Here is a 53,792-nt window from a genome sequence, read left to right on the forward strand (position 1 = left end):
CGTACGTCCCGGGCCCCTTGTCGTGCCCGTAATAAATTCCTGGTGAATGCGACTTCGGTTCCGGGTGCTGTCTGAAAATTGCTTCAGACGCATTTCGTCAAGGTCTCAGCGCAATCGGCGCTTTGCGGGTTTTCGGTGCCGTAGTGTTTTCCATGTCGAGAGCGAACGGCGCGGAGCAGTAAAGCGCAGGCTATTTCTCGATATTCAACCGAAGTAATTCAAAGGCAATTGCAGCAGAGAGGAAAACTCCCATGAGCTTCCACAAGATCGCCCCGGTGAAGAAGACCCGCAAGGCCGCCGCCCCGGCACCCAAGCGCTCGGCCGTGAAGCCGGCCCCGAAGAAGGCCGCCCCGAAGCGCCGCCCGGTCGGGCACCAGGGCTGAGACACGCCACGAGGCGGGGCCACCGGACGAGCGCGACTCGTACCGGGGCCCCGCCTCGGCCATGCCCGCACCACGGAAAGGGAGTTGTCGACATGTGGGACGCCCGCGAGGCCTTCCGCCGCTTCTGGCCGCTGACCCGCGGCGACCGCGGCCGGCTGCTGGTGATCATCGGGTGCGTGGTGGTGTCCGCGCTCGCCGAGACCGCCGCCATCCTGCTGTTCGCCCAGCTCACCGACGACGCCCTGCAGACCGGCTCGCTCTCCGCCTTCTGGGGTCCGGCCGGAGCCTGGCTGGGCGTGGCCGTGCTCGGCGCGCTGGTCGGCTACCTCGGCAACTCGCTCGCCACCTGGACGGCGGAGCGATTCGTCCTGCGCCTGCGCGCGAACGCCTTCCGCCATGTCCAGGACCTGCCGCCGCACTTCTTCCAGAAGCACCGTCAGGGCGACCTGGTGGAGCGGCTGACCGGCGATGTGGAGGCGATCGAGGAACTGGTCGTCTCCGGTGTGGTCGGCGCGGTCTCCGCGGCCTTCTCGGCGGTCTTCTACGCGGTGGCCGCGCTGTGGCTCCGCTGGGACCTGGCCCTGGCCACCTTCGTCCTGGCCCCCCTCTTCCTCCTCGCCGCCCGCCGCTTCTCCGGCCGGATCGAGCAGACCTCGCGGGACGAGCGGGCCGCCGACGGCGCGATCACCTCGGTCGTCGAGGAGTCGCTCGGCAACATCGTCCTGACCCAGGCCTACAACCGCCGGCGCGACGAGGAGCGCCGGCTGGAGCGGGAGGCCCGCGCCTGGATGCGGGCCTGCGTGCGCGGGTCACGGCTGAGCGAGAGGTACGAACAGTTCGTCGAGGTCGTCGAGACCGTCTGCGTCCTCGCGGTGATCGGCCTGGGCGTCTGGGAGATCTCCGCGGACCGGATGACCCTGGGCGACCTCCTGGCCTTCGCCGCCTTCCTCGGCTACCTGTATCCGCCGGTCCGCAGCCTCGGCCGGCTCGGCCTCGCCGTCACCGCCGCGACGGCAGGCGCCGAGCGCATCGGTGAGATCCTCGACGCCGAACCCGCCGTCACCGACCCCGCCCACCCGCTGCCCGCGTGGCCCGTCCACGGCCGGATCGGCTTCCACGACGTCTCCTTCACCTACCCGGGCGCCCCCCACCCCTCCCTGCGGAACGTCACCTTCAGCGCGGGACCGGGGGAGTTGATCCTGGTGACCGGCGCGAGCGGCGCGGGCAAATCGACCCTGTCCAAGCTCCTCACCCGCTTCTACGACCCCTCCTCGGGCGTCATCTGCCTGGACGGCGCCCCGCTGACGGACGTACCCCTGGAGTTCCTGCGCGAGAACGTGGCGCTGCTCCCCCAGGAGACGCTCATCCTCAACGGCACGATCCGCGAGAACATCGGGTGCGGCCGGCCCGGCGCGACAGACACCGAGATCGCACAGGCGGCCCGCTCCGCCGCCGCCCACGACTTCGTCACCGCCCTGCCCGATGGCTACGACACCCACATCGCCCCCGGCACGGCGGCCCTCTCCGGCGGCCAGCTCCAGCGCGTCGCCATCGCCCGCGCGATGCTCCGCGCCGCCCCGGTCCTGGTACTGGACGAACCGACGGCGGGCCTCGACTCGGTCGCCGCCCGCCAGGTGGTCCAGCCGCTGCGCCGCCTGATGTCCGGCCGCACCACCCTCATGATCACCCACGACCTGAGCCTGGCTCCCGACGCCGACCGGATCCTCGTCCTGGACCACGGCCACCTGGTGGAATCCGGCACCCACGACGAACTGATGGCCCACGACGGCACCTACGCCCGCCTGGCGGCCCCCCGGGGCCGACCTGCGCAGCGCCCGCCGGCCCTGCGCCGATAAACCGATACTTCGAACCGACTTACGTCAGCCACGGTCAGGCTCGTGCTCCTCGGAGAGGCACATCCGACGCCTGATCACTCTTCACGGTGAGTGCCACATGCCGGAACGGGACCGTCGCCGGTAGGAAGGGGGCGCGAGCGCGGCGACGGAGTATCGACAGTGAGGGGAGCGTGGTGGGGGAACTGTTGCGGGCGGAGGGTGTGGGCAAGACCTACGCCCTGCGCGGAAGGAGGGTCGACGTCCTGCGGGACATCGACCTCACGGTGCGCGGAGGCGAGGTCACGGCGCTGGTCGGTCAATCGGGTTCCGGGAAGTCCACCCTGCTGCACATCCTCGGTCTGCTGGCGGCACCGGACTGCGGCCGGGTGTTCGTCGCGGGGGCCGACACCTCGGGGCTCGGCGACGGTGGCCTCGCGGACCTGCGCAGGAGCAGGCTCGGGTTCGTCTTCCAGTCGTACAACCTGCTGCCCCAGCACTCGGCGCTGCGCAACGTACTCCTGCCGTACGTCGGCCGGCGTGCCGAAGGGGAGGAGAAGGCCCGTGCCCTGCTCGCCCGGGTCGGGCTCACCGAGCGGGCCGAGCATCTGCCCGGTGAGCTCTCCGGTGGCGAGCAGCAGCGGGTCGCGCTGGCGCGGGCGCTGGTCAACGACCCGCCCGTGATACTGGCCGACGAGCCGACCGGCAACCTCGACGAGGCGAGCGAAGATGTGCTGCTCGGCATGTTCCGCGAACTGGCGGACGAGGGACGGGCCGTCGTGCTCGTGACCCACAACCCGGCGGTGTCGCGTACGGCCGACGTCGTGCACCGGCTGGCGACGGGAGCACTGGTGACGGAGGGAAGTGCCGCGTGAACCTCTTCCTGCTGGCCGTGGCCAACGTCCGTGCCCTGCGCCGCCGTCTGTACGGCCTGGTCGCGCTGGTCTCCGTCGCCGGTGCCGTCTGCCTCGGTGCGCTGGGCATCGCCGACCGGGCGCAGGGCGCCACCGACACCGGGGTCACGGAGAGCGCCGCCAACCGCAGCATCACGGTCGACCGGCCCGACGGCCGCCCCGGTACACCGCAGTTGACGGACCGCACGCAGGAGCGGCTGGCGCGGCTGCCGCATGTCGCGTCGGTCCAGCACCGGGCACAGGTGTCGTTCGGTGTGTCGACGGACGCGGGCGATGTCGCGCTGCTGTACGCGACGACCCACCGTCCCGCGCTCGACCCGCCGGTGACCAAGTCGGTCCGCGCCCGGCTCTTCCCGCTCCGGCCGGGCGAGGTCGTGGCCCCGGCGACCGCCCAGGGCGTCGACCTGAGCGAGCAGGTGGGCCGGGAGATCGAGATCGAGAGAACACGCTACGTACGACCCGGAGAGGGCACCGGGGTCACCGGACACGCCCGTCTCGTCGGCGTCTACGACCCGACCTGGCAGCTGGACGGCCCGGATGCCGCGTACGCGGCCGACTCCGCGGTGGTCACCTGGGCGGCCGAGCGCGCCGGAGAACCGTCGGACCGCTATCTCGGCACGGTCGGCTACGACCAGCTGACCGTGGTCGCGGACAGCGCGAGGGACGTGCCGGCGGTGATGAAGTCCGTGCAGAAGCTGGGCTATCCGGCCGTCACCCTCCGTCAGCAGCTCGACGCGTTGCCGTCGGTCCTGGAGCTGATCAGGGTGAGCGGACGGCTGCTGCTCGGTGTGCTCGGCGTCCTGGCCTTCGTCGGCGCGGTCACCGTGACGGGTGCGCTCTCGCGGCAGCGCGCGCAGGAGATCGGTCTCCTCAAGGCGGTCGGATTCCGCACCCGGGCGGTCCTGGCCATGCTGGTCACGGAGATGGCCCTGGCCGGTGCGGTCGCCGCGCTGCTCGGCACGGTCCTCGGCGCGCTGCTCGGCGGCGTCGGCGCGGCCCTGCTGCGAGGCAGCACCGACCTCGCGCCCTACGTCACGGACCGGGTGCCGCTGCCGACGGCGGGCACCGTACTGACCCTGCTCGGTCTGACGGTCCTGGTGGTGGCGACGGGCGCGCTGATACCGGCCCGCCGGGCGGCACGGATGTCCCCGACGGACGCGATGAAGGACTGGTGAAGTCGCGCAGACGGCAGCCGCGGGTCTCGCTACGGCAGTTCCGGAGGTGGGGTTTTCGAGCCCGGTAGGCGGAGCGTCGCCACGGTGCCGCCGCCGGTCGCGTGGGTCAGGGTGACCACGCCGCCCGCCTGCTGCACCGTGCGGGCGACGATCGACAGGCCCAGGCCCGAGCCCGGCAGGGCGCGTGCGCTCGGGGAGCGCCAGAAGCGGTCGAAGACGTGCGGGAGTTCGTCGGCGGGGATGCCGGGGCCGTGGTCGCGGACCGTCAGGACGCCGTTGCTGAGCCGCACCTCGATCGTGCCTGCCTCCGGGCTGAACTTCACCGCGTTGTCGAGGATGTTGACCACGGCTCGCTCCAGCGCCGAAGGTTCCGCCCGCACGTACCAGGGATCGATCGCCGAGGTGATCTTCAGCTCCGGGCCGCGCAGCCGAGCGCGGTCCAAGGCGGCCTCGACGGTTTCCTCCAGCGAGATCACCTGGATGCGTTCGCCTCGCTGGCCCTCCGAGCGCGACAGCTCCTGGAGGTCGCCGATCAGCGACGACAGCTCCGTCATCTGTGCCTTCACCGAGGCCAGCAGCGCCCTGCGGTCCGCCTCCGGGAGGGGGCGGCCCGTCTCCTCGCTGCGGGTGAGGAGCTCGATGTTGGTGCGCAGGGAGGTCAGGGGGGTGCGCAGCTCATGGCCGGCGTCCGCGATGAGCTGTTGCTGGAGCTCGCGGGAGTTGGCCAGGGAGGACGTCATCGAGTTGAAGGAGCGGGAGAGACGGGCGATCTCGTCCTCGCTGTCGTCTTCCACCGGGATGCGGATGCCCAGGTCGTCCGTGCGGGCCACGTGCTCGACCGCTTCGGTGAGCTTGTCGACGGGACGCAGACCCGCGCGGGCCACCGCCAGGCCGGCCGCTCCGGCCCCGATGACGCCGATACCGGAGACGAGGAGAAGGATCAGGGCGAGGTCGTTGAGGGTGGACTGGGTGCTCTTGAGCGGGACCGCGATGAGGAGTGCGGTGTCGGGGTAGAGCTCGGGCGGGCTGTTCGGGCCCTGGGTGACGGCCAGCGGAACGGTGAGCACGCGTACGGCATTGCCGTCGGTGTCGGTGCCGTTGCGGATGATTCCGCTGCGGATGATCCCCTCGTTGTCGTTCGCGTCCTTGATCACGTCCTTGTCGGCGCTGGTGACCTTGACGGTGCCCGCCGAGATCGCCGCGACGCAGGGCGTACCGTCCGCCTTGACGAGCTGAATGTAGTTGTTCTGCGTCCGCAGGCCACTGTTGTCGGTCTTGTTGTCGGTCTGTTCGCTCTGGCCGGTCTGGGGACAGGCGGCGAGGAGATCCGCGACCGGGCCCTGCCGCTGCGGCTGCGACATCTTCCTGAGATCGTCGTTCACCTGCTCGTACAGCTTCCCCTGCACGATGAACCAGCACGTCACCGAGACCGCCGCCACCGCGAACGCCACCGCCGCCGCGACCAGCATCGACAACCGTGCCCGGATCGGCAGCGTCCGGATCCGGCGGCCGATCTTGCTCACTCCGCGCCGCCCTGACGCAGCACGTACCCCACTCCTCGCACGGTGTGCACGAGGCGCGGCTCGCCGCCCGCCTCGGTCTTGCGGCGGAGGTACATGACGTAGACGTCGAGGGAGTTGGAGGAGGGCTCGAAGTCGAAGCCCCACACCGCCTTGAGGATCTGTTCCCGGGTGAGTACCTGGCGCGGGTGCGCCAGGAACATCTCCAGCAGCGTGAACTCCGTGCGGGTCAGTTCCACGGCACGGCCGGCCCGGGTCACGTCGCGCGTCGCGAGATCCATGCGCAGATCGGCGAAGGTGAGTGCCTCGTCCACCTGGTCCGCGCCGGCCACCGGCGTGGTGTACGAGCTGCGCCGCAGCAGTGCCCTGACCCGGGCGAACAGCTCGTCCAGCTCGAACGGCTTGACCAGGTAGTCGTCGGCGCCCGCGTCGAGCCCGGTGACCCGGTCGCCGACCGTGTCGCGGGCCGTCAGCATCAGGATGGGCGTGGTGTCGCCGGCGCCGCGGATGCGCCGGGCTGCGGTCAGGCCGTCCATGCGTGGCATCTGGATGTCGAGGACGACCAGGTCGGGCTGGTACGCGGTCGCCTTCTCCAGGGCGTCTGCACCGTCCACGGCGACCTCCGTTTCGTACCCCTCGAAGGCGAGGCTGCGCTGGAGTGCTTCGCGCACCGCCGGCTCGTCGTCGACGATCAGGATGCGATGGGTGTCACGGTCGCCTTCGGCGGGGCTCATGGCGTGGTTCCTCGGTTGCGGTGGGACGACTACGGGACAGAACGGACTCGACGCATTCAGCCTCGCATGTTTCCCGGCTGGGGCGTGAAGGAAGCGGCGGTGGTCTCAGCCGCACACCACGCTGAGCCGCTTCAGCGGCACCTTGCGGCGGTGCGGCCGGGCCGCGGAGGTGCGCAGGCCCATCAGCTGGGGGGCCACCTCCGGCGCCCGCAGCTCCGGTACCTTCGGCGGCTCGGGCGCGTTGAGTTCGTACGCCACTTCGAGGGCCAGGGCGAAGCAGGCCGGAGTGTTGACGATCGCGGGGTGCGAAATCTGCTTGATCATGACGTACTCCTCTGCGTGTCGGGTGGGCTCGGGGCCGAGCGGCCGCGTCAGCTGTCGGAACCGCCCGCCCGCAGGTCGGCCAGGTCCGACCTGACGGTGTTGATCGGGATGGCGAAGCCGAGACCGACGCTGCCGGCGCTGGACGAGGACGTGGCGTCCGCGGCCGAGTACATCGCGGAGTTGATGCCGATGATGTTGCCGTTCATGTCGATCAGCGCGCCGCCGGAGTTGCCGGGGTTGAGGGACGCGTCGGTCTGGAGGGCCTTGTAGGTCGTCGTCGACGTACCGGTGTCGCCGTTGAACTGCCGGCCGCCGAACTCGAACGGCCACTGGCCGTTGCCGCCGCTCTGCCCCTGGTCCTGGCTCTGGCTCTCGTCGGTCGAGACGGTCACGTCCCGGTTCAGGGCCGAGACGATGCCGCTGGTGACGGTGCCGGTCAGGCCCTCGGGGGAACCGATCGCCACCACGTCGTCGCCTACCTGGACCCCGGCGGAGTCGCCCAGGGTGGCCGGGGTCAGGCCGGAGGCGTTCTCCAGCTCGATCAGGGCGAGGTCCTTCTTGCTGTCGGTGCCGACGACCTTGGCGGTGTATTCCTTGCCGTCGTTGGTCGACACCTTGACCGACGAGGCGCCGGAGATGACGTGGTTGTTGGTGATGATCTCGCCGCCGCTGGTGATGATCACACCGGAGCCGGTCGAGGAGCCGTTGCCGAGCGAGGCCTTGACCTCGACGATGCTCGGGCTGACCGCCGAGGCGACCCCGGCGACGGTGCCCTTCTTGGCGGCGGCCACCACGGCGGTGCTGGTGGAGCTGGAGGTGACCGAGTCCTTGCCGGTGAGCTCCTGGATGCCGTAGGCCGTGCCGCCGCCCACGGCCGCGGCGACGATCGCCACGGCGGCGAGCAGGCCGACCGTGCCGCGGCTGCGCTTCTTCTTCGGCGCGGGCCCGGCGGGTACGGCGGTCAGGACGGCGGTGTCGCCGCCGTGGCCGTCACCGGCACCGCCCGCCGCGAACCCGGCGGGAGAGGCGGCCGGGGCGACCTGGGCCGGCCACACCGTGGTGCCCGGGTCCACGGCGGCCACCGGCTCCGCCGGCTGCGCCACGGGCTGGTACGCCGGCGGGGGCGGCCACTCGGGGTCCACGGGGGAGGAGGCGTGCTGCTGCTGGGGGTACGCCGACGGCAAGGGGCGGGTGGCCTGCTGGTCGCCCTGGTAGGGGGGCTCGTACTCGCCGCTGCGGCGGAGGCTCTCGGTCATGTAAAGAGCTTCCCGCGCCACGATGAGAGCTTCCTGAGTGCTCCCTGAGAAGGCGGGCAGAACCTCGTATGCCCGATATAAGGCCCGTCCTCGCAGCTCGCCGAGGCCCTTCGGAAAAGCGTCGGAGAAGCGTCGGAGAAGCCTCGGAGGGGTCTCGGAAGCTCCTGAGAGGCGGCAGAGAAGCCTCAGGGAGGCGGCAGAGAGAGGACAGAGAAGCCTCAGGGAGGCGGCAGAGAGAGGACAGAGAAGCCTCAGGGAGGCGGCAGAGAGAGGACAGAGAAGCCTCAGGGAGGTGGCAGAGGCCTAAAGGAGATGGCAGGGAAGGCCCAGAGTGGGGCAGACGACCCTTCCCGAGCTCCGTCGGGCCTTGCGGCGCCCGGCGAGAGGCCGCCGAGCCCGATCACCAGCCTCGCCGAGCCAGGGCGGAGCCCTACTCGCAGCCGCACGACCTGCGGGCGACCAGCTTCGCCGGGAACACCTTCAGCCGCTCACGCCGCGACCCCGCGACCCGCAGCCCGTCGTCCAGCACCAGGTCCACCGCCGCCCGCGCCATCGCCGAACGGTCCGACGCGATCGTCGTCAGCGGCGGGTCCGCCAGGGCCGCCTCCTTGATGTCGTCGAAGCCGGCCACGGCCAGCTCCTGGGGCACCTCGAGGCGCAGCTCCCGCGCCGCCCGCAGCAGGCCGATCGCCTGGTCGTCGGTGGAGCAGAAGATCGCGGGCGGCCGGCGCGGCCCGGAGAGGATCTCCAGGGCGACCTTGTACGCGTCGTAGCGGTTGTACGGCGCCTCGAAGAGCCGGCCCTCCGTCGGGATCCCCGCCGCGTCCATGGCGCGCCGCCAGCCCTCGACGTGGTCGGAGACCGGGTCGCCGACCGCGGGGGTGTCGGCGGTGCCGCCCATACAGGCGACGTATTCGTATCCGTGTTCGAGAAGGTGGCTCACGGCGTGCTGGGCGCCGCCCAGGTCGTCCATGACGACGGCGACGTCGTCGATGGCCTCCGGCCGCTCGTGCAGCAGGACCACGCGGGCGTCCCACGCGTCGATCTCGGCGGCGGCCAGGTCGTTGAGCGCGTGGCTGACGAGGATCAGACCGGAGACGCGCATACCGAGGAAGGCCCGCAGATAGTGGACCTCGCGTTCGCCGATGTAGTCGGAGTTGCCGACGAGCACCATCTTCCCGCGCTCGGAGGCGGCCTGCTCGACCGCGTGCGCCATCTCCGCGAAGAACGGCTGGCGCGCGTCCGGCACGATCAGGCCTATGAGGTCGGTACGCCGGGACGCCATCGCCTGGGCCACCCGGTCGGGCCGGTACCCCAGTTCCTTGATGGCGGCGAGGACACGCTCGCGCGTGGCCGGGGCGACCGGCCGGGGTCCGTTGTTGATGACGTAACTGACCACAGCGGTGGAAGTCCCCGCCAGCCGCGCCACATCATCCCGAGTCACCTTGGCCACGCGCGGAGTCTACGCGGATGGACCGCCCCTGGGCAGGGCGTTTCACAGCTTGTCCAGGCTCGGGCAGGGCGCGGCGACACGGCGGGCGCCCTGCCCGAGCGCCCCCTAGGCCTCCGCCCGGACCCCGGTGCTGTCCAGGGCGGTCGTCTCGTCCGCATCCTCCGGCTTTGGCGGGGCCGTCTTGGCCTTCGCCTCGTCCGTGGAGCGGTCGCCCTTCTCCGGGGTAACGAATCGATAACCGACGTTGCGGACGGTTCCGATCAGCGACTCGTGCTCGGGTCCGAGCTTGGCCCGCAGCCGCCGTACGTGCACGTCGACGGTGCGGGTGCCGCCGAAGTAGTCGTAGCCCCAGACCTCCTGGAGCAGCTGGGCGCGGGTGAACACGCGGCCCGGGTGCTGCGCCAGGTATTTCAGGAGCTCGAACTCCTTGAAGGTGAGGTCGAGGACGCGGCCCTTGAGCTTGGCGGAGTACGTCGCCTCGTCGACCGACAGGTCGCCGTTGCGGATCTCCATCGGGGAGTCGTCGTTGACGATCTGCTGCCGGCCCATGGCCAGCCGCAGCCGCGCCTCGACCTCGGCGGGACCGGCGGTGTCGAGGAGGACGTCGTCGATGCCCCAGTCGGCGGTGACCGCCGCGAGGCCGCCCTCCGTGACCACGAGGATGAGGGGGCAGCCGGGCCCCGTGGACCGCAGCAGCTGGCACAGGCTGCGGACCTGCGGGAGATCGCGCCGTCCGTCGATCAGGATGACGTCGGCACCGGGGGTGTCGACGAGGGCGGGGCCTTCCGCCGGAGCCACTCGCACGTTGTGCAGGAGCAGGCCGAGAGCGGGAAGCACCTCCGTCGACGGCTGAAGGGCATTGGTCAGGAGCAGCAGAGAACTCATCGCACCCCACCTGCCTGGGTCGTCGTCATACGTTCGTGCACGGTTCGCTCGCCCATAACGTCTGGTTCCTCCTCGGTCCCTGCGAGGACGTTTGCGGCACTGCTTCGTACTGTGCGGTTCCCGCGCCCCTGGGATCCGCCGCGACTCCGGGGAGCCGCCCTGCGCTCAAGGGTCCCGTACACCTGCGGTTTCCCGCTTCGTATACAACGCTTCCGAAAGCACAAAAGGACCCGGGGGCAACGCTGCCCGAGTCCTCTGTCCAGCAGAATAGCCCACATGAGCACCAGTTCGGCAGGTCATGCGGCACGTTCCGTCGTTCGTCCGAACTCTGAGACGAGCAGACACACAGCATTGCGGACGTTTCTACACACCGTCGACGGCGTGACGATCGATTCCGTATACAACCCGGGTGCGGTCGTATACGACGCCGGGTCGCCGCCTTCCCGTGACCTGGTGTTCGTCGTGGCGCACGGCTTCACCGGCGATGTCGATCGGCCGCATGTTCGACGGGTGGCGGAGGTGTTCGCGCGGCACGGGGCCGTCGTCACGTTCTCCTTCCGGGGCCACGGGGCGTCCGGCGGCCGCTCCACGGTGGGGGACCGGGAGGTGCTCGACCTGGCGGCCGCGGTGGAGTGGGCCCGCGGGTTCGGGCACGCGCGCGTGGTCACCGTCGGTTTCTCCATGGGCGGCTCGGTGGTGCTGCGGCACGCGGCGCTGTACGGCGCGCGGGACGAGGCGGCCACGGACGCCGTGGTCTCCGTCAGCGCGCCGGCCCGCTGGTTCTACCGGGGCACCGCCCCCATGCGGCGCGTGCACTGGCTGGTGACCCGGCGCGAGGGCCGCCTGGTGAGCCGCTACGGCCTGCGCACCCGGATCCACGACCGCGACTGGGACCCGGTGCCGCTGTCCCCGGTGGAGGCGGTCCCGCGCATCGCGCCCAGGCCGCTGCTGATCGTGCACGGCGACCAGGACGGCTACTTCCCCGTGGACCACCCCCGGATGCTGGCCGCGGCCGCGGGCGACCACGGCGAACTCTGGCTGGAGCCCGGCATGGGCCACGCCGAGCACGCGGCGGACGACGAGCTGCTGCGCAGGATCGGTCGCTGGGCCGCCACACCGGCGGGCTAGCCTGGCGGGTGTTCACTGCCGAACCGACTTGAGGGACGAGATGGCAAAGGTCACGGTGCGCTACTGGGCCGCCGCCAAGGCCGCGGCCGGGATCGCCGAGGAGCCGTACGACGCGCTCACGCTCGCCGAGGCGCTCGCCGCGGTACGGGAGCGACACCCCGGCGAACTGGTGCGCGTCCTGGGGCGATGCTCGTTCCTCATCGACGGGGACCCCGTCGGCACCCGCGGGCATGAGACGGTACGGCTGGCCGAGGGCGGCACGGTCGAGGTGCTCCCGCCGTTCGCAGGAGGATGACCCCACCGATGACCAACCAGCCGTACGAACCGCACGAGGGGTCCCCGTACGAGGGTTACGACCCGTACGGGCAGCAGCAGCCGCACCAGCAGCAGCCGCACCAGCACCAGCAGCCGAATCAGCACCAGCAGCCGCAACAGGCTTGGCAGCAGCACCAGCCGTACGCCTACGAGGACCCGCAGCACACCCAGCAGTGGCAGGGGCAGACCTGGGAGACACAGGTGCAGCCGCCCATCGCCCCGGCGCATACGACGGACACGGCGTATCCGCCCTCCCAGGGATACCAGCAGCAGGCAGGGGCCCAGGCGCAGGTCCAGGCCCCGGCTCAGGCCCAGGCGTACGGATATCCGGATCCGTCGGCGGCGGGGTGGTCCGCAGCCGCCGCTGCCACCGGTCCCGCCGGTTCCGTCGCCGCGCCCGCTCACCCGGCGCCCGGCGCCGCCCCGGGCGATGACGGCGCCGGGCCGGGCCCCTCGTACGGACCCGCCACCCTCGCCGGCAACGCCCGCGTCACCGACGCCCAGCGCGCCCGCCTCGAAGGCCGCTCCCCGGTCATCGAGCCCGGTATGCAGCCCGCCGCGCTCACCGCGCTGCTCGGCCTGCTGCTCGCGGTCACGGCGGCCGTCGGCTCGTACGCCCTCCTGGTCCCGCTGGTCGTCCTCCAGGCCGTCACGGCCGCGGGCTGGTTCCGGCTGAACGGGATGTGGCCGGCCCGGCAGGGCATCGCGCTGGCCTTCCTGGGCGCGCTGGTCTCGGACGCCGCCGTGCTCGTGGCAGGCCGGGAGCACGGGCCCGCCGCGATCCTCGGCACCCTCGGCGTGTGGGTGCTGCTCTGCCTCGTCCTGCAACTGCGCTCGCACGCCGATCCGGACGAGCGGATGTACGGCCTGATGGCGGGCGTCGCCTCGGCCGCGCTGGCCATCGTGGCGACCGGGCACCTCGCCGCGGAGGCGGACGCGGTGTCGGTCGGTGCCGCCGCGGTGGCGGTGGCCATCCTGGCCCGCGCGCTGCCGCTGCCGACCCCGGCCTCCGTGGTCGTGGCGCTGCTGGCCGCGGCGGGCGCCGGCATCGCGGTGGGCGCGATGACGGACTTCGGCTCGAAGGGGGCGCTGCTCGGCGCCGGTGCCGCGGTCTGCGCGCTCATCGGCCACCGGGTCGCAAGTTACGACTACCCGTCCCGGTTCGTCCACCTCACGGCGGGCGTGGCCCTGCCGCTGTCGGCCGCGGCGCCGGCGATCTACGTCCTCGGGCGGGCACTGGGCTAGAGCCCGGATCGGGCCCACGGAGGGCCCGAGGCAGGTTCACGAACGGCCGGCGGCGGGCCCCTGGCACCTCCCGGGCCCGTTCTGGTGGCCGTGACATGTCACAGGTGATCGACAATCCCACGGTGGTCCCGCGCGGCGGGGCTACCGTGGCTGTCGTCCTTGATGGCTGTCCGGGTGGGGGAAACACCGAATGCGCGCGCTGCGAGTACTTCTGATCGTCGTCGTGATCCTTGGCGTGCTCTTCGTGGTCGTGGACCGGGTGGCCGTCCACTTCGCCCAGGGCGAGGTGGCGGACAAGCTGAGGAGCACCGAGGGGCTGACCAGCACGCCGGACGTGTCCATCAATGGTTTCCCCTTCCTCACCCAGGTGGCGGGCGGCGAGCTGGACGACGTCGAGATCGGCATCAAGGACTACGACGCGGTCGGCGGCACCGGCACCGGCGCGGAGAAGATCCGTATCGACGACCTGAAGGCGCACATGAAGGGCGTCGAGTTCTCGGGCGACTACAGCTCCGCCACCGCGGCCACCGCCACCGGCACCGCGACGATCGCCTACGACGAGCTGCTCAAGGCCGCGAAGTCCGAGCCCACCCGGGTCGCGCCCGGTGCCACCGCCCAGGTCGTGGGCTTGTCCGACGGCGGCAACGGCAAGATCAAGGTGGAGATCGACGGGACCTTCCTCGGCGTCAAGCTGCCCCACCCGGTCTTCGTGCTCAGCACGGTCACGGTCAAGGGCGACACCGTGCAGGTGCGCGCGGACGGGCTGCCCGACCTGGGAGTCGACCTGGCCGAGAACGCGGTCCGCTCGATCACCGACTTCCAGCAGGCCGTCGATGAGCTGCCCGGCGGCGTCCGGCTGGACAAGGTGGAGGCGGCGAGCGACGGTGTGGAGATCTCGGTGAAGGGTTCGAACGTCAAGCTGGCCGGGTAGGTGGGCGTACGGCTGACGTAGGACGGACGGAAAGCGTCCGAAAGACGAGACGCTCACCTCCGTGGAGCAGCCGTGACGGCGGACGCGGCGGCCCGGACGCCGGGTGACGGCGCTCCGGGAACCATCGGCATCTCACATCGCGGACGATCGCGTCTCAAAATACGACACACCGGTGACATGCCAGGCTGTCCGTCCCTACGATCGAGACCATGAAGCGACAGGCGGACCTCACGAAGCGGCGGGCAGTAGACCTGTGCCGCGTCGCCGCCATGCTCTGTCGCACCTTCTGAGCGGAAGCACCGACTTCCGCGTCCCCGCGCCCTGCCCGGGCATCCGTGCGCCCCTCTCTGTGTGTGCGCACCCCTCTCACTCGCACGCCCCGCCGCAACTGCCCCGGAGGAGAAAGAGCATGAGCCGCAGTGACGTCCTGGTAGACGCCGACTGGGTCCAGGACCACCTGGACGACTCGAACGTCGCCGTCGTCGAGGTCGACGAGGACACGTCCGCGTACGAGAAGAACCACATCAGGAACGCGATCCGGATCGACTGGACCAAGGACCTCCAGGACCCGGTCCGCCGTGACTTCATCGACCAGGAGGGCTTCGAGAAGCTCCTCTCGGCGAAGGGCATCGCCAACGACACGCTGGTGATCCTCTACGGCGGCAACAACAACTGGTTCGCGTCCTACGCCTACTGGTACTTCAAGCTGTACGGCCACGAGAACGTCAAGCTCCTCGACGGTGGCCGCAAGAAGTGGGAGCTGGACGCCCGCGAGCTGGTCGAGGAGGTGCCCGAGCGCGCCGAGACCTCCTACCAGGCCAAGCCGCAGGACACGTCCATCCGTGCCTTCCGTGACGACGTCGTGGCGGCCATCGGTGCGCAGAACCTGGTCGACGTCCGCTCGCCCGACGAGTTCTCCGGCAAGCTGCTCGCCCCGGCGCACCTGCCGCAGGAGCAGTCGCAGCGCCCGGGTCACATCCCGACCGCCCGCAACATCCCGTGGTCGAAGAACGCCAACGACGACGGCACCTTCAAGTCGGACGACGCCCTCAAGGAGCTGTACACCGACGAGCGGGTGGACCTGGCCAAGGACACGATCGCCTACTGCCGCATCGGCGAGCGCTCGGCCCTGACCTGGTTCGTGCTGCACGAGCTGCTCGGTGTCGAGAACGTCAAGAACTACGACGGCTCCTGGACCGAGTACGGCTCCCTCGTGGGCGTGCCGATCGCGCTCGGCGCCGACAAGTAAGCGACCGGACCGACCTTTCATCACCCTCTTCAGGAGTACGACATGTGTGGAGCGAAGGCCGGCGGCCCGGACGCCTCGACGATCAAGCCCGGTGAGACCACGATCCAGGGTCAGGTGACGAAGGACGGCGAGCCCGTGGTCGGCTACGTCCGCCTGCTGGACTCGACCGGCGAGTTCACCGCCGAGGTCCCGACCTCGGCCACGGGCCAGTTCCGTTTCTACGCGGCCGAGGGCACCTGGACCCTCCGCGCCCTCGTCCCCGGCGCCAGCGCCGACCGCACGGTCGTCGCCCAGCAGGGCGGCCTCGCGGAGGTCGCGATCGCGGTCTGAGCGACCCCGGCGACCCCGACGGCACCGTGAACCACCGAAGGGCCGCACCCCGCGGGTTGGACGCCTGGGGAGCGGCCCTTCGGCGTGCGCGGTCCTACGCTGGAGGTATGTACGCACGGCGGCGTCACGTCTACTTCGCCATGATGGGGATCTGCATCGGTCTCTTCGTCCTGGCGTGGGCGGTCGTACGCCTCTGGTCGATCCCGGCGGCCGTGGGCATGTGTGTGGTGGCCATGGTCATTCCGCCGCTCGCCGCGATGGTGGCGAACCGGCGGGGACCGGAGGACCGGTGGTGGGACGACCCCTCCGGCGATCCCAAGTCCGACGAGTGGTGGGACGAGCTGGACGGGAAGAAGCGGCCCCGGTAGGAAGGGGTGCATGGCACCCACGAGGCTGTCGACCGTCGTGCTGGACGCGTCCGACGCGCACGAACTGGCCGGGTTCTACCTCCGTCTGCTCGGGTACGCGGTACGCGCCGAGGAACCCGAGTGGGTGCTCATCGGCCCGCCGCCGGGCACCGAGGGCATGGCCCTGGCCTTCCAGGGCGAGCCGGGGTACGTACCGCCCGAGTGGCCCACGCGCCACCCCGGCGAACAGCAGATGATGCTGCACCTGGACATCCAGGTCGACGACCTGGCGGGCGAGACCGCGCGGGCCGTCGCGGAGGGGGCGAGGCTCGCCGAGTACCAGCCGCAGGACGACGTCCGTGTGCTGTTCGACCCGGCGGGGCACCCCTTCTGCCTCTGGGTCCCGTAGGCCCGCTCCGGATCAGTAGACGAGCGCTTGCGTCTCGTCCCCCAGCACCTCCTGTACGAACACCTGCGAGCCCGCGATCCGTACGCCCTCGATGACGTCGTTCTCCGTGATGTCGCGGCGGGCCGCGCACTGCGTGCACAGGGTCAGCCGGCCGCCCGCCAGGACGGAGTCGAGCAGGTCCGGCAGCGGAGCCGCGTGCGGCAGCTCGAACTCGGCCGCCCGGCCGGGCAGCGCGAACCACGCGGACTCCCCGGTCAGCCACAGGGAGACCTCGACCCCGCTCGCCACGGCCACGGCCGCGACCGTGAACGCCTGAGAACACCGCTCGGGCGCATCGGCCCCTGCCGTCACCTTGATCACGAGCTTCTTCGCCATGTCTGAATCGTAATCAACTCCCTTACAACTAGCTGCGGTGGCCATGGGTCTCCTGTGAAGCCTGTATGTGGAACCGACGCTTCATGTTCTGTGGGGGAACGTCTTGGAAGAACCCGATGTGGTACCCGGTGCCTCTGACGTGCCGGATGTACCCGATGCCTCGGTCGGGCCTCGGCCGCGCCGTCGCGGGCGCACCGCGCTGTTGATCGGTGGCGCCGTCGTGCTCGGCCTGGTCGCCGGCACCTGTGGTGGCTACCTCGTCCAGGCGGACCGCGAACCGACGAAGTTGCCGCCGCTGTCCCAGCCGGTACTTCCGCAGGCCAGGGGCGAAGGACCCGAGCCGCTGTCGGCCGCGCAGGACCGCCAGGTGAAGACCGACGGCGACTTGCGGAAGCTGCTGCTGAAGGCGCCGCGTGGAGCCAAGAAGCCGGACTGGATCGCCGACGACAACTGGATGGATCTGGCGAGTTACGCGGACAACTTCAAGAATCCGGGCGCGGTCTTCCCCGACCTCGTCGGCGAGGAGTTCCGCCGCGCGGCCGTCACCGGCTGGAAGGTCGGCAGCACGTCCACCGTGGAGATCAGGCTGGTCCAGTTCCGTCAGGAGGAGGAGGGCACGACGGCCGAGAACCTCAGCGGCGACAACCAGTACTGGGCGGACAAGGAGGATGCCACCGACAGCTGGAGCATCCCTGGTACCGGGGGCGGTATGGCGTACGTCCACACCCGGCCCGACAGCAAGCCCGGCTACCTGCCGCTGTACAGCGCGGAGGCGCACGCCTGGCGCGGCGACATCGCCCTGGAGATCTGGGTCTACGGGAGCAAGCCGATCGCCAAGAAGACGATCATGGACCTGGCCGAGCGGCAGATGGAGCGGCTGTGAGCGAGAAGGAGACCGAGCCGGTCGAGCGGGCCGAGCCCACGGAGCCGGTCGAGTCGGCAACGGTGGCCGAGCAGGTCGAGCAGGCCGCCGGGCCCACGGAGCCGGTCGAGTCGGCAACGGTGGCCGAGCCCGCCGAGCAGGCCGAGCAGGTCGAGCAGGCCGGGCCCGCCGAGCAGGTCGAGCAGGCCGGGCCCGCCGAGCAGGTCGAGCCCGAGGCGTCCGAGCCCGGGGCGTCCGAGCCCGTGGCGGTGGAGCCCGCCGAGCAGGTCGAGCCCGAGGCGTCCGAGCCCGGGGCGTCCGAGCCCGTGGCGGTGGAGCCCGCCGAGCAGGTCGAGCCCGAGGTGCCCGAGTCGGCGGCGCCCGTCGCCGAGGTGCCGGAAGCCGTCGTGCCCGCCCCCGCCCGTAAGCGTCTTCGCAAGGGGCGGATCGCGGCCGTCGCCGGGTCCGTGCTGCTGGCCGGTGCGGTCGTCGCCGGGGTGGGATACACCGTCGTGACCGTGAACGGCGCCGACCGTGACGCGGGTGCTCCCGTCTGGAAGTTCCCGAAGCCTCAGGCCGACACGAGAGTGGCGCCCGCCCAGAAGGGTCTCGCCGGCATGCTCGTGCCGTACGGGAGCGATGGCTGGAGCAAGGGCCCCGACCTCTTGGAATACGGCGCCGATGCCCAGCTCAGCGGTGCCCAGGCCACGGCCCTGCGCAAGCAGGGGCTGGTCGATCTGCCCCGTACCCAGCGCAAGCGGCTGGAGCGGGAGATCGACAAGCAGCGCACCACGGGCATGGCCATGCGCAGCTACTACAGCCAGAAGCCCGACAGCTTCGGCAACGAAGACATCTACGCCGTGAACATCGTGCTGGCCCAGATGGACAGCAAGGCCGCGGTGCGGGACATCTCGACGTTCCAGAACGAGTTCCTCGACGCCCTGGACGTCTTCCGCAAGGGCCCGGCGATCAAGGGGCACAAGGACGCCAAGTGCTTCCTCCCGCCCAAGACCGCCAAGACGGATCTCGACAGGATGTACTGCTCCGGCTACGTGGGGAACGTGCTGGTCACGGCCACCGCGGATGGCGTGAAGCCGATCGACACCAAGGGAGTGGCGGCCCTCCTGAGCACCCAGCTCGACCGCATCGCCGAGCCGGGGGAGGCGGTATGACCGAGCAGCAGCAGGTCGCGGAGCCCACGTCGACCGAGGAACCCCAGGTGAACGCACCTGCCGCCGCAGAGGCGGACGCCCAGGCGGCAGGCCGGGCCGAAACCGTGACCGTGTCCGACGGCGCAGTCGTCGCCGAGGCCCCCGTCGCCGAGCCCGTCGTCCCCGAGCCTGTCGTCCCCCGGCCCCCGAAGGACCGCCGTGCGCTGCGTGCCGTCCTGCGCTGGACCGCCGCCGTCGGCGTCTTCGCGGCCGTCGCCACGGCGACGACGTACGGGATCGCCGGCATGGAGCGGACGGACGTACCGGGACTGGCGACGGAATCGGACGGGCGCTGGGAGTTCCCCGCGTTCGTCCGGCCGCCGCTGCCGTCTGGCAGCCCCGCGCCGTTCGCCGAGTCGAACACCGCGAACGCCCACTACGCCGACCTGCGGGCGCTCCTCGTGCCCGTCCCGAAGGGCGCGACGCAGGACAAGGCGCTGCGCGGCTCGGACGGCTGGCTGGCGACGAAGGACTACCTGGCGGAGTACACGGTCGACGACGAACGCCAGGAGCTGGGGCAGAGGCTCGTCGACGACGGTCTGCGGCACATCGCGGCCCGAGGCTGGACCACCCCGGACGGCACCCGGACCCGGATCTATCTGCTCCAGTTCGGCACGGCGGCGGTCGCGGACAAGGAGTACGCGACCGCGGCCGTCCCGTTCGGCACCCCCGCCTACCAGGTGCGCGGCGCGGACGGGTCCACGTACGACGAGGACTTCTCGACGCGGTCCGCGGTGTCGGGGCTCAACCGTGCGACGTACGTCGAGGCGAAGCCGTACGGGCCCGAACAGGTCCGCCAGGGCTATGTGTCCGCGGGTGACGTCGTCGCGGTGATCCTCCAGACCAGGAAGGGCACCGCCGCCGCCATCCCCTTCCAGCAGACGGTGACCCTGCAGAGCCAGCTGCTCGGCTGACCCGCAGGGCGTACCTCACGGAGAGGGCCGGGTCACAGCCGCGTAAGCTGGGACCCGGCCTTGTCTACGTGCGACACCACGCTCATCCCAAGGAGCAATCCCGTGGAGATCCTCTTCGAAACCCTGCTGGTCCTGGTCTGCGTCGGCGTGCTCGCCTTCGCCGGACTGACCGTGAAGAAGCTGTACCAGGGCCAGCGCTGACCGACCTGTAGGGACTGCCGCTCATGATCGAGATCCCGTCCGACCTTCACAAGGACCTCGTCCCGCTCGCCTTCCTGCTCGGCAACTGGGCCGGCGCGGGCGTGCACGACTTCCCGGGTTCCGAGAAGTGCAACTTCGGCCAGGAGGTCGCCTTCACGCACGACGGCCGGGACTTCCTGGAGTACCGGTCCCACACCTGGGTCCTTGACAACGACGGGAACAAGGTCCGGCCCCTGGAGTCCGAAGCAGGCTTCTGGCGGATCGACGCCGACCGCAAGGTCGAGGTCACGATGACCCGCGACGACGGCGTCATCGAGATCTGGTACGGCGAACTCGCCGACAAGAAGCCGCAGATCGACCTGGTCACGGACGCGGTGGCCCGTACGGCCGCCTCCCGCCCCTACACCGGCGGCAAGCGCCTGTACGGCTACGTCAAGAGCGACCTCATGTGGGTCGGCGAGAAGCAGACCCCCGAGGTCGAGCTGCGCCCCTACCTGTCCGCGCACCTGAAGAAGGTCGTCACCCCGGAGGACGTCGAGCGCTGGGCGAAGGCGCTGCCCGACGACATGCCGGACGACGGGATCGCTTTCTTCAAGTAGTCCTAGACTTTCTGGTGTGGTGAGCACCGGAAGTACGGACTGGAAGAGTGATCTGCGGCAGCGCGGCTACCGGCTGACGCCGCAACGGCAACTTGTGCTCGAAGCCGTGGACACCCTCGAACACGCGACCCCCGACGACATCCTCGTGGAAGTGAGGAAGACGGCGTCGGGGGTCAACATTTCCACGGTCTACCGGACCCTGGAGCTGCTGGAGGAGCTCGGGCTGGTCAGCCACGCCCATCTCGGACACGGCGCGCCGACGTACCACCTCGCCGACCGGCACCATCACATCCACCTCGTCTGCCGTGACTGCTCGAACGTCATCGAGGCGGACGTCCAGGTGGCCGCCGACTTCACCGCCAAACTGCGGGAGGCCTTCGGCTTCGACACGGACATGAAGCACTTCGCGATCTTCGGCCGGTGCGAGGACTGCACTCTCAAGAGTTGAATTACCAAGTCGTAGGCTTACGGTCATGAAGAGCCCTCTGCTGTCCCTGCCCGGCGCCGTCCCCGCCGAGGGCGTGGACGAAGACGTCGCCGCCCACTACGGCGACCTGTTCCGCGAGCAGCGCGCCCTCGCCGACGGCACCGGATTCGTCGACCTGTCCCACCGCGGGGTCGTCGCCGTCACCGGCGAGGACCGGCTGAGCTGGCTGCATCTGCTGCTCACCCAGCACGTCAGCGAGCTGCCCGTCGGTGAGGCCACCGAGGCGCTGGTCCTCTCCGCGCACGGCCACATCGAGCACGCCCTGTATCTGGTGGACGACGGGACGACCACCTGGGCGCACGTGGAGCCCGGCACCCAGGAGGCGCTGATCGCGTACCTGGAGTCGATGAAGTTCTTCTACCGGGTGGACGTCACCGACCGGACGGACGAGCTCGCGGTCGTGTACCTGCCGGCCGGTTCGATCGCCGAGGTGCCCGCCGGTGCCGTCGTGCGCGAGACGGCGTACGGCCGTGACCTGCTCCTGCCGCGGGCGGACCTGGAGGCGTTCGCGGCGAAGGCCGGCCCGCCGGCCGGACTCCTCGCCCACGAGGCGCTGCGCGTCGAGCACCACCAGCCGCGCCTGGGCTTCGAGACCGACCACCGCACCATCCCGCACGAGCTGGGCTGGATCGGTTCCGCGGTACACCTCCAGAAGGGCTGCTACCGCGGCCAGGAGACCGTCGCCCGCGTCCAGAACCTGGGCAAGCCCCCGCGCCGCCTGGTCTTCCTGCACCTCGACGGCAGCGAGGTCCACCTGCCGGCCCACGGCACGGAGATCCGGGTCGCGGACGAGGGTCCCGACGGCCGCCGGATCGGATTCGTCACGACGTCCGTACGCCACCACGAGCTCGGCCCGATCGCGCTCGCGCTGGTGAAGCGGAACGTGCCGCTGGACGCGCGGCTGGTGGCGGGGGAGACGGCGGCGGCGCAGGAAGTCGTTGTGGAGCCGTAGCGCCGTAGCGCCGTAGCGCCGTAGCGCCGTAGCGCCGTAGCGCCGTAGCGCCGTAGCGCCGTAGCGCGTGGAGCCTCGGGGCCGGAGAGTCCTTGCGCTCGCGAGCTGTGGTGCCGTGATGGTAGGGCAGGGCCCTCGGCGCTAGTGCCGTGCCTGCTGCGGCACTAGATCTCCACCAGGACGGTGAACGGGCCGTCGTTCGTCAGCGACACCCGCATCTGCGCGCCGAACCGGCCCGTCTGCACCGTCGCGCCCAGGGCGCGCAGCCGGGCGACGACCTCGTCGACCAGCGGCTCGGCCACCTCGCCGGGAGCGGCCGCGTTCCAGGTGGGGCGGCGGCCCTTGCGGGCGTCGCCGTACAGGGTGAACTGGCTGATCACCAGGAGCGGGGCGTCGATGTCGCTGCACGACTTCTCGTCCTGCAGCATCCGGATCGACCACAGCTTGCGGGCGAGCTGGGCCGCCTTCTCCGCGGTGTCCTCGTGGGTCACCCCGACCAGGACGCACAGTCCCTCGCCGATGATCTCCCCGACCGTCTCGCCGTCCACGACGACGCTCGCGCCGTCCACCCTCTGCACCACTGCACGCATACGCCCATCATGCCGGGCCCCGACGATGGTCCGTACCAGTTCTCTTTTTGATCCGTATCCCCCCATCTGGGGCCGATCGGGGGCACTCGTTCACAAAGCAGTCGGTTGGGGTGGCACGATGGCGCCCACACGCCGGTCGAGGGGACGGTAGAGGCACATGAGCACACCGAGTACCGGGCGTACCGGGCAGCCGCCTGCGGCTGCCTCCAGACCGCCCGTGCAGCGCACCGACAGCCCGTGGCTGACCGCGGAGCCGCCCGAGCACGAGGTGGCCGTACTGAGCCTGGCCGAGCTGCGGACCCTGCGCCGGGACGCCCAGCGCGACGAGGCAGACCTCAGCTATGTACGGCGGCTGTTGCAGGGCCGGATCGACATCCTGCGCGCGGAGCTGGCCCGGCGCGGTCCGGCGTCCGTCGTGGACGACCCGGGCGAGGCGTCCGTCTTCGACCGGCTCCCGGAGATCCTGACCGACGCCCCGGCCCGGCACCGCTCCTCCGCCCGGCACGTGACGCTGGGCACCCCGCACAACGAGGAGTACCGGCTGCTCGCCGCGGAGATGCTCGCCGAGGTCGAGTTGTCGGACCTGGACGCCCGTACCGACCCGGAGCTGAGCGAGGCGATGGGGCGGCTGGTGCGGTACGAGCAGCAGGTGTCGCGCCGGCGCCAGCGGTTGCAGCAGACGACGGACGAGTGCAGCGCGGAGATCGCCCGCCGGTACCGTGAGGGGGAAGCACAGGTGGACGACTTGCTCGTCTGACGCGCCTGGCCGACGCGCCCGTCCGACGTGTCCGGCGCGTCGGACGGGACGCTTTCTGGAAGGCAGGCCACAGTCGATGTCCGCAGCCATACCTCGCAGGTCGCCGTCTTCGCCGATCTCACCGTCGGCGCCGCCGGTTCTCGCGGAGGTGGTGCGTTCCGGTTTCGTCGAGGGGCGGCACCGGGGGAGCCTGGTGCTGCTGGCCGCGGACGGGTCGGTGGAACGGGCGCTCGGGGACGTCACGTCCCCGGTCTTCCCGCGGTCGTCCAACAAGCCGATGCAGGCGGCCGGCATGCTGCGGGCGGGCCTGGACCTGTCCGGCGAACGGCTGGCCCTGGCCGCGGCGAGCCATTCCGGCGAGCGGTTCCACCGGGACCTGGTCGAGAAGATGCTGGCCGAGAGCGGTCTGGACCGGGCCCTGCTCCAGTGTCCGCCGGACCTGCCCCTGGACCCGCAGGAGCGGGAGGCGTTCCTGGCTTCGGGCGCGGTACGCGACCGGGTGGCGATGAACTGCTCCGGCAAGCACACGGCGATGCTGGCGGCGTGCGTCCTGCGCGGCTGGCCGCTCGACTCGTACCTGGATCCCGCGCATCCCCTTCAGCGGCTCATCCACAGGACGGTGGAGGAGACTGCGGGCGAGGCGGTCGCGGCGGTCGGCACGGACGGCTGCGGGGCGCCGCTCGCGGCGATCAGTCTGACCGCCCTCGCCCGCGCCTACCGTGCCTTCGTCCTGGCCGCTGCGGGCTCCCCGGAGCGCCGGGTCGCCGACGCGATGCGCGCCCACCCCGAGTACGTCGGCGGCACCCGCCGCCATGACACCCGGCTGATGCGTGACATCCCCGGCGCTCTCTCGAAGACGGGTGCGGAGGCGGTGCAGGCCGTCGCCCTGTCCGACGGCCGCGCCCTCGCCTTCAAGGTGGAGGACGGCTCGACCCGGGCACTGGGCCCGGTACTGGGCCGGGCACTCACGTTGCTGGGCGTGCGGCCCCCGCGGCCGACCGAGCTCGGCGCGGCTCCCCTGCTGGGCGGGGGACGCGAGGTGGGAGAGATCCGGGCGGCGTTCTGAGCGCGGGGGCGGTGGCCCGGGGGAGCCGGGGCGATCCTGGGCGGACGGGGGCGGGGGTCCGGGAAAGGTGGCGGCGGTGGTCCGGGAAAGGCGGCGGCTGGGGTCCGGGAAAGGCCGCGGCTGGGGTCCATGGAGACATCACCCGCGGTGGGGCGAAATTTGCGCGACACCCTCCACGCCGCACACCTACCGTGACCCCATGACCCGCCGCCCTGACATCGACGTCCGCCCGATCACCGAGCCCGAGTTCCCCGAGTGGCAGCGTGCGCTGAACACCGGCTTCCTGCGTGAGCCGGTCCTCTCGGAGGAGCAGTTGGCGGCCCGTCGCAACCAGTTCGTACCGGGAAGACTGCTCGGCGCCTTCGACGGAACCCGGTGCGTCGCGACCTTCCGCTCCTTCGCCCAGGAGCTCACGGCGGTCGGCGGCACCCCGGTCCCCGCCGACGCGATCTCCAACGTCACCGTCACCGCCACCCACCGCCGCCGCGGCCTCCTCACCCGCATGATGAGCCAGGACCTCGCCGCGGCGAAGGAGCGCGGGGACGTCGTCGCCACACTGATCGCGGCCGAGTACCCGATCTACGGCCGCTACGGCTTCGGCCCGGCCACCTCCATGGCCGAGTGGACCGTCGACGTCACCCGTACCGGCCTCGACCCCCGCCGACCGGTCCCGGACGACGGCGGCCGTATCGACCTGGTGGACGGCGAGGACGTGCGCAAGCTCGGCCCGGAGCTGCACGAGCGGGTGCGCCGGGCCCAGCCGGGCGTCATCAGCCGCGACGAGCTGTGGTGGCGGGTGAACACGGGAGCCGTCCGCTTCGGCGCGTGGACCGAGCCCTTCTACGCCGTGTACCGCTCGGCGGACGGCGAGGTCGAGGGCCTGGTGTCGTACGAGTGCGACGACAAGTGGGACGACTCCAAGCAGCCCCGCAACACGGCGAGCGTGGACTGGCTGATCGCGTCTACCCCGGCGGCCGAGCGGGCCCTGTGGCGGTACCTGTGCTCGATCGACTGGATCGTCCGGGTGAAGACGGGCCGGCGGGCCCCGGACGACCTGCTTCCGCTCTGCTTCCCCGACGCCAGGGCGGCCAGGATCACCACGCAGGCCGACTGGCTGTGGGTGCGGCTCCTGGATGTCGTACGAGCGCTCGAAGCACGTACGTACGGCGGGCCGGGCTCGCTGGTGCTGGAGGTCGTCGACGGGGCCGGACTCGCCGGCGGCCGCTACCGGCTGGAGGCCGCGGCGACCGGGACGGGGGTCTGCGCGGCGACGTCGGCGGACGCCGACCTCACCCTGGACGTGGGCGATCTGGCGGCCCTGTGGCTCGGCGACGAGTCGGCGGTGCGGCTGGCGGCGGCGGGCCGGGTGCGGGAAGAACGAGCGGGCGCCGCCCGGGTGGCCGACGCCCTGCTGCGTACGTCCAGGCGACCTTGGTGCCCGGACATGTTCTGAGTGCTCCCTCCGGCCGACGGCAGTGCGGTGTTGCGGTATTGCGGTGTTGCGGTGTTGCGGTGTTGCGGTACCACGCATCCGTAGCTGTGGCTGTTCAGTTGTGGTTGTTGTGCGGTGGTGCAGACCGACCAGGCTCCCGGCTCCCCTCCGGAAGGGAGCCCGGTCAGCCGGACTGGGCGAGCAGCATCACGAGGATGACCGCTCCGATGCCGCTGATCGTGGTGTTCTTGGCTTTGATGCCGATGGTGAGCGCGGCGAACGCGATGAGGCCCATCGGCCCGTACTTCCACTGGACGAGTTGTTCGAAGCCGATGGCGAGGGCGGCGACGGCGATGGCGATGAGCGGCATGACGGACCCTCCTTATCCCCCTGGTGGCCAACACCCGGCAGGATTGACCATGTTGCTCAAGTTGGCGACCAACTTCACTGTACTTATCTCCGCTTGGAAGCGGCTCATAACCACCTTTCCGTGAACTGCCCAAAGATGGCGGGAAGTTGTAGTGTTTGGTCGTGGAGCCGGAACCCGCCTCCGTCAGTGGACGGAAAAGGCCACAACGGCCACAGAGGACACACCGCGAGGTGGCCGACGAGCTGCGCACCCGGATCAGGTCCGGGGTGCTGCGGCCGGGCCAGCGCATGCCCACGCAGGCGAAACTGGCCGACGAGTTCGGCGTCGAGCGCGGGGCCGTACGGGAGGCGCTGCGGATCCTCCGGGCGGAGCAGCTGCTCACCAACGTGTCCAAGGGGAGCCCGGCGACGGTCGCCCCCGACCTGGGCCTCGGCACCGCCCTGACCGGCCCGGAAGCCCCGCCCCAGCCCACCATGGTGGCTCTCGGCCCGCGCGTCGCGGGTGCCTTCGCGGCCGAGCGCGTCGAGATCGACGCCCTCTGTCTGACCTCGGTCTCCCTCACGCTCGCCATGGGCGAGCCGTTGCGCCAGATCCACGCGGGGCGAATAAAACCGGCCAAGGTCGACGTGCGGATCCTGCTGCCCAGCCGGGACATCGACCTGGCGTTCCCCGCGCCAGTCGACCGCTCCGCCCCCGACCGGCTGCACCGCCGCTGGCTGGACCATCGCAACGCCCAGGGGCAGGTGCTCCGGCACAATCTGCTGGCCCTGCGTTCCACACACGGCATCGACGTCCGCGTGACCTTTCGCGCGCTGCCCTTCACGCCGCCGGTCAAGCTCTACCTGCTCAACGGGGCGGAAGCGCTCTTCGCGTACTACACGCTGGTGCGCCGCGAGGAGGAGATCGACCACGAGCCCCTGGAGCTGTACGACGCCGAGGGCACCCAGTCGATGCTGTTCGCCTTCGAGCAGGGGCCCGGCCTGCGCGACACGACGTTCGTGGAGCAGTCGTACCTGTGGTTCAACGCGCTGTGGGAGACGATCAGCTCCGAGCTGGTGCTCACGAGCTGATGTCTCCCACAAGTGGTGACCTGGGCAGCGACCTGGGCAGCGACCTGGGCGATCGGCTGTCAGGCGGCGGGCCTGGTCAGCAGGGCGACGAGCATGACGGCCCCGATGGAGCTGACCGCGGGACTCTTCGCCTTGATGCCGACGGTGAGCAGCAGCAGACCGACGGCGCCGCCGGCGCCGTACTTCCACTGGATGGTCTGCTCGAAGCCGACGGCGAAGACGGTGACGAGGAGGGCGAGGGCGGCGGGCATGGTGTTTCCCCCTTCGGGCGGCCGGACGGAACGGGTGTGGGGGACGGAGGCTGGTCGAGGGGAGGCAAACCTTCCGCCAACTAGGCTAAGTTGGCTACCAACTCCACTATGTTTGTCCCCACTTGGCAGCCATTCATAAACAACTTCCAAACAACTCCCGGCAGATGGATCTAAGTTGTAGCGTTTGGTCGTGGCACAGGAGAACGTGGCAGTGAACGGCAGCAGCAGGCTCTCGCCCCAGGACATCGCCGACGTCCTGCGGGAACGCATCCGGGTCGGAGACCTCAAGGCGGGCGACCGCCTGCCCACCCAGGCGGAGCTCGCCGAGGAGTTCGGCGTCGAGCGCGGCACCGTCCGCCAGGCCCTGCGGGCCCTTCAGGACGCCGGTCTGCTCAGCAACGTGAGCAAGGGCAGCCCGCCGCGTGTCGCGCGGGCGGCACCGGGTCCCCTGGAGCCGCAGCCGACGATGGTCGGTCTCGCACCCCGTCTGGCGGTGGCGTTCGAGGCACCGCACGTCCGGATCGACGCGGCCTGCCTCACGGCGGAGAGCCTGATGATGGCCCTGAGCGAGCCGCTGCGCACGATCCACGCGGGGCACAGCCGGCCCGAGTCGATCGATGTCCGGATCCTTCTGCCCTCCCGGGACATCGCTCTGGCCTTCCCGATCCCGGTGGACGGCCGCGGCGACGACGACCCGGTCCATCAGCGGTGGCTCCAGATGCGCAACGCCCAGGGGCAGGTGCTGCGCCACAACCTCCGCTCCCTGCGCTCCTCCCACGGCATCGAGGTCCGCGTCACCTTCCGCGCGCTGCCGTTCACCCCGCCGGTGAAGCTGTACCTGCTCAACGGTTCGGAGGCGCTGATGGCCTACTACATGGTCAAGCGGCGGGAGGAGATGACCGAGAGCGGGACGACGATGGACATGTACGACGTGCTGGGTGCCGAGTCCGTCCTCTTCTCCTTCGAGCGGGGCGCGGGTGAACGGGACGCCGGGTTCGTGGAACAGTCCCAGAAATGGTTCGACGCCCTCTGGGAAACCATCACTACGGACCTGACCCTCGGCTGACCGGTGTCGCAGGCGGTTACCGGTGCCGCTCACAGCACGAACGTCGACCAGGAGAACGCGGTGGTGAACGGCAGCGGGAGAGCCTCGGCCCAGGAGATCGCCGACGTCCTGCGGGAACGCATCCGGACCGGCGACCTCGAAGCGGGGAAGCGTCTGCCCACGCAGGCCGTGCTCGCCGAGGAGTTCGGCGTCGAGCGCGGCACCGTCCGCCAGGCCCTGCGGGCCCTCCAGGACGCCGGTCTGCTCAGCAACGTGTCCAGGGGGAGTCCGCCGCGTATCGCGGAACCGAGGTCGAGCCGCAACGAGCCGCAACCCACGATGGTGGGGCTGGCTCCCAGGCTGGCGGAGGCCTTCGCCGCTCAGCACGTCCGGATCGACGCGGTCTCCCTCACGGCGGAGACCTTGAGGCTCGCTCTGAGCGAGCCGCTGCGCACGATCCACGCGGGGCACAGCCGGCCCGAGTCGATCGATGTCCGGATCCTTCTGCCCTCCCGGGACATCGCTCTGGCCTTCCCGATCCCGGTGGACGGCCGCGGCGACGACGACCCGGTCCATCAGCGGTGGCTCCAGATGCGCAACGCCCAGGGGCAGGTGCTGCGCCACAACCTCCGCTCCCTGCGCTCCTCCCACGGCATCGAGGTCCGCGTGACCTTCCGCGCGCTGCCGTTCACCCCGCCGGTGAAGCTGTACCTGCTCAACGGTTCGGAGGCGCTGATGGCCTACTACATGGTCAAGCGGCGGGAGGAGATGACCGAGAGCGGGACGACGATGGACATGTACGACGTGCTGGGTGCCGAGTCCGTCCTCTTCTCCTTCGAGCGGGGCGCGGGTGAACGGGACGCCGGGTTCGTGGAACAGTCCCAGAAGTGGTTCGACGCCCTCTGGGAAACCATCTCCTCGGACCTGACACTCTCCTAGTGACTTCCGATACGACGCACACTGATTCGGTGACAGAAGAGGCAGAGAATGAGATCGGGAAGCTTCAGGAGATGACCGCACGTGCGCGGGTCGTCCTTTGGGACTTCGACGGACCGATCTGTGGGCTGTTCGCGTCGTATCCGGCGGAACAGGTGGCGTACGGCCTGGTGGACTGGTTGGAGGGGCAGGGCTTGCGCGGCCTGTTGACGGACGGGGAGCGGGAGTCCCTGGATCCGCAGGCGGTTCTGCGCGCGGTGGACCGTCGGCATCCCCGCAGTGATCTCGTAGTGGAACTGGAGGAGCAGCTCACCCAGGAGGAGCTACGGGCCGCGAAATCCGCCATGCCCACCGCCTACGCCGACCCCCTGATACACACCTGGTCCGCAGTGGGTGCGCGCCTCGCCATCACCACGAACAACTCCCCCGTGGTGGCCAAGAGTTACCTGGAAAATCGCGGACTGCTCTCCCGCTTCGCCCCGCACGTCTACGGGCGTACCCGGAAGCTTCACCTCCTCAAGCCCGATCCGCACTGCCTCAATCGCGCCCTGCGCGCCATGGGTGCGGCCGCCCAGGAGGCGCTGATGATCGGTGACGCGGACACGGACTTCCTCGCCGCTCAGGCAGCAGGTGTTCCGTTCCTGGGCTACGCGCGTAATCAACGCAAGAGGAAGTGCCTGAGAGAAGCGGGCGCCACGGAGATCGTGGACTCGCTGGAACCGGTGCTCCGGGTGGTGCGGACCATGGGCGGCCTGAAGTAATCGATCCTGGACTGATCGGCATCGTCGGCCGGTCCGCCAGGGGAGCGACTTTCGAACAGCCAGCGCAAGGTGAAGCCGGCCGCTGGAGAGGGGGAGTCGAGTCGCCGTCAGTCGGTACTCTGCTGTTCCGGTGGAATCCAGTGAGGGTCTCTGATGACGGGATGTTCAGGCTTGATGTGAGTCAGTTTGTTCCAGAGGTTCCGGTGCCATTCCATATGGTGTTCCGCGATCTCCCGTGTCGATCTGGAATTCGATCGCCTGTCCCAGCCGATGACGCGGGCCGTTCCGTGCCGGAGGCCTATGCCGGCAGTGTCGAGAATGTGATACGTGTTGTCATTCCATGTGACGTCCGCCTCCATGATCCCGTAGGGTTGGTGGAAGAATTTTTCCTGATTGAGAATGTAGCACTTGCGCTCGGGAACCTGCGGTGACTCCCGTATCTCGCATGAGATGGCGATGTGCTGGTTCCGCTCATGGACCTTGTTCAGAAGGGCTTTCAGGTTCTGCCAGTTCGGCTTCGTGTAATCATCCCGCATTCGCTGGCGATTTTCTGCGGAGTCAGCGAATTGGAATGTTCCGGCGGGCCGGCCGCTGCCTTCGGGTGCTGCGTCGAGCCGTCCCGGAAGGCTCATCGGGAGATTCAGGTGGGCGACGATGATGCGTAACGTCAGCTCCTGCGTGCGCACTTCCTCATCGGCCATCCGCTCCAGCGGCCCTTTGAGCAGGTCGAGCAATGTCTCCATGGTGAACCCGGAGAAGTCGACGCGGACATGGCGTGCCTCGAACGCCTCCCGGAAAGGGCCGTGCAGGTCGTTCCTGTGAGCGAGCACGTAGACGCCCGACACCTCCCGGGGTTCGGACTCGCTGATGGCGTCGAAGAGGATGAGGGCGATCAGTGCTGCGAAGGAGCCGCCCAGGAAACCCTGGCTCTTGAGTGTCTCGCCGAGTGGATCGATGATTTCTGCGGCGATGCCCAGGGCGCCTACCAGCGCGAGCGACCACTTGACGATGCGGGGCTTCCACTCGCTCAGTGAATGCCGGATGAGGTCAAGCCTGGACGGGCCGCCGGCACCTGGATTGCGAGAAGACACACACCACCCCCTGTGCGTGAGCCGTGGGCGCGAGGCGTTCGCCATGCCCGCCGCTCCCCGTGGCGCACCATGATGCCTCGGTCAACTCGGCGACGCCAGAAGGTGAGTTGCCGCTCCACAGCATCCTTGCTGCGTCGATGAGGGGTTCGTGCGAGGTGCGACCCAGGAGCTGCCCCGTGTCCGCGTCTCCGCTGCGCGTCCCTCCGAGCGGGTGTACCCGAGGAAGCGGGTGCCCGCCGTGCGAGCGGACTTCAGGTCGGTGAGCTCGTCACCGATGAGCAGACAGGAAGAGGGCGGGCAGGGCCGACCTGGCGGCGTCGTACTCGTGCCGCGTCCCTATGGCTTCCGCCTGCTCCAGTGCCCGGCGGTCGCGAGGAAGGGTACTCGGCCGGTCGTACATGTCCCTGAGATGCCGGAGGATGCCGTGCGAGTCCTCACACGCCTCCGCATCGTCGTCCAGCGGCCCCCACTCGGCGCGTGCCATCTCCTCGACTTCATGGGCGATGAGTGCCGTGGGCGCGTCACCGAACAGGTCGGTGACCGGTCGGTCGAAGTCGAGCAGGGCGGCATCCGTCTGGCGGAGCAACTTCCGCAGGGTTTCGCGTCGGTCGAGCGCGTCGCCATGGGACTTCTCGGTCTCGCCCGCTCGCCGGGGTCAGTGTGGGCCACGGCGGGCCGTTCTAACAGCACCGCAGGTCATGGTCGCAATTCAGGGTGCAGGGGACAGGGGACAGAGGTTTGGGGGGTGGGGGTATCGCACAGAACAAGTCGTCGGACAAGTGTGCGGCCCATAGCCGTCCGGTGGGGCCAAGTGCGATGCGGGGGATGCATCCTGGCGCGAGGCGGGCCATCGGTGGAGTAGCGTGCTCACACTTTCTGCACCTGGGAAGGTCCGAGAAGAAAGAACGGATAATGTCACTCGAATCGGCTTCTGCGGCTCGGCTGCATGCAGTTGAGGTGAGTGGTGACGAGAGTGCGGTCGAGGGGCCGCTTCGGGGATATCACCATGAAACCTATGTGTTTTCGCTGCCTGGCGACGCAGGAAGTCGATGGAAGTGCCGGGAGCCGCGCGCCGGTCTCTTGTGGTTCGATCGGCGGTGTTTTTCCTCGGAAGAGCAGCTGTTGAGCTCTCTCAGCGGCCGGATTTCCGGCATCCCGGATATCGTCGAGATCGATGGAATCCGCTTGCAGAGATTCATCGAAGGGCGGACGCTGGGTTCCTTGTACATGTCCGGCTCCCCTGTTCCCGTCACGCTGCTCCAGCAGATCACCGATGTCTTCGGGCAGCTGATCTGTGTGACTCCTGAGACTCTCCTTGTCAAGCGGCGGTGCAAGGATGAGGATCGCCCGGAGGGAGGTGACAGCAACGGGTTTCTGGAAAGGCTCGTCTCTTTCACCGAAGAGCATGTCTACTTGAAAAACCTCCAAGAATTCGAAGTGCTTTTCGCTGATCTCGGCATTGACGCCGATTCTTTCAAGAAGCTCAGGAAACATGTATCGGGCCTCAAAGAACGTCCGTTCGGCCTCTTGCACGCAGACTTGCATCGCGAGAACTTCATCGTCGATTCGGGGAACCGGCTCTGGACGATCGACTGGGAGTTGGCGATGGTGGGAGATCCCCTCTATGACCTGGCCACCCACCTCTATCTGATGCGGTACCCGAGGTGGCAGGAGCGGATGGTGGTGCAGCGGTGGAGTTCCGTCGTGGAGGCTTTGCGACCCGGTGCCTCCAACGGTCTGGAGCACGACCTTCCACTGCTGCTCGACTACAAGAAGGCGCAGTCCGTCTTCACGGACGTCATTCGTGTCGCCCTGTCACAGGATGCCGGTGCGGAGTCCTACCGACGTCGCCTCCACCACGCCGGCCTCAAACTGCGCGACGTCCTGGCCGCGGCCGCCGGACCGCTCGGGCTGGAGGCGGTGCCGACCTCGGAGGGGATCGCGTCGGCCCTCACGCGCCGGCGACGGTCACACATGGATGGCGACGGCGTGGGCGCGCGCTGACCAGGCCTCCGGGGCTGTCCCCGCCGAGTCCGCGCCGAAGCTACGCTTCGCAGCCATGAGCAGCGGCAACGTGGGTCTGCGCGAGCGCAAGAGGCAGCGGATGTACCAGGCCGTGTCGGACATCGCCATCGGCCTCTTCCTGGAGAAGGGGTTCGACGCGGTGTCGGTCGCCGAGGTCGCCGCCGCGGCCGAGATCTCGAAGCCGACCCTCTTCCGGTACTTCCCGACCAAGGAGGACCTGGTCCTGCACCGGTTCGCCGACCACGAGGACGAGCCGGCCCGGGTGGTGACGGGTGCGACGGCACCGGTGGCCGCGCTGCGCCGGCACTTCCTCGACGGGCTGGAGCGGTGCGATCCGGTCACCGGGCTCAACGACCGGCCTGAGGTCCTCGCCTTCCACTCGCTGCTGTACGGGACTCCCGCGCTGGTCGCCCGGCTGTACGGGTACCAGGAGCGCTCGGAGGCGGCGCTGGCCGGGGCGCTCGGCGGCGGCCTGGAGACGCGGCTCGCCGCCGGACAGATCATCGCGGTGCAGCGGATCCTCGCGCTGGAGAACTGGCGGCGGATCGCCGCCGGGGAGCCGGTGGCGGAGGTGCGGACGGACGCCGTGTCCGCGGCGGAGCGGGCGTTCGGGGTGCTGGAGGCTGGGCTGCCGTACCGCGCCGGGCCGCCGGAGCGCCACACACCCGAGATGCGGTAAGCACAGGGGACGACCCCGTGGGCGGCGAGGAGCTGGCCCGAGCTGCTGCGCCACCTCGGCAAGCCGGACGCGGCCGTGGTGCCGCTGACCAGCGGGTTCCGCGTCCCGGCGGTGGTCGTCGCGCTCGCCGACCGGCTGCTGGAGCGGCTGGACGTCGACGTCCCGGCCGCCCGCTCGCTGCGCGCGGACGGCGAGCTGCGGCTGCGCGGGACGGACGACGTCCCCGGCACGACGGTGGACTGCGTACGGGACGCGCTCACCCGTGAGGGCTCCGTCGGCGTCATCGCCGCCGACGCGGACGTGTCCGGTCTGCGGGACGCGCTCGACGCGGCCGGCATCGAGACGGCCGGCGCGGAAGAACCGGCCGCGCGGGTGACGGTGGTACCCGCGAGCGCCGTCAAAGGCCTGGAGTACGACCATGTCGTCGCCGTCGAACCGGCGGCGATCGCGGCGGCGGAGGAACGGGGGCTGCACCGGCTGTACGTCGTCCTGACGCGGGCGGTGTCGCGGCTGGACGTGGTGCACGGGCGGCCGCTGCCGTTCTAGTGCCGCAGCGGGCGACGTTCGCCCCGTCACGGGCATACGTTGCCTGCCACGGCACTGGCGTCGGCCGTACCAGGGCCGGGTCGGCCGTCTGTACCCGGCCGGGTCGGCCGTCTGTACCCGGCCCGGTCGGCCGCCCGTACCCGGCCCGGGTCAGCCGCCCGTACCCGGCCCGGGTCAGCCGCCCTGGAAGAGCGGCATCAACTGTTCCTCCTCGTAGGCCAGATGGGCTTCGAGCTCGGCCGTCAGCCGCTCCACCTCGGCGCGTGCCACGGCCGGGTCCGCGTCGCGCGCGGACACCGCACGGCGCAGCTCGGCGACCAGTACGGCGATCCGCTCGTGCTCCTCGCGCAGCCGGGCCAGCACCGGGGCGGACTCCGGGTGCCGGTCCGCCAGGAACGGGAACAAGGCCAGGTCCTCGCCGGCGTGGTGGTGGTGCAGGCCCTGGCAGAAGGTCAGACAGGTGACGCGCAGCTGGGCGCCGAGAGTGCCGCCCTCTCCCCTGCGCATCTCCGCCCGGATCAGGCCGAGTTCGCGGCGGAATGCGTCGTGGACCACCTTGAGCGCCTCGCCCGGCGAACCGGCGTTGACGCGCGGCGGACCGCCGGCGCTGCTGTCGTACAGGGCGACGACGGGGATGGTCCGGCCGGCCTTCTCCTGGTACGCCGCCCAGCCGGGGTCCGCCTCTACGGCGCGGGCGAAGGCACGGTCGCGTTCCTCGCCGGTCAGCACGACGGCCCGTGCCTCGTAGGTGAACGCGCCGCTCTCGACGGTGGCGCGGGGCCGGGCGAGCAGGTTGCGGAACCACTGCGGATCCCTGGGGGAGCCGCCGGCCGAGCCGATGACCAGGACGCGGTCGCCGCCGTCGGGGAGGTAGCCGAGGGGAGTCGTGTGCGGGGTGCCGGTGCGGGCGCCGGTGGTGGTCAGCAGGAGCAGGCGGGCATCCTCGAAGTAGCCGCCGACGCGGCCGTGGTGGGCGCGGAACTCGTCGATGACGTGCTGGTTGAAGTCGTTGGGCATTCTCTTCTTTCTCTGTCGCGGGAGTCACGTGATGCGCGTACTGCGCCGATATCCGTGTGCGCGGAGAAAGTGGCGGGCCCCTGGCCCGCCCGGACCTCATACAGAGGCCGGGGACCCGTTTCGCTCGTGGCCCGTGGCCGACCCGGCAGTCATGGGTGGGACGCTAGCGGCGCGGCGGGAGAAAGGGCAATGTGGTTTTCGATGCCTCCTCCGCCGTCCTCGCCGTCCTCGCCGTCCTCGCCTCCCTCGCCGTCCCGGCCGTCTTCGGGGTCCCTGCTCCTCTTCCTCGACATCGACGGGACGCTGCTCCCCTTCGGGGCGGACGGTCCGTACCCGGTGTACGAGGCAGGCGAGGCGGGTGACCCGCCCTCCGCCGACGCCGCCGCGAATCCCCTGCTGACCCGGATCGACCCGGGGCTCGGCCCCCGGCTGGCGGCCCTGGGCTGCGAGCTGGTGTGGGCGACGACCTGGCTCGACGAGGCCAACGTGGTTGTCGCGCCCTGGCTGGGGCTGCCTCCGCTGCCGGTGGTGGACTGGCCGGACGAGGAGTGCCCGCCGGGCGCCCTGTACTGGAAGACCCGGCCGCTCGTCGCCCGCGCGGCGGGCCGGCCCTTCGTCTGGGTCGACGACGAGATCACCGCCGTCGACCTCGACTGGGTGAGCGCCCACCACCCCGGACGGGCCCTGCTCCATCGCGTGGACCACCGGTACGGCCTGACGGACGCGGATTTCGCGGTATTGGAGGGGTGGATCGGCGGGTACCCGTGCTGAGGTCCGGGCCCAGACCCAGCCGCCCCAAAGCTCTCCCCGAGACGCGCCCGCATCTCGAACGGCCCAGTCGGCGCGGCCGAACGGGTGACACAGCGCACTATTGCAAGCGGATGCTTGCAATAGTTAGCGGAGGTGGGGCACAGTGGAGTCATGGCATCACTCAACGTCGGCAATCTCGGCGAGTACCTGCGCGAGCAGCGGCGCACCGCGCAGCTGTCGCTGCGGCAGCTCGCCGACGCCGCCGGAGTGTCCAATCCGTATCTGAGTCAGATCGAGCGCGGGCTGCGCAAGCCGAGCGCGGAGGTGCTGCAGCAGGTCGCCAAGGCCCTGCGGATCTCCGCCGAGACGCTGTACGTCCGGGCCGGGATCCTCGACGCCGAGCGGGACCGGGACGAGGTGGAGACACGTGCGGTCATCCTCGCCGATCCCACGTTGACCGAGGGGCAGAAGCAAGCGCTGCTCCAGGTCTACGAGTCGTTCCGCAAGGAGAACGGATTCGTGGCCGCCCCCGAGGGGGAACCGGCCGACACGCCCGGCACGGTGGACGCCGACGACGAGTCCGACGGTGCGAAGGTCGCTGACGACAGTGCTGACGACAGAGACGACCTGGGCGACGGCGAAGGCGACAGTGCCGTACGCCGTGCCCGCAAGACCCCCGCACGCCGTACCCGCCGCGCCGGCGGTTCCGGCACCGATCCGCAGCAGACGGCCAGTTGACCGGACCAGGGGACCGGCCGCCCGAATGCGGACCCACAAAACCCTCAGCCGAACGTGAATTCCGGGAGGACCATCACCATGGCCATCACCGACGACCTGCGCAAGACCCTCAGCGACCCGACCCCGTTCTACTTCGCCGCCGGCACCGCCGACCTCGCCCTGCAGCAGGCCAGGCGGGTGCCCGGTCTGGTGGAGCAGCTGCGCGCCGAGGCTCCGGCCCGGTTCGAGGCCGTCCGCGGCACCGACCCGAAGGCCGTGCAGGAGAAGGCCGCCGCCCGCGCCAAGGAGGCGCAGGAGAGCCTTCAGGCGAAGGTCGGCGAGTTCATCAACACCCTCGACGGTGACCTGAAGAAGCTCGGCGAGAGCGCCCAGGACCTCGCGCTGCGCGGGGTCGGCGTCGCCGCCGAGTACGCCGTGAAGGCCCGCGAGACCTACGAGAAGGTCGCCGAGCACGGCGAGCAGGCCGTGCGGACCTGGCGCGGCGAGGCCGCCGACGAGATCGAGGACCTGGCGATCGCCGTCGAGCCGAACTCCGAGCCGGCCGTGGTCAAGCAGGAGCCGACGCCCGCCGCGGCCGAGGCGGCCACGGACAAGAAGCCCGTGGCGAAGAAGGCTCCGGCCCCGCGCAAGGCCACCGTCAAGAAGACGACGCCGCCCACCAAGTAATCAGGGACGGTATGCGTACGGGCCGGGCACCTCTGGGGTGCCCGGCCCGTTCTACGGGTACGGTGGCCGAAGGAGCCATGGTCATGGGAGTCGGAGAGAACGGACGGTGGGCGGCATGCTGGCGCTGGGCTTCGCGGGATTCCTGGGGCTCTTGAAGATTCTTCTCATGGTCCTGGCGGCGTTCGGGCTGTTCGACGCCGCGTTCCGGCGCGAGGACGCCTTCCGCGCGGCCGACAAGCAGAACAAGGTCTTCTGGCTGATCATCCTCGCCATCGCGCTCGTGGTGAGCTACCTGTTCTCGATCTTCTCGATGCTCCCGATCGCCGGTGCGGTCGCCAGCATCGTCTACATCGTGGATGTGCGGCCCGCGGTGAAGCAGGCCTCCGGCGGCGGCAGCGGCTGGGGCCGCCGTCGCGGCGGAAGCAGCAGCGACGGCCCCTACGGTCCGTACAACGGCGGGCGCTGACCGCCCCCACTCTCCCAGGACCCACGGTGGGTCGCCGAGGATCAGCCGCCGGTCTCTCCGGAAGCCGTCGGTGGTCTCCCGGTGACGACCGTGGGTCTTTTGAGGATCAGCCGCCGGTCTCCCGGGAAGCCGTCGGTGGTCTCCCGGTGACGACCGTGGGTCTTTTGAGGATCAGCCGCCAGTCTCTCCGGAAGCCGTCGCCGGTCTCTCAGGGCCGACCGTGGGGCTCTCGGAACCCGCCGCAGGTCTCTCAGGACCCGCCGCGGGTCTCTCAAGACCCGTCGGCGGGTTCTCAGGTGACGCTGCCGGGGGTCTCGCCGCCGGATTCCTCAGGGAACCCGGTCCAGCAGTACCACCGCGACGTCGTCCGTCAGCTCGCCGCCGTTCAGCTCACGGACCTCGTTGACCGCGGCCCGCAGCAACTGTTCGCCGTGCAGGCCGGACGTCAGCTGGCGGCGGACCATCTCGACCATGCCGTCCTGGCCGAGCCGCTCCCGGCCCGTCCCGATCCGGCCCTCGATCAGACCGTCGGTGTAGAGCATCAGGCTCCACTCGGCGCCCAGCTCCACCTGCATACGCGGCCAGCGGGCGCCGGGCAGCAGACCGAGCGCGGGGCCGTTGTTGTCGTACGGCAGCAGCTCCGCGGGCCGGCCCGGACGGGCGATCAGCGGGGACGGGTGACCGGCCAGGCACAGGCCCGCGCGGCGGCCGTCCGGGGCGATGTCCACCGTGCACAGCGTCGCGAAGATCTCGTCGTCGTCGCGCTCGTGCTCCAGCACCTGCTGCAACGTGCCGAGCAGCTGGTCGCCGCACAGGCCCGCCAGGGTCAGCGCGCGCCAGGCGATGCGCAGCTCGACGCCGAGCGCCGCCTCGTCCGGCCCGTGCCCGCAGACATCGCCGATCATGGCGTGCACGGTGCCGTCGGGCGTGCGGACGATGTCGTAGAAGTCACCGCCGAGCAGCGCGCGCGAGCGGCCGGGGCGGTAGCGGGCGGCGAAGCGGAGTGCCGAGCCCTCCAGCAGGGGGGTCGGCAGCAGGCCGCGCTCCAGGCGGGCGTTCTCCTGGGCGCGCAGCTTGCCCTCGGCGAGCCGCCGCTCGGCGCTGTCGGAACGTTTCCGCTCCACCGCGTACCGGATCGCGCGGCTCAGCAGCCGACCGTCCAGCTCGTCCCGGAAGAGATAGTCCTGGGCACCGACCCGTACCGCCTGAGCGCCGCGCTCGGCGTCGCCGGACGCGGTGAGCGCGAGGACGGCGTGCCGGGGCGCGAGCCGCAGCACGTGCTTGAGCACGGCGAGCTCGTCGTCATCGTCGCCGGACGGGCGGGCGGGCGCCGACAGCGCCAGGTCCAGCAGGATGCACTGGACGTCGTCGGTGAGCAGCCGCTCGGCCTCGGTGAGGTTGCGGGCGGTGCGGACGCGGATCGGGTTGCCGGCCGAGTCGAGGAGGTCGGGCACGATCGGCGATCCCGCCGGATCGTCCTCGATCAGCAGGAGCGTGAGATGGGCGTTGGCGGCGGCGTTCGGGTGGGTGGTGGTGGCGGTGTTGTCGACCTTGGCTTCCTTGCGCGGGGTCTCTTCCTTCGAGGGGCCGCTCTGGGGCACGGCCTGCGCCTGACCACACTCCACGGCCGGGATCGCTCTCTGCCGCGGCACGGGTACGGGCATCGTCTTGGGTTCCTTCCCTCCCCCCGAGGGCATGGCGGACAGAGGGACCTCCATCCACCGACGGGGACCATAGCGGTTGTCGGCGCCGCAACGGAATGGTGTGAGGCAGGCCGCTTCGCTTCAGACCGCTGTCATATGCCGCATTGTGTACCGCAGTTGGGCAGGGGCCGTGTGCAGCGGGGATGACGAACGTCACGTCCGCGCCGGGTTTGCCCCCGACCCCGGGTGCGCTGGGTCACGTGGCCCGGGTCACGCGTCCGGCCGGACCACTCCGAGGATCGGCATCGTGCCCGCGCCCGCCAGTGTCACGGTCCGGCCCGGCCGCGGGGCGTGGATGATCGCGCCGTCGCCCACGTACATCGCGACATGGCTGGCGTCGCCGAAGTAGATGATCAGATCGCCGGGGCGCATGTCCTTGATGTCGACGTGCTTGAGCTGCTTCCACTGCTCCTGCGAGGTGCGCGGGATGCCGTGGCCGGCGCTCGCCCAGGCCTGTGAGGTGAGGCCCGAGCAGTCGTACGTCTTCGGGCCCTCGGCGCCCCACTCGTACGGCTTGCCCATCTGGGCCGTCGCGAACTGCACGGCCTTCTTGCCCTGCGCGGACGCCTTGCCCTTGATCTCGTCGAGGATGCCGGAGTCCAGCCAGGCGGTCTGCGCCTGGTGTGCGGCCGCCTCCTCCAGCTCGGCGAGGCGCTCCTTCTCCTCTTTCTCCAGCTGCGACTCGAGCGTCTTCGCCGCCGCGATCTGCTTCTCGATCTTCTTCTGGGCGGCGGCGCGGACCTGGCGGTCGGCCTCCAGCTTCTGCCATTGGGAGGTGGCGTCCTTGGCGTACTGCTCCAAGTCCTGCTGGGTGCGGGTCATTTCCCCGATCAGGCCCTTGGTCGCCCGCTGGCCCTGGATCACCCGGCCCGCTCCGTCGAGGAACTGCTGAGGGTTGTCGCTCAGCATCAGCTTGGCCTCGTCGGGGAGCCCGCCGCCGCGGTACTGGGCGCGGGCCGCGGCGCCCGCGCGGTCCTTCAGCTCGTCCAGCCTGTCCTGGCCCTGGACGATCTTCTTGGCCAGCTCGACGATCTCCGCGGACTGCTTCCGCGTCCGCTCCTCGGCGGCGTTGTACGCGTCGGTGGCGACGGACGCCGCGTGGTAGAGCTGGTCGAGCTTCTCGCGGACGGCCTCAAGGTCCTTGCCGGGCTCGACCGTCGAGGCGGCGCTGGAGCCGACGCCCGGGGTGGGAGTCGCGGTGACGGTCGGCGTGGGGGCCGCGAACGCGATGCCCGGCACCGCCAGGACGGTGACCGCGCAGACGACGGTCACGGCCGCCGTGATCAGGCCGCGCTTGCCCGTACCCATACCTCGTCCCCCAAAGCTGATTAACCGTCAGTAACTTCCGGACGCCTGGGGGATCGTGCCATGTCGGCGCGGAAAACGACAGAGGCAGCGCTTCCGGCTCACTTCCCCCTCATCCACCCCGGCATGACGATCTCCCCGCCTTTGTGACGAACGACTCACGGAGATCGTTCCTGGCGGGCCGAGTCGGGCCGAGTCGGGCCGAGTCGGGCCAAGTCGGGCCGAGTCGGGCCAAGTCGGGCCGATTCGGGTCGGGGTGGGCGAGTCGGGCCCGGCTGAGATGGGTCGAGCTGGGCCGGGGCGGCCAGGAGCAAGGGGCGCCGGGCCGAGTCGGGCCGTGCCGGCTCCGGCGTCCGGGGTCAGCCCCGCGGCGCCAACGCCTCCCACCGCACCGTCACTTCACCCTGCCGCCACCGGGCCGGCCGGTCCGTCACCGGCCAGTCCGCCGTCAGGTCCCGTACCGCCCGGATCCAGCGCTGACGTGCGCCGTAGGAGGCGTAGGGCGCGGCGGCGGCCCACGCGCGGTCGAAGTCGCGCAGGAAGGCGTGCACCGGCTCGCCGGGAACGTTGCGGTGGATGAGTGCCTTGGGCAGGCGTTCCGCCAGGTCCGACGGGCGGTGCAGGGAGCCCAGCCGGGTCGCGAAGGTGACCGTGCGCGGTCCCTCCGGGCCGAGTGCGACCCATACGTGCCGGCGCCCGATCTCGTCGCAGGTCCCCTCGACGAGCAGCCCGCCCCGAGAGCCCGCCGTCGCGGGGGCGAGGCGTGAGCACAACCGCTCCCAGACCGCGGCGACCTCGGCCTCGTCGTACTGGCGCAGGACGTTGGCGGCCCGGACGAGGTGCGGTCGGCGGGGGAGGGGGAGTTCGAAGCCGCCGTGCCGGAAGACCAGTCCCTCGCGCTCGTAGGGCCGGGCCGCCGTCACTCGGGCCGGTTCGATCTCGACTCCCACCACGCGCGCGTGGGGCGCGACGGAGCGCAGGCGCCCCAGCAGCTCGACGGCCGTCCAGGGGGCGGCTCCGTATCCGAGGTCGATCGCCAAGGGGTCGGCCGCGCGCCGCAGCTCCGCGCCGTGCGTGGCGGCGATCCAGCGGTCCATGCGGCGCAGCCGGTTCGGGTGGGTGGTCCCGCGCGTGACCGTGCCCACGGGGCGGGCGGGAGCGCGGGATGTCATACCTACGAGGGTATGCGGACGCGACGGGAGGGATGCGCGGCCGCACGCGTACGCCTCCCGCCCTCGAACGGTTGAGCGACACGCGGTAATGCCTCGGCAAAAACCGTCCCGCCTGGAATGGGAACGCCGTCCTCCGGTGTTGGACGGCTTGGAGGGCGCACCGTGTCCTCCCCAAGGCATGCCCGCAGCGAGGAGGAACGCCACGTGAGCCAGTACGTCAGCAGGCTCGGGCGTCGCTCACCGGCCACGCCCTCACGGCTCAGGCTGCCGCACCGCAGGCCCCGCAGGGTCGCCATGCTCTCCGTGCACACCTCACCCCTCCACCAGCCCGGCACGGGCGACGCCGGCGGCATGAACGTCTACATCGTGGAGCTCGCGCAGCGCCTCGCCGCGATCAACATCGAGGTCGAGATCTTCACCCGCGCCACCACCGGCGCCCTCCCGCCGACCGTCGAACTGGCCCCCGGCGTCCTCGTCCGGCACGTCGACGCGGGCCCCTACGAGGGCCTCGCCAAGGAGGAGCTGCCGGCCCAGCTCTGTGCCTTCACGCACGGCGTGATGCAGGCCTGGGCAGGTCACCGCCCCGGCTACTACGACCTGGTCCACTCGCACTACTGGCTCTCCGGCCATGTCGGCTGGCTCGCCGCCCAGCGCTGGGGTGCCCCCCTGGTGCACGCCATGCACACCATGGCCAAGGTCAAGAACGCCAACCTGGCCGAGGGCGACACCCCCGAGCCCGCCGCCCGCGTGATCGGCGAGACCCAGATCGTCAGCGCGGCCGACCGGCTCATCGCCAACACCGCCGAAGAGGCCGACGAGCTGGTCCGGCACTACGCCGCCGACCCCCGCAAGGTCGCCGTGGTGCACCCCGGGGTGAACCTCGACCGTTTCTGTCCCGCGGACGGCCGCGCCGCCGCCCGCGCCCGGCTGGACCTCCCGCAGGACGCCCTGGTCCCCCTCTTCGCGGGCCGCATCCAGCCCCTCAAGGCCCCCGACGTGCTGCTGCGCGCGGTCGCCGTGCTCCTCGACGAACGCCCCGACCTGCGCAAACGCCTGGTCGTACCGATCGTGGGCGGCCCCAGCGGCAGCGGTCTGGCCAAGCCGGAAGGCCTCCAGAAGCTCGCCGCGCGGCTGGGCGTCGCCGATGTCGTACGGTTTCGACCGCCCGTCGACCAGGAGCGGCTCGCGGACTGGTTCCGCGCCGCGTCCGTCCTCGTCGTCCCCTCCTACAGCGAGTCCTTCGGGCTGGTCGCGATAGAGGCGCAGGCGGCCGGCACCCCGGTGCTCGCCGCCTCGGTCGGCGGCCTGCCGGTGGCCGTGCGGGACGGCGAGACCGGCGTGCTGGTCCAGGGCCACGATCCCGCCGCCTACGCGCGCGTGCTGGCCGAGTTCGCCGACCGCCCCGAGCTGCCGGCCCGGATGGGCGCCGCCGCCGCCCGGCACGCCCAGTCGTTCGGCTGGGACACCGCGGCCGCGGCCACCGCGGACACCTACACGGCCGCGGTGCAGGCCCACCGGCGTCGCGTACGCTCCCACCATGGCTGATGTCGACAGGGCCGCACAGGTCATCGAGGGCTTCCTGGAGGACGCCGGACCGGAGTGGGAGAGCCCAGAACCCGGCACCTACGTCGTGCAGCTGCCCGGCACCCGCAAGCTGAAGACGACCGTCTCCCTCATGGTCGGCCGTCACTCGCTCTCCCTGAACGCCTTCGTCATCCGCCACCCCGACGAGAACGAGGCGGGCGTCCACCGCTGGCTCCTGGAGCGCAACCTCAGGCTGTACGGCGTGAGTTACGCCGTGGACCGGCTCGGTGACGTCTACGTCACGGCCCGGCTGCCGCTCGCCGCGGTCACCGCCGACGAGATCGACCGCCTCCTCGGCCAGGTCCTGGAGGCCGCCGACGGCTCCTTCAACACCCTCCTGGAATTGGGCTTCGCTTCCGCGATCCGCAAGGAGTACGCCTGGCGGGTGTCCCGCGGCGAGCCGACCGGCAACCTGGACGCGTTCAGCCACCTGACCCGACGCCAGGCCGACTGACCCGCCGTCGGCCGGTGCCAGGCAGACCGGCCGGCCCGCCGTCAGTCGGGACCGTCTCCCGACGGGGCCGGGCCGAGGCGGTAGCGCCCGGGCGTCACCCCCACCAGCCTCTTGAAGTGCCGCGTCAGATGGGCCTGGTCGTAGAAGCCGGTCGCCGCAGCCACCTCGCCCGGCGGCTGCCCGTCGAGCAGGAGGCGGCGGGCTCGGTCGACCCGGCGGGACATCAGGTACTGGTGCGGGGCGATGCCGTACGCGCCGCTGAACGCCCGTACCAGATGCGCGGGATGGGCGGGTACGAGACCGGTGGCCTCGTCCAGCGTGAGGCCCTCGACCACACGCTCGTCGAGCAGTTCGCGCAGCCGGCGAGCGACGACGGGATCCCGGCGCGGGGCCCGTACGGCGTCCCGCGGGGCGTCCCCTACGGCGGCCCGGGGCCGCAGCCGCGCCCGCAGCCGCTCGCCGACGAGCGTCAGCCGGCTCTCCGCCTCCAGCTCGTCACCGGGGTGCGTGAGCGCGGTGTGCAACTGCCCGACGCGCCGCCGCAGCAGCGGATCGCGCAGATCGGGCCCGTCGACGGCCGCCCCGATCAGGTCGTCCCCCAGCCGCGAGCTGTCCAGGTAGAGCACCCGTTTGCGGAAGCCGCCCGGGGTGGCGGGGGAACCGTTGTGCGGGACGTGCGGCGGCAGCAGCGACACCGTGTCGTCCGGGGTGCCGTGCTCGTGCCGGTCGAGGTCGTACCGTACGGCCCCGTCGTCCACGATGAGCAGCGTCCACGCCTCGTGCACATGCATCGGATAGGCGTACTGCGTGAAATGCGCGTGGAAGACCTCCACCACACCCGGTACGCGCGGGCGCCAGGCGCAGACGCTGTCGCCCCCGTTGCGCGCGGTGCGTTCGGTGGCCATGCAAAGAACGTACAAGACCACGTCGTACGACGTTCGGCAGTCTCGAGGCATGAGCGAGCAGACCCGTTTCGACACCAAGATCGCCGTCCTGCTGCGGGAGGACCTGGAGACCTGGCAGCGCCTGAACGTGACCGCGTTCCTGGTGAGCGGCCTCGGTACGGCCGTCCCCGAGGTGATCGGAGACCCGTACGAGGACGCGGACGACGTCCCCTACCTGCCGATGTTCCGCCAGCCGGTGCTGGTCTTCGAGGGTACGAAGGAGACGCTGACGGCGGCCCACACCCGGACCCTCTCCCGCGCCCTGCCCCGCGCGCTCTTCACCTCCGACCTCTTCGCGACGGGCCACGACCGGGACAACCGGGCGGCCGTGCGCGCGGTGCCGACGGCCGGGCTGGACCTGGTGGGGCTGGCCGTGTACGGACCGCGGAACGCGGTGGACAAGGTGCTGAAGGGCGCGCGGATGCACCCCTGAGACGAGGCGCCTCGAAGCGGGGCCGGGGTGCTGCCGGTGCTCAGGCGGCGTTGATCTCGGACCTGGTCTCGCGGGGCCGTTCCGCCACGCGCCGGTCCGCCGGCAGCCTCCGCATCAGTGCCCCGTACCCGACCGCGGCGCCGGTCCCGACGACCGCGCACAGGCCCCACAGCCACTCCGCCCCGAACCGGTCGATGACGAAACCGGACATCAGCGGGGCCACCAGCGCGGCGACGGACCAGGACATGGTGTACATGCCCTGGTAGCGCCCGCGCCCGTGGACCGGGGAGAGACGGACGACCAGGCCGGTCTGCGTCGGCGCGTTGACGATCTCGGCGAGTGTCCACACGCACACCGTCAGGGCGAAGACGCCGACGGACCCGGCGAAGGCGGTGAGCCCGAAGCCGTACCCCGCCAGCAGGGAGGAGAGGACGAGCAGCCGCCGCGGGTCCCGGTGCTCGATGAACCGGGTGACGGGGATCTGGAGCGCGACGATGAGGACGCCGTTGACGGCGATGGCCATGCCGTAGTCGGCCGGGGTGAACCCCGCCTCGCCCATGGCGACGGGCAGTCCGACCGCCCCCTGCTGGAAGATCAGCGCGACGAGGAAGGACAGCCCGACCACGCTCATGAAACGGCCGTCGCGCAGCACGGTCCCGAGCCCGACCTCGTCCGCCGCCCGCTTCTCGGCCGCCGTGCGCTGCGGCCGGGACTCGGGCACCTTCAGGAACACGACGAGCGCGCAGGCCAGGGTCATCCCCGCCTCGATCAGGAACCCGGCGAGGTAGCTGGACTCGGCGATGAAGCCGGCGGCCATGGAGGAGACGGCGAAACCGAGGTTGACGGCCCAGTAGTTGAGGGAGAAGGCCCGCACCCGGTCCTCGGGCCGCACGATGTCGGCCATCATCGCCTGCACGGCCGGCCGGGAGGCGTTGCTGGCCATCCCGACGAGGCAGGCGACGCCGGCGATGGCGACGGGATCGCGCATGAACCCGAGCAGTGCCACCGACAGGGCGGTGGACACCTGGGCGACCAGCATCGTGGGCCGCCGCCCGAGCCGGTCGGCCATCACCCCCGCGCCGAGGGAGGAGACGACCCCGCCGAGCCCGTGCAGCGAGGCGACCAGACCGGCGAACGCGGCGGAGTACCCGCGGTCGAGCGTCAGGTACAGCGCCATGAAGGTGGCGACGAAGGCGCCGAGCCGGTTGACGAGCGTGCTGGTCCACAGCCACCAGAACTCGCGGGGCAGCCCGGAAAGGGTCTCGCGAGTGGCGCGTCTCAGGGTGGCGACGGACATAGGGGACCCCCACGGATGTACGGATGCAAGCGCAGATGTAAGCGGCTCGGGCGGCGTACACAACTTACGGTTGGCGGCTCCGCGCGGACCACTCGATTAACAGATCCCGTCAACCGTCGCCCCACCGTCCGCCCTGCGGGCAGGGGCGCCCCGCCCCAAAGCCTTCGATTACGCTCATACGCATGCCCGACGCACCGTACAAGCTGATCCTCCTCCGCCACGGCGAGAGCGAGTGGAACGCGAAGAACCTGTTCACCGGCTGGGTGGACGTCAACCTCAACGAGAAGGGCGAGAAGGAGGCAGTCCGCGGTGGCGAACTCCTGAAGGACGCCGACCTCCTGCCCGACGTGGTCCACACGTCCCTCCAGAAGCGTGCCATCCGCACCGCGCAGCTGGCCCTCGAATCCGCCGACCGCCACTGGATCCCGGTCCACCGCTCGTGGCGCCTGAACGAGCGCCACTACGGTGCCCTCCAGGGCAAGGACAAGGCGCAGACCCTCGCGGAGTTCGGCGAGGAGCAGTTCATGCTCTGGCGCCGCTCCTACGACACCCCGCCGCCGCCCATCGAGCCCGGCTCGGAGTACTCCCAGGCGGACGACGCGCGCTACGCCTCCATCCCCCCGGAGCTGCGCCCCCGCACGGAGTGCCTGAAGGACGTCGTCGAGCGCATGCTCCCCTACTGGTACGACGACATCGTCCCCGACCTCCTCGACGGCCGCACGGTCCTCGTCGCCGCCCACGGCAACAGCCTGCGCGCCCTGGTCAAGCACCTCGACGGCATCTCCGACGCCGACATCGCGAGCCTGAACATCCCCACGGGCATCCCCCTGTACTACGAACTCGACGCCGACTTCAAGCCGCTCACCCCCGGCGGCAAGTACCTCGACCCGGACGCCGCGGCAGCGGCGATCGAGGCGGTCAAGAACCAGGGCAAGAAGAAGTAATCACGCACCGCTAAGCCCCCGACCTGCGAGTTCTTCGCGGGGCGGGGGCTTTTTGGTGGGGCTGGGCCGTCTGTGGGCCGTCAGGTGCTGCCGGGCGAGCCAGGCGACGAAGTCGTGGGTGCCGCCCGCGGAGTCGGTGCGTATCAGTGTCCGGCGCCCACGCCGGTACTTCTTCGGCAGCTGGGCCAGGGCCATGCGGGTGGCGGTGATGTGGTCGGTGGCCGTGTTCGAGCCCGCGTTCCCGGGCCTGAGCAGGGCCGCCACCGGCTCACCGGTGCCGCCCGGTCCGTGGTCGACGAAGCCCATCAACGGGTGATGACCGTAGGTTCGCTTCCAGGTCGGTGCTGCGTCCTCCTTGTCGGAGGGCGCGATCACCAGCACTCCGTCGAGGTCGACGGTCACCGTCCCGCCCGCATCGGGCGCGTGGCCGTCGGCCAACTGCCAGGCCCGCTCGCGTGCTTCGGCCCGCGCGGCACGGATCGCCGCCAGCGCCTTCTCCCCAGAGGCGGCGAGGGTGTCGACGAGGCGGGAGACCGTCGGGTCGGAGGCCACCGGCCCGAACACGGCCGGCTCCGACCGCAGCATGCCGACGTCAGCCAGGCAGTCCCCGCCCAACGCGACCGCCAGTGCGACGTCCAGGAGGACTTTCCCGGGGTCGTGGACGGCCCGTGGCTTCCGCCACGGCGCCAGCGCCACGGATATCGCATGGTCGAGGCCGGTCCTGCGGGCCGTCTCCACCAGCAGGACCGAGCCGGCCTGCGAGACCACCTGTACGGCCGTCCCCCTGGACACGGACACACGGATACCACGCGGTAGGCTCTCTCACCTGGAAAGTGCTCTTTCCCTCGCAGCCAACAGGACCCTCAGCAAGTCCTATCGTTGCAGGTCAAGAGCACTTTCTGCGTTTCTGATCAGCCTGCGGACAGGCCACCTCGTGAAAGCGCGAGGCTAGACCGCCATCGCCGGACCTCGAGTCTTCGCTGTCCCGGACGTCACCGGCGACTCGATTCCCGACCGCTGGGTCCGCATGAGCGACGGCAGCGTCCGTCTGTCTCTGCTCCGGCGGAAAGACCGCGATGGACGGCTGTACGACGGTGATCGGCAGTCGGATGCGCAATGCGGCGTTCGGCTGAGCGAGACGGATCGACGAAGCGGCGCGTCCTCACCACGTGCCCGGTGACGACGCGCCGCCTCGGTCGGTTCTGCTGGCTCAGTCCTGGTGTACGACGTTGCGCCCCGGGCCGCCCGAGAGCGTGTCCCTGCCAGGGCCGCCGTACAGCTTGTCGTTGCCGCTGTTGCCGTAGATCGTGTCGTTTCCGCTGTTGCCGTAGAGGATGTCGTTGCCGGTCTGGCCGTACAGCTTGTCGTTGCCCGTGCCGCCGCGGATCGTGTCGTTCCCGTCGGTGCCGCCTTGGAGGAGCTGGCCGCCCGGGCCGCCGTAGAGGAAGTCGCTACCCGGGCCTCCGTCGGCCATGGCTCCGTCGCCGTCGGCGTAGATGGTGTCGACGCCGCCTTCGCCCCGAGCGTAGGCGTGGGCGCCGACGTGGATCGTGTCCTTGCCGTCCCCGCCTACGACCCACATGAAGCTGCCCCCGGTGACGGTGTCGTCGCCCGGGCCGCCGTAGACCTCGTGGAAGCCGCGCGTGCCGGTGTCCGTCGACCTGTCGTTGCCGGAGCCCAGGTCCACCAGGCCGGTATTGCCGTCCATGCCGGTGGCGTTGGTGTAGGTGACGGTGTCGTCGCCGTCGCCGAGGCTCATCGCGAGGACGCTGTCCGTGCGCTCGCCCGTGCAGGAGATCCGGGTGAGGTCCGCGCTGTCGGGGCGGGTACAGGGAGTGCCCGGCTCGATGGTGATCGGGACCACGTCGTCGATGACGTAGGTGCGGTGGACACGGTCGCCCGACGTCACGGTGACAGCCGCTCTGTTGGTCTGGCCGGGCGCCGCCGTGTACACGAGCCGCCTGCCCTCGCTCGCCGTCCCCACCGTGGCCGGCGCCGTCGTGGCTCCGGCTGCGGCGGGCAGAGCGACCGTCACGGCCAGCGCCGCGCCGACGGCCAGGCTCAGAGCCGGGGCCGCGCGCAGCGTGCCGCGCTCGATGCGGGGAGAACGGGGTGTGGGCATGGGGCAACCTCCATACGACGTAATGGTCTCCTGCTGTCACGAGCGACTGCTGGTGCGTAGGGGAGGTTGTGCGTCCGTGTGGGGAGTTCATGGTTCCGTGGGGCACTGTTCAACGACGTCGCCGCAGTGTTCGCCAGGGCGCGTCGAACAGCTTCCAATGCCCCTTTGGCTGGTCTGCGGCCCCACTGTCGGATTGGTCCGTAACAGGATCCCGAAGGAGACTGCTGAACAATACGAACTCGGAAATCATGAGACGGACCTTGGAACTCTGGACCGGCAGCCGTAGGACGCGGCAGGCGGTGTCGATGGCGGCGGCCATGAGCATGCCCCGCAGAGTAGCCAGGTCAGCCTGCACGGTCTCTGCCGGGTGCGGGTGGTTCTGTCTGACCCGGACCGCTCCGACTTGTCCGTCGTCCCACTGGATCACTGCCTGGTGGACTCGCCCGATGCACACCACACGCCGTGTATCCATGCCGCCCTTCTGCCTCACTCGGCGAGATCTTCGATAACGAGATTCACGGATGTTGGGAACGGATGTCGGGCGCTGATTCCGCGGAGATCGCCCGGACAAGTCCTAGCTAAGGGCTGTCCCGTAATCCCCGGCGGGCGCACGACGACAGCTACGGCACCTCGCCGCGTTGTCGGATCGCCCGCATACGCCCAGTATGCGGACGACCCTCCGCCTTGCGATGCACCGCATCTGACGCCGCGCGCTGATCCACCAGGGATTACGGGACAGCCCTTAGCCTCGAAGTTTCATGACGGTCCGCCGACGGAGTCGGTGGACCGTTTTCGTGCCGTGAGGTGAGGGTGGGCAGGCCGAGGGCCCGAGTGTCGTCTCGGGGTGGCGCCGGGTTCCACTGCTCCGGTATCGGGTTTCTGTCGTAGGGGCGGGAAAATCGCTGGTCAGCCTGGGTTCGGTAGGAGTGCGAGGCGTTCGAGTGCGGCGGTGATGTGGCTGGTCCAGGGCCAGTGCCGGGCCAGGCGGAGGATCCGTCGACGGCCGGTGGTGACGAGCTGTCCGGCTGTGGTGAACAGGCGGAGCCGCAGGCGGCGGGGTTCCCAGAGCCGGGCCTTGCCGGTCAGGGCGAGCATGGGCATCCAGGCCAGCAGGTCGAGTGCGAGCTGGACGATCTCGAGCCAGATCCGGATCAGAAGGCCACGCCACCTACGAGGCGGCCCGGCGACTGGCCGACCGTCTCAGTTTCCGTCTCATTCAGCGCCGTTCACGGCCGTTCAGACAGGACTGAGGACAGTAGCCACATCCACGACCGACCGACGATGAACCCAGGTGAACGGCCCCGTCCGAGGCTCCCCGAACCACCACCACAGTTGGAAAGCGTGCGTCGGCTCGCCCATAGGCGGCCGGCACAGTGTGGGCGCGTTGTCAGAGGCTGGTGGCATCGTGCCCGCATGGACACGCTCTTTGACTTTCCCGAACCGGAGACAGCAGAAGAAGCTGTCATTGCTCACTACCGGCTGAGCGATGATCAGTACGGCTCGCGTGCCGAGCGGGAGGCGATCTTTGACGCTGAGCGCACCATGACGGCCGCCGTCGAAGAGGCGGGGGCCGGTGAGGTGGACGGGAACGAGTTCGGCGGAGGCGAAGCCGTGCTGTACGCCTACGGGGCGGATGCGGAGGCGCTCTTCAAGGTGATGGAGCCGACCCTTCGCGGTCTGCCGTTCAGGCCGGCCCACGTCGTGCTGCGGCAAGGGAGCCGGGAGACGGAGTCCCGAGTGGATCTGTGATGCGGTACAGCCACGAAGTACAGCAACCCCAGCAACCGTCATACCCGACACCGGCCCTCACGACCCTCCCTGCAGCCTGTATGACCTCCAACGACCGATCTCTGTAGAGCTACGGATCAGAAGGCGGCAGGATCGAAACGGGTCGGCCGTCACGCGGTGGCTACGCCCCTTGGACACCCCGCCTGAGAAGTTCGTCATCGACAGCACGAAGCCGCTGCCGCCACTCCCGCCCAGCCTTGGGGTTGCGACCCATGCCACGTGCCACGGCACCCGTAGCCCGCTCAGCCGCGAAGGCCCGGCGCTCCCGCAGTTGCTCGACAGACAGGCCGGCCAGATCGGCGTACCAGTTGTCGTAGATCTTCCAATGACTCATCACCCCAGGGTGCCGACCGCCACGGCCCCGCCGCACACCAATTTCGAACGCCCGCGATAGCCCGTTGCCCGATCGCACCACAACCGCACCAGATCGAGCGGGGAACAGCGGGGAATCACGGGGAAAGCCGCCCAGTCCGACGGCGCAAAGATCCGACCGTTCGACCAGGTCAGCCCCCGAACCACCCCCCAGAAGCCCGCAGCTTCCCAAGCTGAGGGCTCAAGCACCGTCGTTACGGGGCGACCGTTCCGGCTTGCTCTGGTCGACGGCACCGGCAGCGGGGCGGAGGCCGGTGGGGGTGCAGCGAGGCATACGCGCGCCTGATCGGTCGGCGTCCTCACCGTCGTGGCTGGCTTTCGTCGGCTGAGGCCCAGACGAAGCCGTATCCAGCTTCGAGCAGACGTCGTCCGTCACCCACCTGCGGCCGCCGGGGCAGGGCTGTGCATGCTGTGCAGCATGACGAACCCCGAGGGTCCGTACGTGAAAGTGCACTTCCGGCTTGAGATCGAGGACGACTGGCCCCCGGCGTCGGTGGAGAGTCTGTGGGCGGTCGACCAAGGCGACGGCACCGCACGGCTCGACAACATTCCCTGGTTCGTTCGAGGCATCGCCTGCGGGGACATCGTGGCCACCGAGCCTGATGAGGAGGGCGTGCGATGGGCCGGCGAGGTGGTCCAGCGTTCGGAGAACTGCACCATCCGCCTCATCGTGCTCCGTGACGGCGGCTCGGGGAGCCGCTCGACAGAGCGTGATCAACGCGTTCAAGGAACTCGGCGTCGACGGCGAAGGCATAGAGCGGTTCGGCATGGTCGCGCTGGACGTTCCGCCCACCGCCGATCTCGCCAAGGCGCAAAAGCTGCTCAACCACGGTGTGGCCAAGGAGTGGTGGGACATGGAAGAGGGCTGCATCACCGAGCAGTGGCGGGCTACTTCCATTGGTTGAGGCCGGTCATGTGATCCACTGCTGGGCCGTCCCTGGGCCGTCCGACGCCGCTCGACAGTGGCCAATGACGACCGATGACGACCACCAGGCGCACAAGCCCACTGCACCTGACCAGCAAAAACCCAGTTCACGAAGATCTCCGACAAGACCCAGGGCAAGAAGAAGTAGCTTTCGCGATCACGCCCTCGACCTGCGCATACGGCGCGGGTCGGGGGCGTTTTCACGGAGAGCCTCACGGTCAAGGCCCAGATGACCGTCGCCGGCTGGGAGAAGTACAAGAACGTGCCCCTCGTCGGGCACCAGGTGCTGCTCCAGTACCGCAAGGGCACCAGCGGCCCCTTCGTCACGCTGAAGAAGCTCAAGACCGACCGCAACGGCTGGGCCACGGCCACCGTGAAGGCGACGGGACGGCGCGCACCGCTACGACTTCGCGGGTACGAGCCTCACCACGGCCACGACCGGCTGGACCGACTTCGTCGACG

The 53,792-nt window shown here is 70.4% G+C and carries 59 protein-coding genes and 4 pseudogenes (1 of these 63 running past the window's edge); 40 read left to right on the forward strand and 23 right to left on the reverse strand.

Annotated elements, in window-relative coordinates; genetic code table 11:
* The first annotated feature begins 251 nt into the window (after positions 1-251).
* From ACFV0T_RS34740 to ACFV0T_RS34755, 4 genes are all read left to right on the forward strand, one after another.
* Positions 252-383, forward strand: a complete 132-nt coding sequence (locus tag ACFV0T_RS34740) for a hypothetical protein (protein ID WP_385788255.1) — start codon at positions 252-254, stop codon at positions 381-383.
* Between the two features lie 92 nt (positions 384-475).
* The gene (locus ACFV0T_RS34745) at positions 476-2,239 is read left to right on the forward strand and encodes an ABC transporter ATP-binding protein (protein WP_385788258.1); all 1,764 of its coding nucleotides are present in this window, start codon (positions 476-478) and stop codon (positions 2,237-2,239) included.
* A 173-nt stretch (positions 2,240-2,412) separates the two neighbouring features.
* Positions 2,413-3,090: an ABC transporter ATP-binding protein gene (locus ACFV0T_RS34750; RefSeq protein WP_385788261.1), complete on the forward strand. Its 678-nt coding sequence runs from the start codon at positions 2,413-2,415 to the stop codon at positions 3,088-3,090.
* Positions 3,087-4,304 (forward strand): FtsX-like permease family protein, encoded by a 1,218-nt coding sequence (locus tag ACFV0T_RS34755; RefSeq protein ID WP_385788263.1) that lies wholly within the window; start codon positions 3,087-3,089, stop codon positions 4,302-4,304. The genes ACFV0T_RS34750 and ACFV0T_RS34755 overlap by 4 nt, the downstream gene beginning before the upstream one ends.
* A 29-nt stretch (positions 4,305-4,333) precedes the next feature.
* On the opposite strand, the gene ACFV0T_RS34760 is transcribed toward ACFV0T_RS34755, so the two are convergent.
* From ACFV0T_RS34760 to ACFV0T_RS34785, 6 genes are all read right to left on the reverse strand, one after another.
* Positions 4,334-5,827 carry a sensor histidine kinase gene (locus tag ACFV0T_RS34760; RefSeq protein ID WP_385788266.1) on the reverse strand — a complete coding sequence of 498 codons (1,494 nt, stop codon included), beginning with the start codon at positions 5,825-5,827 and terminating at the stop codon, positions 4,334-4,336.
* On the reverse strand, positions 5,824-6,558 hold the full coding sequence (locus ACFV0T_RS34765) for a response regulator transcription factor (protein WP_385788269.1): 735 nt from the start codon (positions 6,556-6,558) through the stop codon (positions 5,824-5,826). Before ACFV0T_RS34765 ends, ACFV0T_RS34760 begins: the two co-directional genes overlap by 4 nt.
* A 105-nt stretch (positions 6,559-6,663) precedes the next feature.
* Positions 6,664-6,882 (reverse strand): hypothetical protein, encoded by a 219-nt coding sequence (locus ACFV0T_RS34770; RefSeq protein ID WP_385788272.1) that lies wholly within the window; start codon positions 6,880-6,882, stop codon positions 6,664-6,666.
* 47 nt (positions 6,883-6,929) lie between these two features.
* Positions 6,930-8,138, reverse strand: coding sequence for a S1C family serine protease (locus ACFV0T_RS34775; RefSeq protein WP_385788275.1), 1,209 nt, complete (start codon positions 8,136-8,138; stop codon positions 6,930-6,932).
* A 430-nt stretch (positions 8,139-8,568) separates the two neighbouring features.
* A complete protein-coding gene (locus ACFV0T_RS34780; RefSeq protein ID WP_385788278.1) occupies positions 8,569-9,591 on the reverse strand; it encodes a LacI family DNA-binding transcriptional regulator in 1,023 nt (340 codons plus the stop codon).
* A 105-nt stretch (positions 9,592-9,696) separates the two neighbouring features.
* Positions 9,697-10,476 carry a response regulator transcription factor gene (locus tag ACFV0T_RS34785; protein ID WP_385788281.1) on the reverse strand — a complete coding sequence of 260 codons (780 nt, stop codon included), beginning with the start codon at positions 10,474-10,476 and terminating at the stop codon, positions 9,697-9,699.
* A 276-nt stretch (positions 10,477-10,752) separates the two neighbouring features.
* Between ACFV0T_RS34785 and ACFV0T_RS34790 the strand changes: the two genes are divergently transcribed.
* The 9 genes from ACFV0T_RS34790 (at position 10,753) to ACFV0T_RS34830 (ending at position 16,430) form a co-directional block, all read left to right on the forward strand.
* A complete protein-coding gene (locus tag ACFV0T_RS34790; protein ID WP_385788284.1) occupies positions 10,753-11,604 on the forward strand; it encodes an alpha/beta hydrolase in 852 nt (283 codons plus the stop codon).
* A gap of 40 nt (positions 11,605-11,644) precedes the next feature.
* Positions 11,645-11,899: a MoaD/ThiS family protein gene (locus tag ACFV0T_RS34795; protein ID WP_385788287.1), complete on the forward strand. Its 255-nt coding sequence runs from the start codon at positions 11,645-11,647 to the stop codon at positions 11,897-11,899.
* 8 nt (positions 11,900-11,907) lie between these two features.
* Positions 11,908-13,164 (forward strand): hypothetical protein, encoded by a 1,257-nt coding sequence (locus ACFV0T_RS34800; RefSeq protein ID WP_385788290.1) that lies wholly within the window; start codon positions 11,908-11,910, stop codon positions 13,162-13,164.
* 190 nt (positions 13,165-13,354) lie between these two features.
* Entirely contained in the window at positions 13,355-14,095 is a 741-nt protein-coding gene (locus tag ACFV0T_RS34805) for a DUF2993 domain-containing protein (RefSeq protein ID WP_385788292.1), read from the forward strand.
* A gap of 209 nt (positions 14,096-14,304) precedes the next feature.
* On the forward strand, positions 14,305-14,385 hold the full coding sequence (locus tag ACFV0T_RS34810; protein ID WP_350310325.1) for a putative leader peptide: 81 nt from the start codon (positions 14,305-14,307) through the stop codon (positions 14,383-14,385).
* Positions 14,386-14,504: 119 nt separating this feature from the next.
* Positions 14,505-15,344, forward strand: a complete 840-nt coding sequence (locus ACFV0T_RS34815; RefSeq protein ID WP_385788295.1) for a sulfurtransferase — start codon at positions 14,505-14,507, stop codon at positions 15,342-15,344.
* Positions 15,345-15,386: 42 nt separating this feature from the next.
* Complete coding sequence (locus tag ACFV0T_RS34820) at positions 15,387-15,674, forward strand: DUF1416 domain-containing protein (protein WP_385788298.1); 288 nt, start codon at positions 15,387-15,389, stop codon at positions 15,672-15,674.
* Between the two features lie 107 nt (positions 15,675-15,781).
* Positions 15,782-16,042: a DUF3099 domain-containing protein gene (locus ACFV0T_RS34825; protein WP_385788301.1), complete on the forward strand. Its 261-nt coding sequence runs from the start codon at positions 15,782-15,784 to the stop codon at positions 16,040-16,042.
* Positions 16,043-16,052: 10 nt separating this feature from the next.
* Entirely contained in the window at positions 16,053-16,430 is a 378-nt protein-coding gene (locus tag ACFV0T_RS34830; RefSeq protein ID WP_385788304.1) for a VOC family protein, read from the forward strand.
* A 12-nt stretch (positions 16,431-16,442) separates the two neighbouring features.
* On the opposite strand, the gene ACFV0T_RS34835 is transcribed toward ACFV0T_RS34830, so the two are convergent.
* Complete coding sequence (locus ACFV0T_RS34835) at positions 16,443-16,805, reverse strand: DsrE family protein (RefSeq protein WP_385788307.1); 363 nt, start codon at positions 16,803-16,805, stop codon at positions 16,443-16,445.
* A gap of 139 nt (positions 16,806-16,944) precedes the next feature.
* Here ACFV0T_RS34835 and ACFV0T_RS34840 point away from each other — a divergent pair, with 139 nt between their 5' ends.
* The 6 genes from ACFV0T_RS34840 to ACFV0T_RS34865 all read left to right on the forward strand — a co-directional run bounded on the left by ACFV0T_RS34840 (position 16,945) and on the right by ACFV0T_RS34865 (position 22,031).
* Positions 16,945-17,688, forward strand: a complete 744-nt coding sequence (locus tag ACFV0T_RS34840; RefSeq protein ID WP_385788310.1) for a hypothetical protein — start codon at positions 16,945-16,947, stop codon at positions 17,686-17,688.
* On the forward strand, positions 17,685-18,839 hold the full coding sequence (locus tag ACFV0T_RS34845; RefSeq protein ID WP_385788313.1) for a hypothetical protein: 1,155 nt from the start codon (positions 17,685-17,687) through the stop codon (positions 18,837-18,839). The genes ACFV0T_RS34840 and ACFV0T_RS34845 overlap by 4 nt, the downstream gene beginning before the upstream one ends.
* Positions 18,836-19,792: a hypothetical protein gene (locus tag ACFV0T_RS34850; RefSeq protein ID WP_385788316.1), complete on the forward strand. Its 957-nt coding sequence runs from the start codon at positions 18,836-18,838 to the stop codon at positions 19,790-19,792. Before ACFV0T_RS34845 ends, ACFV0T_RS34850 begins: the two co-directional genes overlap by 4 nt.
* A gap of 224 nt (positions 19,793-20,016) precedes the next feature.
* The gene (locus tag ACFV0T_RS34855; protein ID WP_385788319.1) at positions 20,017-20,592 is read left to right on the forward strand and encodes an FABP family protein; all 576 of its coding nucleotides are present in this window, start codon (positions 20,017-20,019) and stop codon (positions 20,590-20,592) included.
* A 16-nt stretch (positions 20,593-20,608) separates the two neighbouring features.
* A complete protein-coding gene (locus ACFV0T_RS34860; RefSeq protein ID WP_385788322.1) occupies positions 20,609-21,040 on the forward strand; it encodes a Fur family transcriptional regulator in 432 nt (143 codons plus the stop codon).
* 25 nt (positions 21,041-21,065) lie between these two features.
* The gene (locus ACFV0T_RS34865; protein WP_385788325.1) at positions 21,066-22,031 is read left to right on the forward strand and encodes a YgfZ/GcvT domain-containing protein; all 966 of its coding nucleotides are present in this window, start codon (positions 21,066-21,068) and stop codon (positions 22,029-22,031) included.
* A gap of 164 nt (positions 22,032-22,195) precedes the next feature.
* Here ACFV0T_RS34865 and dtd read toward each other — a convergent pair whose 3' ends face one another.
* Positions 22,196-22,621: a D-aminoacyl-tRNA deacylase gene (gene dtd, locus ACFV0T_RS34870; protein ID WP_385788328.1), complete on the reverse strand. Its 426-nt coding sequence runs from the start codon at positions 22,619-22,621 to the stop codon at positions 22,196-22,198.
* Between the two features lie 157 nt (positions 22,622-22,778).
* Between dtd and ACFV0T_RS34875 the strand changes: the two genes are divergently transcribed.
* From ACFV0T_RS34875 to ACFV0T_RS34885, 3 genes are all read left to right on the forward strand, one after another.
* Positions 22,779-23,378 carry an aerial mycelium formation protein gene (locus ACFV0T_RS34875; protein WP_385788331.1) on the forward strand — a complete coding sequence of 200 codons (600 nt, stop codon included), beginning with the start codon at positions 22,779-22,781 and terminating at the stop codon, positions 23,376-23,378.
* 76 nt (positions 23,379-23,454) lie between these two features.
* The gene (locus ACFV0T_RS34880) at positions 23,455-24,444 is read left to right on the forward strand and encodes an asparaginase (RefSeq protein WP_385788334.1); all 990 of its coding nucleotides are present in this window, start codon (positions 23,455-23,457) and stop codon (positions 24,442-24,444) included.
* 199 nt (positions 24,445-24,643) lie between these two features.
* A complete protein-coding gene (locus tag ACFV0T_RS34885; RefSeq protein WP_385788337.1) occupies positions 24,644-25,897 on the forward strand; it encodes a GNAT family N-acetyltransferase in 1,254 nt (417 codons plus the stop codon).
* Positions 25,898-26,060: 163 nt separating this feature from the next.
* Here ACFV0T_RS34885 and ACFV0T_RS34890 read toward each other — a convergent pair whose 3' ends face one another.
* On the reverse strand, positions 26,061-26,246 hold the full coding sequence (locus tag ACFV0T_RS34890) for a hypothetical protein (protein WP_385788340.1): 186 nt from the start codon (positions 26,244-26,246) through the stop codon (positions 26,061-26,063).
* Positions 26,247-26,401: 155 nt separating this feature from the next.
* Here ACFV0T_RS34890 and ACFV0T_RS34895 point away from each other — a divergent pair, with 155 nt between their 5' ends.
* Positions 26,402-27,316 (forward strand): FadR/GntR family transcriptional regulator, encoded by a 915-nt coding sequence (locus ACFV0T_RS34895; protein WP_385788343.1) that lies wholly within the window; start codon positions 26,402-26,404, stop codon positions 27,314-27,316.
* A gap of 59 nt (positions 27,317-27,375) precedes the next feature.
* On the opposite strand, the gene ACFV0T_RS34900 is transcribed toward ACFV0T_RS34895, so the two are convergent.
* Positions 27,376-27,567: a hypothetical protein gene (locus ACFV0T_RS34900; protein ID WP_385788346.1), complete on the reverse strand. Its 192-nt coding sequence runs from the start codon at positions 27,565-27,567 to the stop codon at positions 27,376-27,378.
* Between the two features lie 184 nt (positions 27,568-27,751).
* Here ACFV0T_RS34900 and ACFV0T_RS34905 point away from each other — a divergent pair, with 184 nt between their 5' ends.
* The 3 genes from ACFV0T_RS34905 to ACFV0T_RS34915 all read left to right on the forward strand — a co-directional run bounded on the left by ACFV0T_RS34905 (position 27,752) and on the right by ACFV0T_RS34915 (position 30,309).
* Positions 27,752-28,633: a winged helix-turn-helix domain-containing protein gene (locus ACFV0T_RS34905; RefSeq protein WP_385788349.1), complete on the forward strand. Its 882-nt coding sequence runs from the start codon at positions 27,752-27,754 to the stop codon at positions 28,631-28,633.
* 63 nt (positions 28,634-28,696) lie between these two features.
* A complete protein-coding gene (locus ACFV0T_RS34910; RefSeq protein WP_385788421.1) occupies positions 28,697-29,551 on the forward strand; it encodes a GntR family transcriptional regulator in 855 nt (284 codons plus the stop codon).
* 71 nt (positions 29,552-29,622) lie between these two features.
* Positions 29,623-30,309 carry an HAD family hydrolase gene (locus ACFV0T_RS34915; RefSeq protein ID WP_385788352.1) on the forward strand — a complete coding sequence of 229 codons (687 nt, stop codon included), beginning with the start codon at positions 29,623-29,625 and terminating at the stop codon, positions 30,307-30,309.
* A 107-nt stretch (positions 30,310-30,416) separates the two neighbouring features.
* On the opposite strand, the gene ACFV0T_RS34920 is transcribed toward ACFV0T_RS34915, so the two are convergent.
* From ACFV0T_RS34920 to ACFV0T_RS34930, 3 genes are all read right to left on the reverse strand, one after another.
* Positions 30,417-31,400, reverse strand: coding sequence for a hypothetical protein (locus ACFV0T_RS34920; protein WP_385788355.1), 984 nt, complete (start codon positions 31,398-31,400; stop codon positions 30,417-30,419).
* Between the two features lie 81 nt (positions 31,401-31,481).
* Positions 31,482-31,682 (reverse strand): hypothetical protein, encoded by a 201-nt coding sequence (locus tag ACFV0T_RS34925; RefSeq protein ID WP_385788423.1) that lies wholly within the window; start codon positions 31,680-31,682, stop codon positions 31,482-31,484.
* Positions 31,669-31,986 (reverse strand): hypothetical protein, encoded by a 318-nt coding sequence (locus ACFV0T_RS34930; protein WP_385788358.1) that lies wholly within the window; start codon positions 31,984-31,986, stop codon positions 31,669-31,671. Before ACFV0T_RS34930 ends, ACFV0T_RS34925 begins: the two co-directional genes overlap by 14 nt.
* A 326-nt stretch (positions 31,987-32,312) precedes the next feature.
* On the opposite strand from ACFV0T_RS34930, the gene ACFV0T_RS34935 reads away from it, so the two are divergent.
* The 3 genes and pseudogenes from ACFV0T_RS34935 to ACFV0T_RS34945 form a co-directional block, all read left to right on the forward strand.
* Positions 32,313-33,404 carry a phosphotransferase gene (locus ACFV0T_RS34935; RefSeq protein WP_385788361.1) on the forward strand — a complete coding sequence of 364 codons (1,092 nt, stop codon included), beginning with the start codon at positions 32,313-32,315 and terminating at the stop codon, positions 33,402-33,404.
* A gap of 55 nt (positions 33,405-33,459) precedes the next feature.
* Positions 33,460-34,104 carry a TetR family transcriptional regulator gene (locus ACFV0T_RS34940; RefSeq protein ID WP_385788364.1) on the forward strand — a complete coding sequence of 215 codons (645 nt, stop codon included), beginning with the start codon at positions 33,460-33,462 and terminating at the stop codon, positions 34,102-34,104.
* A pseudogene (locus tag ACFV0T_RS34945) lies at positions 34,105-34,650 on the forward strand (AAA family ATPase); the annotation flags it as partial. It abuts the gene before it with no gap.
* A 174-nt stretch (positions 34,651-34,824) separates the two neighbouring features.
* On the opposite strand, the gene ACFV0T_RS34950 reads toward ACFV0T_RS34945, so the two are convergent.
* Positions 34,825-35,667, reverse strand: coding sequence for a nitroreductase/quinone reductase family protein (locus tag ACFV0T_RS34950; RefSeq protein ID WP_385788367.1), 843 nt, complete (start codon positions 35,665-35,667; stop codon positions 34,825-34,827).
* Positions 35,668-35,940: 273 nt separating this feature from the next.
* On the opposite strand from ACFV0T_RS34950, the gene ACFV0T_RS34955 reads away from it, so the two are divergent.
* The 4 genes from ACFV0T_RS34955 (at position 35,941) to ACFV0T_RS34970 (ending at position 38,287) form a co-directional block, all read left to right on the forward strand.
* Positions 35,941-36,438: a hypothetical protein gene (locus ACFV0T_RS34955; protein ID WP_385788425.1), complete on the forward strand. Its 498-nt coding sequence runs from the start codon at positions 35,941-35,943 to the stop codon at positions 36,436-36,438.
* Between the two features lie 150 nt (positions 36,439-36,588).
* Positions 36,589-37,155 (forward strand): helix-turn-helix domain-containing protein, encoded by a 567-nt coding sequence (locus ACFV0T_RS34960; protein WP_385788370.1) that lies wholly within the window; start codon positions 36,589-36,591, stop codon positions 37,153-37,155.
* Positions 37,156-37,233: 78 nt separating this feature from the next.
* Positions 37,234-37,821 carry a hypothetical protein gene (locus ACFV0T_RS34965; protein ID WP_385788373.1) on the forward strand — a complete coding sequence of 196 codons (588 nt, stop codon included), beginning with the start codon at positions 37,234-37,236 and terminating at the stop codon, positions 37,819-37,821.
* A 115-nt stretch (positions 37,822-37,936) separates the two neighbouring features.
* The gene (locus ACFV0T_RS34970) at positions 37,937-38,287 is read left to right on the forward strand and encodes a DUF2516 family protein (RefSeq protein ID WP_385788376.1); all 351 of its coding nucleotides are present in this window, start codon (positions 37,937-37,939) and stop codon (positions 38,285-38,287) included.
* A 329-nt stretch (positions 38,288-38,616) separates the two neighbouring features.
* Here ACFV0T_RS34970 and ACFV0T_RS34975 read toward each other — a convergent pair whose 3' ends face one another.
* The 3 genes from ACFV0T_RS34975 to ACFV0T_RS34985 form a co-directional block, all read right to left on the reverse strand.
* Positions 38,617-39,951 (reverse strand): PP2C family protein-serine/threonine phosphatase, encoded by a 1,335-nt coding sequence (locus tag ACFV0T_RS34975; protein ID WP_385788379.1) that lies wholly within the window; start codon positions 39,949-39,951, stop codon positions 38,617-38,619.
* 249 nt (positions 39,952-40,200) lie between these two features.
* On the reverse strand, positions 40,201-41,298 hold the full coding sequence (locus ACFV0T_RS34980; protein WP_385788382.1) for an NlpC/P60 family protein: 1,098 nt from the start codon (positions 41,296-41,298) through the stop codon (positions 40,201-40,203).
* A 356-nt stretch (positions 41,299-41,654) separates the two neighbouring features.
* The gene (locus ACFV0T_RS34985; protein ID WP_385788385.1) at positions 41,655-42,467 is read right to left on the reverse strand and encodes a class I SAM-dependent methyltransferase; all 813 of its coding nucleotides are present in this window, start codon (positions 42,465-42,467) and stop codon (positions 41,655-41,657) included.
* A gap of 204 nt (positions 42,468-42,671) precedes the next feature.
* Here ACFV0T_RS34985 and mshA point away from each other — a divergent pair, with 204 nt between their 5' ends.
* A complete protein-coding gene (gene mshA, locus ACFV0T_RS34990; RefSeq protein WP_385788388.1) occupies positions 42,672-44,012 on the forward strand; it encodes a D-inositol-3-phosphate glycosyltransferase in 1,341 nt (446 codons plus the stop codon).
* The gene (locus ACFV0T_RS34995) at positions 44,005-44,505 is read left to right on the forward strand and encodes a YbjN domain-containing protein (RefSeq protein WP_385788391.1); all 501 of its coding nucleotides are present in this window, start codon (positions 44,005-44,007) and stop codon (positions 44,503-44,505) included. Before mshA ends, ACFV0T_RS34995 begins: the two co-directional genes overlap by 8 nt.
* A gap of 41 nt (positions 44,506-44,546) precedes the next feature.
* Here ACFV0T_RS34995 and ACFV0T_RS35000 read toward each other — a convergent pair whose 3' ends face one another.
* Positions 44,547-45,410: an AraC family transcriptional regulator gene (locus tag ACFV0T_RS35000; protein ID WP_385788393.1), complete on the reverse strand. Its 864-nt coding sequence runs from the start codon at positions 45,408-45,410 to the stop codon at positions 44,547-44,549.
* A 49-nt stretch (positions 45,411-45,459) separates the two neighbouring features.
* Between ACFV0T_RS35000 and ACFV0T_RS35005 the strand changes: the two genes are divergently transcribed.
* The gene (locus tag ACFV0T_RS35005) at positions 45,460-45,882 is read left to right on the forward strand and encodes a DUF2000 family protein (protein WP_385788396.1); all 423 of its coding nucleotides are present in this window, start codon (positions 45,460-45,462) and stop codon (positions 45,880-45,882) included.
* A 40-nt stretch (positions 45,883-45,922) separates the two neighbouring features.
* Here ACFV0T_RS35005 and ACFV0T_RS35010 read toward each other — a convergent pair whose 3' ends face one another.
* Positions 45,923-47,179: an MDR family MFS transporter gene (locus ACFV0T_RS35010; RefSeq protein WP_385788399.1), complete on the reverse strand. Its 1,257-nt coding sequence runs from the start codon at positions 47,177-47,179 to the stop codon at positions 45,923-45,925.
* A 182-nt stretch (positions 47,180-47,361) separates the two neighbouring features.
* Here ACFV0T_RS35010 and ACFV0T_RS35015 point away from each other — a divergent pair, with 182 nt between their 5' ends.
* Positions 47,362-48,123: a phosphoglyceromutase gene (locus ACFV0T_RS35015; protein WP_385788401.1), complete on the forward strand. Its 762-nt coding sequence runs from the start codon at positions 47,362-47,364 to the stop codon at positions 48,121-48,123.
* 87 nt (positions 48,124-48,210) lie between these two features.
* On the opposite strand, the pseudogene ACFV0T_RS35020 reads toward ACFV0T_RS35015, so the two are convergent.
* The 3 genes and pseudogenes from ACFV0T_RS35020 to ACFV0T_RS35030 all read right to left on the reverse strand — a co-directional run.
* Positions 48,211-48,949 (reverse strand): annotated as a pseudogene (locus ACFV0T_RS35020) (transposase); the annotation flags it as partial.
* Positions 48,950-49,333: 384 nt separating this feature from the next.
* Positions 49,334-50,245 carry a calcium-binding protein gene (locus ACFV0T_RS35025; RefSeq protein WP_385788404.1) on the reverse strand — a complete coding sequence of 304 codons (912 nt, stop codon included), beginning with the start codon at positions 50,243-50,245 and terminating at the stop codon, positions 49,334-49,336.
* 906 nt (positions 50,246-51,151) lie between these two features.
* Positions 51,152-51,394 (reverse strand): annotated as a pseudogene (locus ACFV0T_RS35030) (transposase); the annotation flags it as partial.
* A 264-nt stretch (positions 51,395-51,658) separates the two neighbouring features.
* Between ACFV0T_RS35030 and ACFV0T_RS35035 the strand changes: the two are divergent.
* On the forward strand, positions 51,659-51,994 hold the full coding sequence (locus ACFV0T_RS35035; protein ID WP_385788406.1) for a hypothetical protein: 336 nt from the start codon (positions 51,659-51,661) through the stop codon (positions 51,992-51,994).
* A gap of 160 nt (positions 51,995-52,154) precedes the next feature.
* Here ACFV0T_RS35035 and ACFV0T_RS35040 read toward each other — a convergent pair whose 3' ends face one another.
* The gene (locus tag ACFV0T_RS35040; RefSeq protein ID WP_385788409.1) at positions 52,155-52,367 is read right to left on the reverse strand and encodes a hypothetical protein; all 213 of its coding nucleotides are present in this window, start codon (positions 52,365-52,367) and stop codon (positions 52,155-52,157) included.
* Between the two features lie 456 nt (positions 52,368-52,823).
* On the opposite strand from ACFV0T_RS35040, the pseudogene ACFV0T_RS35045 reads away from it, so the two are divergent.
* Together ACFV0T_RS35045 and ACFV0T_RS35050 are read left to right on the forward strand one after the other, a co-directional pair.
* Positions 52,824-53,310 (forward strand): annotated as a pseudogene (locus ACFV0T_RS35045) (DUF4265 domain-containing protein).
* 249 nt (positions 53,311-53,559) lie between these two features.
* Positions 53,560-53,792, forward strand: partial view of a hypothetical protein gene (locus ACFV0T_RS35050; protein ID WP_385788412.1) — the 5' portion only. The gene runs 31 nt beyond the window's last position; only the first 233 of its 264 coding nucleotides appear in the window; its start codon is at positions 53,560-53,562; its stop codon lies beyond the right edge, outside the window.

It is taken from the genome of Streptomyces sp. NPDC059582, from assembly GCF_042735715.1.
Taxonomy (GTDB): domain Bacteria; phylum Actinomycetota; class Actinomycetes; order Streptomycetales; family Streptomycetaceae; genus Streptomyces.

Coding starts and splice junctions, on each gene's coding strand:
- ACFV0T_RS35015 (WP_385788401.1), top strand. CDS start 47,362: ATGCCCGACGCACCGTACAAGCTGATCCTCCTCCGCCACGGCGAGAGC.
- ACFV0T_RS35040 (WP_385788409.1), bottom strand. CDS start 52,367: ATGAGTCATTGGAAGATCTACGACAACTGGTACGCCGATCTGGCCGGC.
- ACFV0T_RS34890 (WP_385788340.1), bottom strand. CDS start 26,246: ATGCCGCTCATCGCCATCGCCGTCGCCGCCCTCGCCATCGGCTTCGAA.
- ACFV0T_RS34960 (WP_385788370.1), top strand. CDS start 36,589: ATGGCATCACTCAACGTCGGCAATCTCGGCGAGTACCTGCGCGAGCAG.
- ACFV0T_RS34980 (WP_385788382.1), bottom strand. CDS start 41,298: ATGGGTACGGGCAAGCGCGGCCTGATCACGGCGGCCGTGACCGTCGTC.
- ACFV0T_RS34935 (WP_385788361.1), top strand. CDS start 32,313: ATGTCACTCGAATCGGCTTCTGCGGCTCGGCTGCATGCAGTTGAGGTG.
- ACFV0T_RS34915 (WP_385788352.1), top strand. CDS start 29,623: ATGACCGCACGTGCGCGGGTCGTCCTTTGGGACTTCGACGGACCGATC.
- ACFV0T_RS34880 (WP_385788334.1), top strand. CDS start 23,455: ATGTCCGCAGCCATACCTCGCAGGTCGCCGTCTTCGCCGATCTCACCG.
- ACFV0T_RS34940 (WP_385788364.1), top strand. CDS start 33,460: ATGAGCAGCGGCAACGTGGGTCTGCGCGAGCGCAAGAGGCAGCGGATG.
- ACFV0T_RS34815 (WP_385788295.1), top strand. CDS start 14,505: ATGAGCCGCAGTGACGTCCTGGTAGACGCCGACTGGGTCCAGGACCAC.
- ACFV0T_RS34995 (WP_385788391.1), top strand. CDS start 44,005: ATGGCTGATGTCGACAGGGCCGCACAGGTCATCGAGGGCTTCCTGGAG.
- ACFV0T_RS34975 (WP_385788379.1), bottom strand. CDS start 39,951: ATGCCCGTACCCGTGCCGCGGCAGAGAGCGATCCCGGCCGTGGAGTGT.
- ACFV0T_RS34825 (WP_385788301.1), top strand. CDS start 15,782: ATGTACGCACGGCGGCGTCACGTCTACTTCGCCATGATGGGGATCTGC.
- ACFV0T_RS34740 (WP_385788255.1), top strand. CDS start 252: ATGAGCTTCCACAAGATCGCCCCGGTGAAGAAGACCCGCAAGGCCGCC.
- dtd (WP_385788328.1), bottom strand. CDS start 22,621: ATGCGTGCAGTGGTGCAGAGGGTGGACGGCGCGAGCGTCGTCGTGGAC.
- ACFV0T_RS34875 (WP_385788331.1), top strand. CDS start 22,779: ATGAGCACACCGAGTACCGGGCGTACCGGGCAGCCGCCTGCGGCTGCC.
- ACFV0T_RS34805 (WP_385788292.1), top strand. CDS start 13,355: ATGCGCGCGCTGCGAGTACTTCTGATCGTCGTCGTGATCCTTGGCGTG.
- ACFV0T_RS34790 (WP_385788284.1), top strand. CDS start 10,753: ATGAGCACCAGTTCGGCAGGTCATGCGGCACGTTCCGTCGTTCGTCCG.
- ACFV0T_RS34820 (WP_385788298.1), top strand. CDS start 15,387: ATGTGTGGAGCGAAGGCCGGCGGCCCGGACGCCTCGACGATCAAGCCC.
- ACFV0T_RS35035 (WP_385788406.1), top strand. CDS start 51,659: ATGGACACGCTCTTTGACTTTCCCGAACCGGAGACAGCAGAAGAAGCT.
- ACFV0T_RS34985 (WP_385788385.1), bottom strand. CDS start 42,467: ATGACATCCCGCGCTCCCGCCCGCCCCGTGGGCACGGTCACGCGCGGG.
- ACFV0T_RS34810 (WP_350310325.1), top strand. CDS start 14,305: ATGAAGCGACAGGCGGACCTCACGAAGCGGCGGGCAGTAGACCTGTGC.
- ACFV0T_RS34830 (WP_385788304.1), top strand. CDS start 16,053: ATGGCACCCACGAGGCTGTCGACCGTCGTGCTGGACGCGTCCGACGCG.
- ACFV0T_RS34865 (WP_385788325.1), top strand. CDS start 21,066: ATGAAGAGCCCTCTGCTGTCCCTGCCCGGCGCCGTCCCCGCCGAGGGC.
- ACFV0T_RS34745 (WP_385788258.1), top strand. CDS start 476: ATGTGGGACGCCCGCGAGGCCTTCCGCCGCTTCTGGCCGCTGACCCGC.
- ACFV0T_RS34850 (WP_385788316.1), top strand. CDS start 18,836: ATGACCGAGCAGCAGCAGGTCGCGGAGCCCACGTCGACCGAGGAACCC.
- ACFV0T_RS34835 (WP_385788307.1), bottom strand. CDS start 16,805: ATGGCGAAGAAGCTCGTGATCAAGGTGACGGCAGGGGCCGATGCGCCC.
- ACFV0T_RS34795 (WP_385788287.1), top strand. CDS start 11,645: ATGGCAAAGGTCACGGTGCGCTACTGGGCCGCCGCCAAGGCCGCGGCC.
- ACFV0T_RS34885 (WP_385788337.1), top strand. CDS start 24,644: ATGACCCGCCGCCCTGACATCGACGTCCGCCCGATCACCGAGCCCGAG.
- ACFV0T_RS35000 (WP_385788393.1), bottom strand. CDS start 45,410: ATGGCCACCGAACGCACCGCGCGCAACGGGGGCGACAGCGTCTGCGCC.
- ACFV0T_RS34775 (WP_385788275.1), bottom strand. CDS start 8,138: ATGACCGAGAGCCTCCGCCGCAGCGGCGAGTACGAGCCCCCCTACCAG.
- ACFV0T_RS34900 (WP_385788346.1), bottom strand. CDS start 27,567: ATGCCCGCCGCCCTCGCCCTCCTCGTCACCGTCTTCGCCGTCGGCTTC.
- ACFV0T_RS35005 (WP_385788396.1), top strand. CDS start 45,460: ATGAGCGAGCAGACCCGTTTCGACACCAAGATCGCCGTCCTGCTGCGG.
- ACFV0T_RS34855 (WP_385788319.1), top strand. CDS start 20,017: ATGATCGAGATCCCGTCCGACCTTCACAAGGACCTCGTCCCGCTCGCC.
- ACFV0T_RS35010 (WP_385788399.1), bottom strand. CDS start 47,179: ATGTCCGTCGCCACCCTGAGACGCGCCACTCGCGAGACCCTTTCCGGG.
- ACFV0T_RS35025 (WP_385788404.1), bottom strand. CDS start 50,245: ATGCCCACACCCCGTTCTCCCCGCATCGAGCGCGGCACGCTGCGCGCG.
- ACFV0T_RS34965 (WP_385788373.1), top strand. CDS start 37,234: ATGGCCATCACCGACGACCTGCGCAAGACCCTCAGCGACCCGACCCCG.
- ACFV0T_RS34970 (WP_385788376.1), top strand. CDS start 37,937: ATGCTGGCGCTGGGCTTCGCGGGATTCCTGGGGCTCTTGAAGATTCTT.
- ACFV0T_RS34770 (WP_385788272.1), bottom strand. CDS start 6,882: ATGATCAAGCAGATTTCGCACCCCGCGATCGTCAACACTCCGGCCTGC.
- ACFV0T_RS34785 (WP_385788281.1), bottom strand. CDS start 10,476: ATGAGTTCTCTGCTGCTCCTGACCAATGCCCTTCAGCCGTCGACGGAG.
- ACFV0T_RS34800 (WP_385788290.1), top strand. CDS start 11,908: ATGACCAACCAGCCGTACGAACCGCACGAGGGGTCCCCGTACGAGGGT.
- ACFV0T_RS34950 (WP_385788367.1), bottom strand. CDS start 35,667: ATGCCCAACGACTTCAACCAGCACGTCATCGACGAGTTCCGCGCCCAC.
- ACFV0T_RS34765 (WP_385788269.1), bottom strand. CDS start 6,558: ATGAGCCCCGCCGAAGGCGACCGTGACACCCATCGCATCCTGATCGTC.